Raw genomic sequence first — 56013 nt, 5'->3', positions numbered from 1 at the left:
GTGCTCGAATCGGATCATGGTTCCCCATTGTGGCCGGTGCCGTGTGAAGGCCGTGTTGCCGTGCTGTGGCGGACCCCGGCGATTGTCGGTGGCGGGGGATAGGGTCGTCGGTGACTCGAACGCAGGAGCGGTCGCGGCCGTGGAACGGGGGTGGGGTGCGTGAGCGCGGCGCCGGGTTGTCTGGCGGCCAACGACTGGGTCTGCGCGGAGTACCTCAGCTCCCGGGCCCAGGAGCTGACGGACGCGACGGTCCAGCACGTGTGGATCACGGCCGTGTCCGTGCTCATCGGGCTGGCCGTGGCCTTCCCGCTGGCCCTGCTGGTGCGCGCCCGGCCGCGGTTCGCCGGGCCGGTGCTGGGGCTGACGACCGTGCTCTACACCGTTCCGTCGCTGGCCATGTTCTCGCTGCTGCTGCCCTTCTTCGGGCTCTCGGCGGCCCTGGTGGTGACGGGCCTCGTGCTGTACTCGCTGACGATCCTCGTACGGAACATCCTGGCGGGACTCGCGGCGGTGCCCGAGGAGGCGCGGGAGGCCGCGCAGGGCATGGGGTACGGGCGCGGGCGGCTGCTGTGGGAGGTCGAACTGCCGCTGGCGCTGCCGGCCGTGATGGCGGGCGTGCGGATGGCGACGGTCTCGACGATCGCCCTGACGACGGTCGGCGCGCTCGTCGACCACGGCGGGCTCGGCACGCTCATCACGAGCGGGCTGAAGAGCTTCTTCAAGGCGCAGGTGCTCACGGCGTCGGTCCTGTGCGTGCTGCTGGCGGTGGCGGCGGACCTGCTGCTGCTCGGCGTGCAGCGGCTGCTGACCCCGTGGACGCGCGTACCGGCACGGGCGGGCGGGGCGGGCTGAGCGATGGGTGCGGTGACCGGCGCCTGGACCTGGCTGACGACCGGGGCCAACTGGCAGGGCGAGAGCGGAGTGTGGCACCGGCTCGGCGAGCACGTGTGGTTCAGCGGTGTCTGCCTGCTGATCTCGTGCCTCGTCGCGCTGCCCCTGGCGCTCTGGCTGGGACACATCGGCAAGGGCGGCGCGCTCGCCGTCAACCTCTCCAACGTGGGCCGGGCGGTGCCCACGCTCGCGGTGCTCGTGCTGCTCACCCTCACCCCCCTCGGGCGCCACGGCGACCTGCCGGTGATCGTCGCCCTGGTGCTGTTCGCGGTGCCTCCGCTGCTCACCAACGCGTACCTCGGCATGCGGGAGGTCGACCGGGCGGTGGTCGAGGCGGCACGCGGCATGGGCATGTCCGGCGGACAGCTGTTCCGGAAGGTCGAACTGCCCCTCGCCTACCCGATGGTGCTGACCGGGCTGCGGTCGGCGACCGTCCAGGTGATCGCCACCGCGACGCTCGCCGCGATGGCCGGGCAGGGCGGGCTCGGCCGGATCATCACCGCGGGTTTCAACACGTACAACACCGCGCAGGTGGTCGCGGGGGCGCTGATCGTCGGGGGGCTCGCCCTGGCGGTCGAGGGTCTGCTGGTGCTCGCCGGCCGGGCGTTCGACCCGGCGCGGCGGAAGAACGTATCGACATCCGGACGGAGAACGTGATGAGCAGGACCTCGCGCAGGGCGGGTGTGGCGCTGGCCGTGGTGGCGCTGGGCGGCGGACTCGTCGCATGCGGCGGCGACAGCCTGGAGAAGAAGGGCGGCGCGGACGCCGCGTCCTCCGGCGGCGGCGCCAAGGGCACCCTCGTCGTCGGCTCGGCCGGTTTCACCGAGGCCAACGTGCTGGCGGAGCTGTACGCCCAGGTGCTCGCGGATGCCGGGTACACCACGTCCGTCAAGACCGTGGAGAACCGGGAACTGTACGAACCGTCCCTGGAGAAGGGCGAGATCGACGTCGTTCCGGAATACGCGGCTACGCTTGCGGAATTCCTCAACGCGAAGGTGAACGGACCGAAGGCGCCGGAGGAGAAGCCCGTCGCCTCCAGTGATGTCGGCGCCACCGTCGCGGCTCTGGAGAAGCTCGCGGCACCGCGCGGACTGAAGGTGCTCCCGGCCGGTGAAGCGGTGGATCAGAACGCCTTCGCCGTGACGAAGGAATTCGCCGCGAAGAACAAGCTCACGTCCCTTTCCGACCTCGGCGCCGCCAAGCTGAAGGTGAAGATCGCGGCGGGCGACGAGTGCGAGATCCGGCCGTTCTGCGCGCCGGGGCTGAAGAAGACGTACGGAATCGATGTGACGGGCATCGACCCCAAGGGGGTCGGTACGCCGCAGGCCAAGCAGGCGGTCAAGGACGGCATCGACCAGCTGGTGCTGACCACCACGACCGATGCCACGCTGGACCAGTTCGGGCTGGTGCTGCTGGCGGACGACAAGAAGCTCCAGAATGCAGACAATGTGCTGCCGGTCGTCAATGCGAAGGATGCCGGATCGGCGGAGATAGCCACCGCCCTCGGCAAGATCACCAAAGTCCTCACGACCGGTGATCTGATCGACCTGAACAGGAAGGTGGACGCCGAGCGGGCAAAGCCGGCGGACGTGGCGAAGGCTTACCTGGAGGCCAAGGGCCTGATCGGCGGGTAACGGGGACGGGGAGAAGAGCGGATCGACCCGGCGGGGAACCGGCGGTAGACGGCTGGCAAAACATTGCCGGGCCGATGCCCCAAACAGCGCCTACGCACGGTAAATTTCAGGCCATGCCACGTGGACGCCACCGCCATTCCCCGCCCCTGCACAGGCTTCTGCCGCCGTCGGCGGTCGCCGGAGCGTCGGTTCTCTGTGCCGGAGGCGCCTGGCTCCTCGCGGATCCGCTGGTCCTGCGCCTGCTGGTCGCCGCGGCCGCGGCGGCGGCCGTCACCGGCGCGGTGCTCATGCGCAGTTGGGACCGCGCGGCGGGCCGTCGCGTCGCCGAGCTCACCCGGGCCCGGGCGGGCGACCAGTGGCGCACGGAGGAGCGGATAGCCGAGCTGGAGACCGACCTGGAGGAGTCGCGCGAGCTGCGCGCCAAGCTGGAGGCCAAGCTGCGCGCCAAGCGCGTCGAGCTGGCCGGGCTGCGCAACGAGCACGCCGAACTGCTGCGCCGGTACGCCACCGCCGAGACCGAGCGGGCCAGCGCCCTGGAGGGCCGCCGGCAGCTCGCGCTGGAGGCCGCTGTCCCCGCCGGGCAGCTGCCCGCCGCGGGATCCACGCCCACCGCGGCCGCCTACCTCCGGGCGGCCAAGGCCCTAGACGACCTCACGCGCAACGCCGCCGTGCAGGAGGCCAGGCGCACCGCCGAGGAAGCACGTCGCCGCGACCTGGCCGAGCGGGCCAGGGAAGCGGAGGCCGACGAGCCGCAGGGGAAGCACGCGGCGGCCGCCGGGCAGCCGCAGGGCCACCCGTCGTCCGCCGCCCCCTCCGTCCACGGCGCCTCCGCGATGCGCACGGTTCCGGCGGCGGCCGCGGTGGTGCCGCGCGCCGCGCAGCGCCGCCCGGCCCCCCGCCTGCAGGGCGGCTTCGACTTCTTCGGCACGCAGACGCAGAAGACGCCCGCCGCCATCGAGGCCGTCCAGCACGAGGACCTGGCGGACGTCGTGGGCGAGGAGGCCCTCGCCGTACGGCGCAGGGAGGACCACGCGGTCGGCAAGGTCATCGACCTGACGGCGCACGACGAGACCGAGCAGCTCGACGTGGTGGAGCTGCGGCGCGACGCCGTGTCGTAGTCCGCGTCCCCGCGCGGGGCCCGGCCGGGCGCTCCGGCCGGGCCGGCGTCACTTGTCGATGTCGCCCACGACGAAGAAGAACGACCCCAGGATCGCCACCATGTCGGCCACCAGCGTGCCCGGCAACAGCTCGGTCAGCGCCTGGATGTTGTTGTACGACGCCGAGCGCAGCTTGAGGCGGTACGGCGTCTTGTCCCCCTTGGAGACCAGGTAGTAGCCGTTGATGCCGAGCGGGTTCTCGGTCCAGGCGTACGTGTGGCCCTCGGGCGCCTTCAGCACCTTCGGCAGCCGCTGGTTGATCGGCCCGGGCGGCAGCTCGGCGATCCGGTCCAGGCAGGCGTCGGCGAGATCGATCGAGTTGTGCGTCTGCTCCAGCAGGCACTCGAAGCGGGCCAGGCAGTCGCCCTCCTCGCGGGTGACGACCTTCAGGGTGTCCTGGAGCTCCCCGTACGCCAGGTACGGCTCGTCGCGGCGCAGGTCGAAGTCGACGCCGGACGCGCGGGCGATCGGGCCGCTGACGCCGTACGCGTGGATGATCGCGGGCGGCAGCGCGCCCACGCCCCGCGTCCGGCCGCGGAAGATCTCGTTGCCGAGGACCAGGCGGTCGTAGACGTCCATGCGGGAGCGGATCGCCGCCACCGCCTGCCGGGCGCGGCCGAGCCAGCCGGCCGGCAGGTCCTCCTTCAGGCCGCCGACCCGGTTGAACATGTAGTGGATGCGGCCGCCGGAGACCTCCTCCATGACGTGCTGGAGGTCCTCCCGCTCGCGGAAAGCATGGAAGATCGGGGTGATACCGCCCAGTTCGAGGGGGTACGAGCCCAGGAACATCAGGTGGTTGAGGACCCGGTTCAGCTCCGCCAGCAGCGTGCGCGTCCACACGGCGCGTTCCGGGACCTCCATGCCGAGCATCCGCTCCACGGCCATGACCACACCGAGCTCGTTGGAGAACGCGGACAGCCAGTCGTGCCGGTTGGCCAGCATGATGATCTGGCGGTAGTCGCGCGCCTCGAAGAGCTTCTCCGCGCCGCGGTGCATGTAGCCGATGACCGGCTCGGCGTGCTGGATCAGCTCGCCGTCGAGGACCAGGCGCAGGCGCAGCACGCCGTGGGTGGAAGGGTGCTGCGGGCCGATGTTCAGCACCATGTCGGTGCTCTCCGCCGCACCGCCGATGCCGACCGTGGCCTGCCTGGGCTGCGTCCTGTCCGTCATGGCGGACAGTATCCCTCGCCCGGCACCGGCTGGAGCAGCCAGGTGAAGTCCCCGAGCCCGCCGCGCGCCGTCAGCTCGGCGGCCTCCCCGGCGGCGGCCAGAGCCCGTACGTAGCCGGCGGGATCGGTCCGGGCCATCCCCAGGGGCGGCCGCACCCCCGCGATCCCGAGCCGCCGCAGCGCCTCCCGCTGCGTGACCAGCTCCGGACCGCGCTCCGTGCCCGTGACCGGCTCCGCGGCCCCCGCCGCCGGCGCGCCCGCGGACGCGGAAGCGCTCTCCCTGCCCGTGGCCGGCCCCGCGGCACCCGCCGCCACGTGCGCGCCCGCGGCCGCGCACGCGTCCAGGGCCACGTGGGACGTGATGTCGCACCGGCCGTCCGGCACCGGGGGCACCTCGCGGCCCGCGCGGAAGCCGGTCAGCGTGCCGAACGGCGGCCGCGCCCCGGCCGTATGGGCGTAGTCGACCGCCACCGCCAGGCCGGCGGAGAGCGAGCCCACCGCGCGGGCCCACGCCTCGTCGCGGGGCAGGCCGATCTCGGCGCGCTCGCCCGGCTCCCGCAGCGGCCACCAGCGCGCCAGCCACCGCGCGTCGGCCCCCGCCACCGGCGCGCCCAGCCGCTCGGTCCCGTCGGGCGCCACCTCCACGTACCGGGGCGTGCCCGAGCCGTCCGCCTCGGCCACGTCCACCGGGACGTTGTCCAGCCACTCGTTCGCGAACAGCACCCCGCGCACCCCGGCCGGGAGCCGCTCCGCCCAGGAGATCCGCGGGTCCAGCCCCGCCGGGCGGGCGGCCCGCTCGACGGCGTGCGCCCGTACCCGCAGACCGGCCGGCGCCGCCGCGAGCACGCCGGTGAGCAGCTCGCCCCGCCCCGCGCCCACGTCGACCAGGTCCACCTCGTCCGTCCCCAGCTCCTCCGCGACCCGCGCGAGCAGCCGGGCCACCGCCGCGGCGAACAGCGGCGAGGCGTGCACGGACGTGCGGAAGTGCCCCGCCGGCCCCTCGGGCCGCAGGTAGAAGCCGTCGGACCCGTACAGAGCGGACTCCGTGGCCGCCCGCCAGCCACGCCATTGACACGTCTCATCCGTCACGGGCACCAGTCTCCACCTTGGGGAGTAGGCCCTTTCGTTGCGGATAGGACCTCCGGTTGACCCCTGCACCTATCCGTTTCCCTACGCTGGGTTACGTGCAGCGCCTCTACGACTTCATCCGCAGGCACCCCACGGGCGTCGACAGCTTCTGGGCTGTGATGCTCCTCGGGTTCTCCATGCTGTGGGTGGCCAACGAACCCGTCGGTGCCGACCCCCGCGCCGCGGCGGCCGGCATCGTCCTGCTGCTCTGCCTGGCCGTGGCGCTGCGCCGCCGCGCGCCCGAGAGGATGCTGCTGCTCGTCGCCGGCCTCGGGGCGGCGCAGCTGGTGCTCGACATCCATACGAACCCGGCCGACTTCGCCATGCTGGTCGTCATCTACACGGTGGCCGCACACGGCGACGGCCCCCGCTGGGCGACCCGCCTCGCCCTGGTCGGCGGCGTGGCCGCGGCACCGCTGTCGCAGGTGCGCTGGCCGGCCGAGGAGGTGTCGACGGCCGGGCGGATCTTCTTCACCGTCGTGATGACCGTGCCGTTCGTCCTCGCCTGGGTGCTCGGCGACTCCATGCGCACGCGCCGCGCCTACTTCGCGCAGCTGGAGGAGCGCGCCACGCGCCTGGAGAAGGAGCGCGAGGCGCAGGCCAAGGTGGCCGTCGCCGCCGAGCGCGCCCGGATCGCGCGCGAACTGCACGACGTCGTGGCGCACAACGTCTCCGTGATGGTCGTCCAGGCCGACGGCGCCGCCTACGTCCTCGACAGCTCGCCCGAGCAGGCCAAGCAGGCACTGGAGACCATCTCCACCACCGGCCGCCAGGCCCTCGCCGAGATGCGGCGGCTCCTCGGCATCCTGCGCACCGGCGAGCCGCAGGACTCCGAGGACTACGTACCGCAGCCGGACGTCGAGCAGATCGGCGAGCTCGTCGAACAGGTCCGCACCGCCGGCCTGGCCGTCGACTTCCGGATCGAGGGCACCCCGCGCCCGCTGCCGAGCGGCGTCGAGCTCACCGCCTACCGCATCGTCCAGGAGGCCCTGACCAACACCCGCAAGCACGGCGGCCCGGACGTCGGGGCGAGCGTGCGGCTGGTGTACTTCGACGACGGGCTGGGCCTGCTCGTCGAGGACGACGGCCGGGGCGCGACGCAGGAGCTGTACCAGGACGGCGGCGCCGACGGCCGGGGCCACGGCCTGATCGGCATGCGCGAGCGCGTCGGTATGGTCGGCGGCACCCTGGATGCCGGACCGCGGCCGGGCGGCGGCTTCCGGATCAGCGCCCTGCTCCCCCTCAAGCCCGCCCACTGACCCGCACCCCGAAGGAACCGCATGTCGATCCGTGTGATGCTCGTCGACGACCAGGTACTGCTGCGCACCGGATTCCGCATGGTGCTCGCCGCCCAGCCGGACATGGAGGTCGTCGCGGAAGCGGGCGACGGGGCCGAGGCCATCGAGATCCTGCGCTCCACCGCGGTCGACGTGGTGCTGATGGACGTCCGCATGCCGCGCCTCGACGGCGTGGAGGCGACCCGCCGCATCTGCGGCGCGCCCGGTGCCCCGAAGGTCCTCATCCTCACCACCTTCGACCTGGACGAGTACGCCTTCTCCGGGCTGAAGGCGGGCGCGAGCGGCTTCATGCTCAAGGACGTGCCGCCGGGGGAGCTGCTCACCGCCATCCGTTCCGTCCACAGCGGTGACGCGGTCGTCGCGCCGTCCACGACCCGCCGGCTGCTGGACCGCTTCGCCCCGATGCTGCCGTCCACGAGCGCGGAGCCGCGCAACACCACCCTGGAGAAGCTGACGGAGCGCGAGCGCGAGGTCATGATGCTGGTCGCGCAGGGCCTGTCGAACGGCGAGATCGCGACCCGGCTGGTGCTGTCCGAGGCCACCGTCAAGACCCACGTCGGCCGCATCCTCACCAAGCTGGCGCTGCGGGACCGGGTGCAGGTGGTGGTCCTCGCGTACGAGACGGGGCTGGTGCGCGCCGGGGGCGGCGGCCAGAAGTGACCGGGATGCTGCTCTGGCTCAACGGGCCGTACGGCGGCGGCAAGACCCAGACGGCGTACGAGCTGCGGCGCCGCCTGCCCGGAGCGGTCGTCTGCGACCCCGAGCACGTCGGCTTCGGCCTGCACCGCATGATCCCGGAGCCGCTGCGCGGCGACTTCCAGGACCTGGCCGCCTGGCGGCAGGGCGTGTACGAGGTCCTCGACCTGGTGCTGCGGCGCCACGAGGACGGACCGGTCATCGCCCCGATGACGCTGACGCACCCGGCGTACTTCGCCGAGGTCGTCGGCCGGCTGCGCGGCGCGGGCCACGACGTGCGCCACTTCGCGCTGCTGGCGGAGCGCGCGACCGTGCTGCGACGGCTGAGCGAGCGGGGGCTGGGCCGCGGGCTGAAGCGGGAGAGCTTCGCGGTGCGCAAGCTGGACGAGTGCCTGGAGCGGCTGGCCGCACCGGAGTTCGCGGCGCACCTGCGGACGGACCGGCTGACCGTGCCCGAGGTCGCGGACCGGGTCGCGGCAGCGGCCGGGCTGCGGCCGCTGCCGAACACGGACGGGCCGCTGCGGCACCGGCTGCGGCGGATCGGCGTGGGCCTGGCGCACATCCGCTTCGACTGAGGACGGGCCGCGGGGCCCGGGTCCTTCGTTCGGGCCAGGCCGGCCCGGTCCGATGACAGGGCACCCGCTAGCGCAGCACCGTCTCCAGGAAGTCGCTGCCGATACGGGCCACGGCGGTCACGTCCAGCTGGTGCAGGACGTACCGGCCGCGCCGGCGCGTGGTGACCAGCTGCGCCTTCTTCAGCACCGCGAGGTGGCGGGAGACCTCCGGCGGCGTGATGCCGTACGACTCGGCCAGTTCGCCGGTGGTGTACGCGGCGCGCGCCAGCTGCCGGCACAGGCGCATCCGCATGGGGTGGGCCAGCGCCTCCATGCGCAGGTGGAGCAGTTCGACGGAGGCGGGGCCGGGCAGTTCGGGCGCCCCCACCGGGTAGTGCACGACGGGGCGCCAGCCCGGTGCGTGCAGCACCCATACATGGGGCCAGCCGAAGCTGGACGGCACGAAGGTGACGCCGCTGCCGGCCGCGGTGGTGCGGCCGTCGGAGAGCTTGTCGACCGCGATGCGCCGCCGGCCGTCCTCCTCGTCGAGGCCGACGGCGGGTGAGACCGCGTGCAGCACCTCGGGCAGGCCCTTGCGCCGCAGCAGCTCCGTCTTGTGGCGGGCGTCGGCGGCGAGCGCGGGCTGGACGCGCCGCCAGGTGTCGGCGAAGAACGCCCGGTCGCAGTCCTCGAAGAGCCGGCGCAGCCAGGCCCGTACGCCGACGGGGTCGGAGAGCAGGCGGCGGGTGAACTCCAGCTGCCGGGGGCCGCGGTTGGCCGCGAGTTCCAGCGCGCGCTCGGGGCGCACGGGCCCGCCGGCCGCGTACTGCGCGGAGCAGGTGAACTCCAGGGCGGCCGCCATGAAGCGGTCCTCGTCGAGCCGGTCGAGCAGGTCCAGCTCCTCGGCGAGCGTCGCTCCGGTGCGGCCGTCACCGCCGCGGATGCCGGCGAACGGCGTCAGGATGTCCGAGAACGTCGTCGTCCACAGGAAGTCCGCCTCCAGCAGCCGGTCGGCGAGGTCCGGCTTGAGCGCGGCGGCGGTGGCGGTGGCCCAGCCGTGCAGTCCGGGATGGTGTCCCGGCTCCGACAGGGCGTGCAGCGCCACGCCCAGCTCGGCGAGGGGCGAGATCTCGAAGACGATGCGCTCGGGCGGCAGTCCGGTGATGTCGATGCTTACGCTCACGCCCCCATGGTGAGGGGTGCGGCGCCGGGCCTCCCGTCATTTGACGTCCCCCGTCAATCGGCGCGCCCCGGTGGGCCGCTGCGCCGACCCTGGAGGACATGAACGCCCTCCACCAGCACCTCCTCGACAGCTACCGCTCGGCGCAGCACGGCACCCCGCCGCCACCTCGGCCGGGCCTCCACGACTGGCGCGTGCTGCGGTCGGTCCGGGACCACCGCCGCCTGATGAAGGTGCTGCGGGGCGTCCCGGTCCGCGCCGCGCGCCCCCGGGGCAGGGCCTAGCGGGAGGCGGGCGCCCCGGGGGTGGTGTGGCGTCCTGTCGTGCGGGCTCCCGCCCCGGGGCGGGAGGCGTCCTGGCCGGCCCGGCCTCCGCGTCCGCCGCGTCACCCCTGCTCCCACGCCGCCGCGTCAGCCGGTCACCCGGCCTCCGCGTCCGCCGCGTCAGCCGGTCACCCGGGCCATGAAGTCCCGTACCGCCTCCACCACGTCCTCCCGCGACCATTCCAGCCCCGGGGCGGTGACGGAGACCTCCGTGACCGCGATGCCCGGCGGGCCCGCCGGGCCGGGGGTGAACCAGGTGCGGAAGAGCGTGACGCCCGTGTCCTCCGCCTGGCGCACGGCCGCCTCGGTGAGGACGTCGGCCTCGTACGGCAGCCAGACCTGGAACTCGTGCGTGTGCGGGGGATCGGGGTGCACCCGGAACCAGGGCGCCGTCTCCGCGAGGCCCTCCCGCAGCGCGGCCGCCACCACGCGGGCGTGGGCCGCGTACGACGGCAGCCGCGGCAGCTCCCGCTCCAGGCCCAGCAAGGCGGACAGCGCCGCCGGGAACTGCTGGAAGATCTGGCCCCCGTAGCGGTGCCGCCAGGCCCGTGCTTCCTCGACCAGCTCCTCGGGACCGGCCAGCGCCGCGCCCGAGAAGCCGCCGAGGGACTTGTAGAACGAGACGTACACGCTGTCCGCCAGACCCGCGATCTCGGAGAGCTCGCGGCCGAACCAGGGGGCGCACTCCCACAGCCTCGCGCCGTCGAAGTGCACCACCGCGTCCCGCTCGCGCGCCGCGTCCACCACGTCCACCAGCTCGTCCCAGGACGGCAGGACGAACCCGGCCTCGCGCAGCGGCAGCTCCAGCATGAGCGTGCCGAAGGGCTCGTCCAGGCTCCTGACCTCGTCGGCGGTGGGCAGCCGGGGCGCCTGCGTCGCGTGGACCGTCCGCAACCCGCTCACCGCGGACAGCGCGTCGCGTTCGTGCCGCACCGGGTGGGACTGCGGGTGCAGGGCCACGAGCGGGTTGCCCGTGCGGCCCGCCCAGCACCGCAGGGCGACCTGCTGGGCCATGGTCCCGGTGGGGAAGAACGCCGCGGCCGGGAAGCCCAGCAGCCCGGCCACCCGCCGCTCCAGCGCCTCGACGACGCCGTCGCCGTACATGTCCGCCCGGTCGGCGAGGTCGTGGACCGCGCCGGCGTCCCGCGCGAGCGCGGCCAGCCGTTCGCCCAGCGTCGGCTCCGCGGGCGAGCGCCACAGCGTCTTGCCGGAGGCCCGCCACGCGGCCACCCTGCGTGCCTTCGCGGCCCTCGCGCCGCTCGGATCACCCTCCTGGTCGTTCAGGTCGTTCAGGTCGTTCAGGTCGTCCCGGTCGCGGTCCCGGCCCCCGGCACGGTCGCGGCCCCGCCCCTCGCCCCGGTCGCGGCCCCGCCCCTCGCCCCGGTCCAGGTCCCCGCCCCGGACGCCGTCCCCGCCCTCGGGCCTGCCGTCGGTCTCGCCGTCGCGCGCGTCGCTCATCGTCCGATCATCACACCGCCAGTCACCCCCTGTGGACAGTCGGCCAGCGGAGCGAAACGCTGGCGTAGCATGACGAGAAATCGTCCGGTACCCCCCGCGGACTGGAACGGAAGGCCGTCGCCCGCGTGAACGCATCACCACCCCGCCCCGCCCGGCTCACCGTCGGCGTCGTCGGCGCCGGCCGGGTCGGACCCGCCCTCGCCGCGTCCCTGCAGCTCGCCGGGCACCGCCCGGTCGCCGTCTCCGGCGTGTCCGACGCGTCCCTGCGGCGCGCCGCCGAGCTGCTGCCCGGTGTGCCGCTGGTACCGCCCGCCCAGGTGCTGGAGCGCGCCGAGCTCGTCCTGCTCACCGTCCCCGACGACGTCCTGCCCGGCCTGGTCCAGGGACTGGCGGAGACCGGAGCCGTACGTCCCGGACAGCTCCTGGTGCACACCTCGGGGCGGTACGGCACGGCCGTGCTGGACCCGGCCCGCCGCGCCGGCGCGCTGCCGCTCGCCCTGCACCCCGTCATGACGTTCACCGGCACCCCCGTCGACGTGCAGCGGCTGGCCGGCTGCTCCTTCGGCGTCACCGCACCCGAGGAACTGCGCCTCGCCGCCGAGGCGCTGGTCATCGAGATGGGCGGCGAGCCCGAGTGGATCGCCGAGGAAGCCCGCCCGCTGTACCACGCCGCCCTGGCCCTGGGCGCGAACTACCTGGTCACCCTGGTGGCCCAGTCCATGGAACTGCTCCGCACGGCCGGGGTCGGCGCCCCCGACCGGATGCTCGGCCCGCTGCTGGGCGCCGCCCTCGACAACGCCCTGCGCTCCGGTGACGCCGCCCTGACCGGCCCCGTCGCGCGCGGCGACGCCGGCACGGTCGCCGCGCACGTCGCCGAGCTGCGCAAGCACGCCCCGGCCTCCGTCGCCGGGTACCTCGCCATGGCCCGTACGACCGCGGACCGCGCCCTCGCCCACGGTGTCCTCAAGGCGGAGCTCGCGGAGGACCTGCTCGGCGTCCTCGCGGACGGCTCGGCCGGAGCCGACGGCGGCCCCGGCGCGGAAGGAGACAGCAACCGATGAGCCCCGAGTTCGAGCTGATCGACACGCGTGACGAGCTGGACCACGTGCTGGAGCACTTCGCGCCCCGCGGCCGCACCGCGGTCGTCATGACCATGGGCGCCCTGCACGAGGGCCACGCCGCTCTCGTCCGCGCGGCCCGCGCGCACGTCGGCAGGAAGGGCTACGTCCTGGTCACGGTCTTCGTCAATCCGCTCCAGTTCGGCGCGGGCGAGGACCTCGACCGCTACCCGCGCACCCTGGAGGCCGACCTCAAGACCGCCGAGCGCGCGGGCGCCGACGCCGTCTTCGCGCCCTCCGTGGCGGAGGTCTACCCCGGCGGGGAGCCCCAGGTCCGGATCTCCGCCGGCCCCATGGGCGAGCGCCTCGAAGGCGCCTCCCGCCCGGGCCACTTCGACGGCATGCTCACCGTCGTCGCCAAGCTGCTCCACCTGACCCGCCCCGATGTCGCGTTCTTCGGCCAGAAGGACGCCCAGCAGCTCGCCCTGATCCGCCGCATGGCGCGCGACCTGAACTTCCCGGTCGAGATCGTGGGCGTGCCGACGGTCCGCGAGCCCGACGGCCTCGCGCTCTCCAGCCGCAACCGCTACCTGTCGCCGGGCGAGCGCCGTACCGCCCTCGCCCTGTCCGCCGCGCTGTTCGCCGCTCGCGACCGGCTCGCCGCGCAGGCGGCGCTGCGGGCCCGCGCCGCGACCCTGCCGGCCTCCGAGAGCCGCGCCGAGGCGCTGTCCAAGCTGGGCGAGTCCCGCGCCGCGGCCGACGCCCACGCCGTGGCCGCGGCCGGTCCCGGCGGCGCCGACGCGGTTCGGGCGGCGGCCCGCGCGGTACTCGACGAGGCGGCCAAGCGGAAGCCGCCGCTCGCCCTCGACTACCTGGCCCTGGTGGACCCCGCCGACTTCACCGAAGTGCCCGACGACCACACCGGTGAGGCGATCCTCGCGGTCGCCGCGAAGGTCGGCACCACCCGGCTCATCGACAATCTTCCCCTCACCTTCGGAGCACCCGCATGACCGGCATACGCCTCCAGGCCCCGGCCCCCGGCTGGGCCATCGACGCCGACGTCGTCGTCGTCGGCTCCGGCGTCGCCGGTCTGACCGCCGCCCTGCGCACCGCGGCCGCCGGGCTGCGTACGGTCGTCGTCACCAAGGCCCGCCTGGACGACGGCTCCACGCGCTGGGCCCAGGGCGGCATCGCCGCGGCGCTCGGCGAGGGGGACACGCCCGAACAGCACCTCGACGACACGCTCGTCGCGGGCGCCGGGCTGTGCGACGAGGAGGCCGTCCGCACCCTGGTCACCGAGGGTCCCGACGCGGTCCGCCGCCTGATCGAGACCGGTGCCCGGTTCGACACGGACGAGGCCGGCACCATCGAGCTGACCCGCGAGGGCGGCCACCACCGCCGCCGCATCGCGCACGCGGGCGGCGACGCGACCGGCGCCGAGATCTCCCGTGCCCTGGTCGACGCGGTCCGCGACCGCGGCGTGCGCACCATCGAGAACGCCCTGGTGCTGGACCTCCTCACCGACGCCGAGGGCCGTACGGCGGGCGTGACGCTGCACGTCATGGGCGAGGGGCAGCACGACGGCGTCGGCGCCGTCCACGCGCCCGCGGTCGTCCTCGCCACCGGCGGCATGGGCCAGGTCTTCTCCGCCACCACCAACCCCGCGGTCTCCACCGGCGACGGCGTCGCGCTCGCGCTGCGTGCCGGCGCCGAGGTCAGCGACCTGGAGTTCGTCCAGTTCCACCCGACCGTGCTGTTCCTCGGCCCCGACGCGGAGGGCCAGCAGCCGCTGGTCTCCGAGGCGGTCCGCGGCGAGGGCGCCCACCTGGTCGACGCGGACGGCGTCCGCTTCATGGTGGGGCAGCACGAGCTGGCCGAGCTCGCCCCGCGCGACATCGTGGCCAAGGGCATCATGCGCCGCATGCGTGAGCAGGGCGCCCGGCACATGTACCTCGACGCCCGGCACTTCGGCGCCGGGATGTGGGCGTCGCGCTTCCCGACGATCCTCGCCGCCTGCCGCGCCCACGGCATCGACCCGGTGACCGAGCCGATCCCGGTCGCCCCGGCGGCCCACTACGCCTCCGGCGGCGTCCGCACCGATCTGCACGGCCGTACGACGGTGCCCGGCCTGTACGCCTGCGGCGAGGTGGCCTGCACCGGCGTCCACGGAGCCAACCGCCTCGCGTCGAACTCGCTCCTGGAGGGCCTGGTCTTCGCGGAGCGCATCGCCGACGACATCGCCGCGCACGCCGCCCGCGAGGCCGGCGCCCCCGCGCCGCACCCCGCCCCCCGCGCCCTGCCGCTGCTGGACCCCGCCTCCCGTACGCACATCCAGCATGTGATGACGCACGGCGCCGGCGTGCTGCGCTCCGCGGCCAGCCTCGCCGAGGCCGCGAAGCAGCTCGAAGCCGTGCACGCGACCGCGGTCGCGGGTGAGGACGGCAAGGCCGCCGAGCCCGGTGTCGAGTCCTGGGAGACCACCAACCTGCTGTGCGTCGCCCGTGTCCTCGTCACGGCCGCCCGCCGCCGCGAGGAGACCCGCGGCTGCCACTGGCGCGAGGACCACCCCGGCCGCGAGGACGCGGCCTGGCGCCGCCACCTCGTCGTACGGCTGCGCCCGGACCGGACTCTGGACGTCCGCCCCACCGACAGCCAAGACTTCCCCCCGACCGTCGCCGACGCCCCCCAGGAGCCGTAACCGTGAGCACGCCCGAAGAACGTCCGGAGCCCGTGGACGTCCCCCTGATCAACATCACCGCACCGGCCGACCAGTCCGGCGGTGGATGCGGTGACGGCTGCGGCTGCGGCGGCGACGACGAGGTGTACGAGTGCGGGCTGGACCCCGCGCTCGCCGCGCTGCTGGTGAACGCCGGTCTCGATCCCGTCCTCGTCGAGGACGTGGCGTACCGCGCGATCGAGGAGGACCTGGACGGCGGGGTGGACGTCACGACCGTCGCCACCGTCCCGGCGGACGCCGTGGCCACCGCCGACTTCACCGCCCGGGAGGCGGGCGTCGTCGCGGGCATCCACGTCGCCGAGGCGATCATGTCCGTGGTCTGCACCGAAGAGTTCGCCGTCGAGCGGCACGCCGAGGACGGCGACCGGGTGGAGGCGGGCCAGAAGCTGCTGTCCGTCACCACCCGCACCCGCGACCTGCTCACCGGCGAGCGCAGCGCGCTCAACATCATGTGCCGCCTGTCCGGCATCGCCACCGCCACACGCGCGTGGGCGGACGCCCTGGAGGGGTACAAGGCGCAGGTCCGCGACACCCGCAAGACGACCCCGGGCCTGCGCGCCCTGGAGAAGTACGCCGTGCGCTGCGGCGGCGGGGTCAACCACCGCATGTCGCTGTCCGACGCCGCGCTGGTCAAGGACAACCACGTGGTCGCGGCCGGCGGCGTCGCGGAGGCCTTCAAGGCGGTGCGCGCGCAGTTCCCCGACGTGCCGATCGAGGTCGAGGTGGACACCCTCCACCAGGTCCGGGAGGTCCTGGAGGCGGGCGCCGACCTGATCCTGCTCGACAACTTCACGCCGGCCGAGACGGAGGAGGCCGTCACGATCGTCGCGGGCCGTGCCGCCCTGGAGTCCTCCGGCCGGCTGACCCTGGAGAACGCCGCCGCGTACGCCGCGACCGGGGTCGACTACCTCGCGGTGGGCGCCCTGACGCACTCCGCCCCGATCCTCGACATCGGCCTCGACCTGCGAGAGGCGGAGCAGGGCTGATGCTGCTCACGATCGACGTCGGCAACACCCAGACGGTCCTCGGCCTGTTCGACGGCGAGGAGATCGTCGAGCACTGGCGGATCTCCACGGACCCCCGCCGCACGGCCGACGAGCTGGCCGTGCTCATGCAGGGCCTGATGGGCACGCACCCGCTGCTCGGCGACGAGCTCGGCGACGGCATCGAGGGCATCGCCATCTGCTCGACGGTCCCGTCCGTCCTGCACGAGCTGCGCGAGGTCACCCGCCGCTACTACGGCGACGTCCCGGCCGTCCTGGTCGAGCCCGGTATCAAGACGGGCGTGCCGATCCTCATGGACAACCCCAAGGAGGTCGGCGCGGACCGCATCATCAACGCGGTCGCCGCCGTCGAGCTCTACGGCGGTCCGGCGATCGTGGTCGACTTCGGCACGGCGACGACGTACGACGCGGTCAGCGCCCGCGGCGAGTACGCGGGCGGCGTCATCGCGCCCGGCATCGAGATCTCCGTCGAGGCGCTCGGGGTGCGCGGCGCCCAGCTGCGCAAGATCGAGCTGGCCCGCCCGCGCAGCGTGATCGGCAAGAACACGGTCGAGGCGATGCAGGCCGGCATCGTGTACGGCTTCGCCGGCCAGGTCGACGGCGTCGTGCAGCGCATGAAGCACGAACTGGTCGGCCCGTCCGGCGACCCCGGTGAGGTCACGGTGATCGCCACGGGCGGCCTGGCCCCGATGGTCCTGGGCGAGGCCAAGGCCATCGACGAGCACGAGCCCTGGCTCACCCTCATCGGTCTGCGGCTGGTCTACGAGCGCAACGTCTCGCGCATGTAGCGCAGGGGGCGCGGCTGCCGCCGGGTGCCGGACGCGGCCCGCGCGGCAACGCGCCCACCATTGATCGCTTAAACAAATTTTGTCCGATTAGCACGTATCGTCGGGCCATGCCCACGCCATACGGATCCCGCGGCGGCCTGGCGTTCGGCGCAGACGAGCTGCGTGTGCTCCGACGCGCCCTCGCCCACGCCCTTCACCCGACCCCGCTCGACTACGAGGACGTCCAGGACTGCCATCGCCTCGCCGGCTCCGTGGACGAGGCGGTCCGCGAGGCCGCACGGCTGCGCGCCTTCCTGTTCGCCGACCTCGCCCGGTACCGGGACGCCCTCCCCGGCTCCGCCTCCGGCTACCTGGGCCTGCTCCAGGACGCCCTGGCGACCGGCTACGACCCGCGCCCCGAGGACCTCGCCGCGCTGCGCGGCCTGCGGCACACCGCCCCGGGGGCCGCGCTCCTGGCCCGCTGCCAGGTGCTGGCCGAGCAGTCCGTACGGGCCCGCCTGGCAGGCCAGCGGACCGCCCCGCCCGCGTGGTCCGCGACGGCCCGGCCGCGCACCCGGCTGCTCGCACTGCCGGGCGGCCGCGCCGCCGCGGACCCGCCGAAGCCCAAGCCCGCCCCCTCGTCGCCGGACACACCGCCCGCCGAGCGTCCGGTGCCCAAACCGTCGGAGGTCTTCCCGCCGCGCCGGCGACCCGCGGCGCCCCCGCCCGAGAAGCGGGCGGCGAGCTAGCTACCCTGGACGCCATGGACTACGTATCCGCGCTCCTGCCCCCGGTGGTGATGGCCGCCTTCTTCATCGGCCTCGTCGTGACGATCGTCAAGAGCCAGGGCGGCCCGAACAAGGCCAAGGAGGACGCGGCCGTCGACGCGGCGCTCTCCCGCGCCGAGGCCACCCGCCAGGCGGACGACTCCGCCGCCGCCGGCACGGCCGGCTGAAGCCCGCACGGCCGGCTGCAGCCGGCCGCACCAAGGGCGTACGACCGCTTACGCGGCGTACGCCCTTTTTGTTACCCTTTGATGGGTCAATAGCCAGCTATTCCGACATCCCCCACTATGGTGGCGACGTGCCCCGTCAATTGGGAGAGCTCGAAGACGCCGTCATGACGCGCGTGTGGCAATGGAACCGGCCGGTCACCGTCCGGGAAGTCCTGGAGGATCTCCAGCAGGAACGGTCCATCGCCTACACCACCGTCATGACGGTAATGGACAATCTCCATCAGAAGGGCTGGGTGCGCCGGGAAGTCTCGGGCCGCGCCTATCGATATACCGCGGTCTCCACCCGCGCCGCCTACTCGGCCGCACTGATGAACGAAGCGTGGTCGAAGAGCGACAACCCGGCCGCCGCCCTCGTGGCCTTCTTCGGCATGATGTCGGCCGAGCAGCGCGAGTCGCTGAATGACGCCATCCGCATCGTGCAGCGGGACACCCCGGAAGGCGCCTCCGCACAGAGCGCCGAAGAGATGCGGCAAGGGACGCGGCAAGAGGGCCGCGAAGGAGCGGGCGGAGAACCCCCGCAAGCGGAACAGGAACGGGCCGGAGGAGAAGGTGCCGGCCCCGCGACGGACTCCGAGGGTGCCGACGGCGGGGCCCGGACCGGACGATAGCGTCCAGCCATGCCGTCGACCGAGCTTCCGTCCCCGCAGCCCAATCCCGCCGCAAAAGCCGTGACCGTCCGGCGGGCCCGTACCGGCGATGTGCCGGCCGTCCGCCGCCTGGTCGACCCGTACGTCACGCGGGGCATCCTGCTCGACAAAGCCACGGTCACGCTTTACGAGGACATCCAGGAGTTCTGGGTCGCCGAACGCGACGAGGACGGCACGGTTGTAGGCTGCGGCGCACTCCACGTGATGTGGGAAGACCTCGCCGAAGTGCGCACTCTCGCCGTGGATCCCCACTTCAAGGGCGCCGGCGTCGGTCATCTGGTGCTGGACAAGTTGCTCGACACCGCCCGCTGGCTCGGTGTGCGCCGGGTATTCTGCCTGACCTTCGAAGTGGACTTCTTCTCGAAGCACGGCTTCGTCGAGATCGGTGAGACGCCGGTCGCCGGAGATGTCTACGCCGAGCTCCTGCGTTCCTATGACGAGGGCGTCGCCGAGTTCCTCGGTCTCGAACGAGTGAAGCCCAACACCTTGGGCAACAGCCGGATGCTTCTGCACCTGTGATCGGCCGATCGCCGGAAGGCGATCCCTATGTCCGAATCGCGTATGTTTCCCGCGTTCCCGGGGTTCCGAACCTCTCCCGGGGGTTTGTGTTTTTCAGGGAAAAGCGGTTTCCTTTCCGCGTACTGCATTTTCGATGAAAGGAAATCCGGTGGCACAGAAGGTTCAGGTCCTTCTTGTTGACGACCTCGACGGTGGCGAGGCGGACGAGACGGTGACGTTCGCTCTGGACGGCAAGACGTACGAGATCGACCTCACCACCGCCAATGCCGACAAGCTCCGCAGCCTGCTCGAGCCGTACACCAAGAGCGGCCGCCGCACCGGTGGCCGGGCCGCGGGTGGCCGCGGCAAGGGGCGCGTCGCCACCGGCGGCAGCCCCGACACCGCGAAGATCCGCGCGTGGGCCAAGGAGCAGGGCTACAACGTGAACGACCGCGGCCGCGTCCCCGCCGACATCAAGAAGGCGTACGAGGACGCCAACAACTGAGCGCGGCCGCGTCCCGGGCGCTCAGGAGCCGGACACGGTGGCACGCCGTCGCCGCCGCGTCCACGAGTCGTACGAGACAGGGGGCACCCCCACTGCCCCCGGCAGCCGCACCCGCCGGCCCCGGTGCCGCCGCCAGGGCGGGCAGCGCCGGAAGCGTCGGCTCCACTTCGCGCCCCGGCACGGGGGCGCGCAGCCACACCGCGGCGCCCGGCGAGCCGGATCCGCTCCATCCTGGGGGAAGCGGGGCGGAGATCCGGCCGCCCGCGCCCCGCGCGGACAGGTCGAGGGCGATCCCGCCCCACTCCAGCCAGTCGAGCAGCCCGGGCAGCTCCTCCGCGCCGCCCGCGGCGACCAGCATGCGCATCCGGGCGCCCTCGACAGCGACGGGCCAGTGCCCGCCCAGCCGCCGCAGCACGGCGGTCCCCGCGGCGACCGGCATCTCCAGCACGTCGAAGCGGAGCCCCGTCAGCAGCTCCGCCCCGCCGGTGCCCGCGGCGGCGGCCCAGCCGAGTTCGTTCTCGTACCACCGCGCGGCCTCACCGCCGTCGAGCGGCAGGCGCGGGAGCGGGATGGTGATGGCCATACCCGGGGAACTTCCGAGCCGCCCGCGAAGTTACGCATCGTGCGTCCGCCGTTACGGTTCGTGTCGGACGCGGGGGTGTCCGGAGGTGTGGAGGGGCGCAAGGGTGTTCGCCCTTAGCTGAGGGAACCCGGGTTCACCGCATGGAGTGTCAGTGCTTACGGGTAAGACATTCCTAGTGGGGAGGGGCGACACGCAGGTTCGGGGCGTCTCACGTTCGCCATCGGCGTACTGCCGGTGTGGGTAAGTACCTGGCCTGCGGGAACATCGTCTCGCACCATCGGGTTGGAGCATTTGTCGGCGTTCGGGTCAGGAGGCCAGAGACGGGTGTCGGCAGTTGGAATGAGCGGTCCCCGCTTGCGGGACTAAGCTGCGGAAGGACAGGGAGGGGACCGACCCCTTACTGCCTGACCGCTCTGAGGAGCGATTAACGATGTTCGAGAGGTTCACCGACCGCGCGCGGCGGGTTGTCGTCCTGGCTCAGGAAGAAGCCCGGATGCTCAACCACAACTACATCGGCACCGAGCACATCCTCCTGGGCCTTATCCACGAGGGTGAGGGTGTCGCCGCTAAGGCCCTGGAGAGCCTCGGGATTTCGCTCGAGGCGGTCCGCCAGCAGGTGGAGGAGATCATCGGCCAGGGCCAGCAGGCCCCGTCCGGGCACATCCCCTTCACGCCCCGTGCCAAGAAGGTCCTGGAGCTGTCGCTCCGCGAGGCCCTTCAGCTCGGCCACAACTACATCGGCACCGAGCACATCCTGCTCGGCCTGATCCGCGAGGGCGAGGGCGTCGCCGCCCAGGTCCTCGTGAAGCTGGGCGCCGATCTCAACCGGGTGCGGCAGCAGGTCATCCAGCTGCTCTCCGGCTACCAGGGCAAGGAAGCCGCCACCGCCGGTGGCCCTGCCGAGGGCACCCCCTCGACGTCCCTGGTCCTCGACCAGTTCGGCCGCAACCTCACCCAGGCCGCCCGTGAATCCAAGCTCGACCCGGTCATCGGGCGCGAGAAGGAGATCGAGCGGGTCATGCAGGTGCTGTCCCGCCGGACCAAGAACAACCCGGTCCTCATCGGCGAGCCCGGCGTCGGCAAGACGGCGGTCGTCGAGGGCCTGGCGCAGGCCATCGTCAAGGGCGAGGTGCCCGAGACCCTCAAGGACAAGCACCTCTACACCCTGGACCTCGGCGCGCTCGTCGCCGGCTCCCGGTACCGCGGTGACTTCGAGGAGCGCCTGAAGAAGGTCCTCAAGGAGATCCGCACCCGCGGCGACATCATCCTGTTCATCGACGAGCTCCACACCCTGGTGGGTGCGGGCGCCGCCGAGGGCGCGATCGACGCCGCCAGCATCCTCAAGCCGATGCTGGCCCGCGGCGAGCTGCAGACCATCGGTGCGACGACGCTCGACGAGTACCGCAAGTACCTGGAGAAGGACGCGGCCCTGGAGCGCCGCTTCCAGCCCATCCAGGTCGCGGAGCCGTCGCTGCCGCACACCATCGAGATCCTCAAGGGTCTGCGCGACCGGTACGAGGCCCACCACCGGGTCTCCATCACCGACGAGGCGCTGGTCCAGGCCGCCACCCTGGCCGACCGGTACATCTCGGACCGCTTCCTGCCGGACAAGGCGATCGACCTGATCGACGAGGCCGGTTCCCGGATGCGCATCCGCCGGATGACCGCGCCGCCGGACCTCCGCGAGTTCGACGAGAAGATCGCGGCCGTCCGCCGGGACAAGGAGTCCGCGATCGACTCCCAGGACTTCGAGAAGGCGGCTTCCCTCCGCGACAAGGAGAAGCAGCTGCTGGCGGCGAAGGCCAAGCGGGAGAAGGAGTGGAAGGCCGGCGACATGGACGTCGTCGCCGAGGTCGACGGCGAGCTGATCGCCGAGGTCCTGGCGACCGCCACCGGCATCCCGGTCTTCAAGCTGACCGAGGAGGAGTCCTCGCGTCTGCTCCGCATGGAGGACGAGCTCCACAAGCGCGTCATCGGCCAGAAGGACGCCATCAAGGCGCTCTCCCAGGCGATCCGGCGTACGCGTGCGGGTCTGAAGGACCCGAAGCGCCCCGGCGGCTCGTTCATCTTCGCCGGCCCGTCCGGTGTCGGTAAGACCGAGCTGTCCAAGACGCTCGCCGAATTCCTCTTCGGCGACGAGGACGCGATGATCTCCCTCGACATGTCGGAGTTCAGCGAGAAGCACACGGTTTCCCGTCTCTTCGGTTCCCCGCCCGGATACGTGGGTTACGAAGAGGGCGGCCAGCTCACCGAGAAGGTGCGCCGCAAGCCGTTCTCCGTCGTCCTCTTCGACGAGGTCGAGAAGGCCCACCCCGATATCTTCAATTCCCTTCTCCAGATCCTGGAGGACGGTCGCCTGACCGACTCCCAGGGCCGGGTCGTGGACTTCAAGAACACGGTCATCATCATGACGACCAACCTCGGGACCCGGGACATCTCCAAGGGCTTCAACCTGGGCTTCGCGGCACAGGGCGACGTCAAGACCGGTTACGACCGGATGAAGGCGAAGGTCAACGAAGAGCTGAAGCAGCACTTCCGGCCGGAGTTCCTCAACCGCGTCGACGACACGGTCGTCTTCCACCAGCTCAGCCAGGAAGACATCATCCAGATCGTCGACCTGATGATCGCCAAGGTGGACGAGCGTCTGAAGGACCGCGACATGGGCCTCGAGCTCAGCGGCGACGCCAAGAAGCTCCTGGCGAAGAAGGGCTACGACCCGGTCCTGGGCGCCCGGCCGCTGCGCCGGACGATCCAGCGCGAGATCGAGGACGTGCTGTCGGAGAAGATCCTCTTCGGCGAGCTGCGCCCCGGTCACATCGTGGTCGTGGACACCGAGGGCGAGGGTGAGGAGAAGAAGTTCACCTTCCGCGGCGAGGAGAAGTCGGCGCTGCCCGACGTCCCCCCGATCGAGCAGGCGGCCGGCGGCCCCGGCCCGAACCTCTCGAAGGACGCGTAAGCGACCCGCGTGCTGAAGGGGCTGTCCCGTCTGGGGCAGCCCCTTTGCCGTGTCCTCAGCGAAGTGGCCGGCCGGCTCAGCAGGTGGCCGGCTTCCGCCAGGAGCATTCGAGATTGGCGGGCACCTCGGGTGTCCGCAGGCGCTCCGGGGCCACCGCGGTGAACGTTCCCGCGGCCGTGTCGGAGCGGGCCAGCGTCACCACGATCGCGTCCTCGATGCCCTTCACGGAGGACGCCAGGTAGTTGTTGAGGACGACCGCGTAGACGAGCCGCCGGCCGCCCGCGTCGGTGACGTACCCGGAGAGCGCCGAGGCGCCGGTGAGCGAGCCGGTCTTGGCGCGGGCGTTCAGTGCGGCGGGGGTGCCGCACATCCGGGTGCGCAGGGTGCCGCCCGTGGCGCGGTCGGGGCCGCAGGCGACCGGGAGGGACGCGTACCAGTCGTCGTACCAGGGTGCGTCCTGGACGGCGAGGAGCAGGCGGGCGAGCTGGGCCGCGGGGATGAGGTTCATCCGGGACAGCCCGGAGCCGTCGACCTGCCGGATCCGGTCCGGCTCCACGCCCCGCGCCTTCAGGTACGCGCCGATGGCGGAGAGCCCCGCGCTCCACGTCCCCCGGCCGGAGGTCTCGTACCCGATGGTCTTGGTCAGTGCTTCGGCATGCATGTTGTTCGACAGCTTCATGAACGGGTGCATGAGGTCCCGCAGCGGCATGGAGCTGTGCGCGGCCAGGACGCGCGCGGCGGCGGGGGTGCGCTCGCCCGTGCGGGGCGGGGCGCCGACGCGTACGCCGCGGGCGGCCAGGGCGTCGGCGAAGACCGCGGCGGCGTACCCGGTGGGCTCCTGGACGGTGATCCACTCCTTGGTGACGGGGGCGGTGAGGGGCAGCTCACCGCTGATCACGATGGTGTTCGTGCCGTGCTCGCGCTCGACGGCGAGGGTGGCGGGCCGGCCCGCTGGGACGGTGGTGGCGCGGTTGTCGACGCGGACGTAGCGGGTCGCCGGGGTGAGGGTCACGCGCGGTGCGGCGCCCGCCCCGGCCGCCGGGGCGGCCTCCACGACGACGGTGCCGGAGTCGTAGTCGGTGTCCGGGGCGAGGGTGAGCGGCGAGATGGGAGCCGAGTAGTACGACGACTCGTCGTCGGCGGCCCAGGAGCGGCCCAGCCGGCGGGTGTCGAAGCGGGTGTCGTCCGCGACGACCCGTCCGGTCACCTTGCGGATCCCCGCGGCGGCGACCCCGGCGGCCAGCGCGTCGTAGTCCTTGGCGAGGGTGGTGGGGTCGCCCGTGCCGCGCAGGTACAGGTCCCCGTGCAGGACGCCTCCCCTCGGGCGGGCGGTGGCGAGCACCTCGGTGCGGAAGCGGTAGCCGGGCCCGAGCAGCTCCATGGCGGCCGCCGAGGTCGCGAGCTTGGTGTTGGAGGCGGGCATCAGCCGGTCGTCGCCGTCGCGCCGGTAGAGCGTCTCCCCGGTCGCGGCATCGGCGACGACGACGCCCGCGGCCCCGCCGTGGAGCCGGGGGTCGGCGAGGATCGTGTCGATGGCGCCTTTGAGGCCGGTGTCGGAGGGCCCCGCCCCGGCGGGCAGGCTGCTCGCCCCGAGGAGTCCGGCGAGGCCGAGGGCGAGGGCGGTCACGCGCATCACGTGTCTGCTCATGGTGGGGAGCATGGCGGAGGGCCGTGGGGCTGGGAAGGAGGCATGAGGGAGGAAAGGGGGGCGCGTGCCGTCGCCCCGGGACACCGGCGGCCGAAGTGCCCGGTTCCGTTCTTCCCGGCCTCCCGGCCTCCCGGCCTCCCGGCCTCCCGGCCTCCCGCGCTTCCCGTCCCGTCTTTCCGGCCGCTCCGCGTCCGCGCTTCCCGTCCGTCCTTCCGGGCGCTCCGCGCCGTCGCGGAGCGCCCGGAGGGGCCCCGGCCCGTGACAAGCCGCACAGGCGATTTGCGCGGTACTAGCCGGAATAGTGCAGTGTGCGGGGTGATGGCGCCCGTCGGGGCCGGGACCGGACGGGGGAGCGGGGGAGGGGCGCCGGGGAAGGCCCGGAAATCGGCCGGAGAAACCCCAGGCCAGAGGTACCCCCGCTGCGACAAACCTTACTTTCTAAGGACATTTCGGGCGCGCACCCTTGGATGGTGAGCGGCGTCAAGAGTTCAGGTCACACCTCGCACGCTACGACGACATGTCGTAGATGGGTGGTTTGAGGCGGGATGGGTGGGCGGGTTACCAAGGATGAGCACTCGCCCGGCGCACCACTCGCGTCGGGTCCGTTCTTGCCCGGAGGTCTTCCCCGTATGTCGAAGCGCATCAACCCCGCCCGTAACGCCGCCGTCGCCTTCGCTGCCGCCGGCATGGGAGCGACGCTGGTGTTCGGAGCCGGTGCTGCGTTCGCGGCCCCGGGGCAGGCGGCGCCCGCCATGGACGCCGCGGCCGCCGTCGCCGCGCAGGCCCAGTCCCAGGCCGAGGCCGCCCAGCAGGCGGCGAAGGCCGCCCAGGCCGCCGAGGTCGCCGCCGCGGCGAAGAAGGCCGCTGCCGCCGAGAAGGCCGCGGCGAAGAAGGCTGCCGCCAAGAAGTCCGTGGCCTCCTGGGTCAAGCCGGTCGGCGGCTACACGCTGACCGCGTCCTTCAACCAGGGCGGCGCCATGTGGTCCCACAAGCACTCCGGCCAGGACTTCGCCGTGCCGGTCGGCACCCCGGTGAAGGCCGCGCACTCCGGTGTCGTCGTGAAGGCCGGCCCGAACGGCGGCGGCGACGGTCCCGCGTACGGCAACGCCATCGTCATCAAGCACGCCAACGGCACCTACTCGCAGTACGCCCACCTGTCCAAGATCAACGTGGGCATCGGCAAGACGGTGAAGACCGGCCAGGTCATCGCCAAGTCCGGCAACACCGGCAACTCGTCCGGCCCCCACCTGCACTTCGAGATCCGTACGACCCCGAACTACGGCTCGGCGGTCAACCCGGCGGCGTTCCTGCGCTCCGAGGGCGTCACCATCTGACGCTCCCCGAGGGGTTACGAGCGGGCCTGATGGGCCTGCGTCACCAGATCGACGGCGACTTCGAGGACGGCTGCGCGCTTCTCCTCGGGGTCGCCTTCGACGTTGTGGATGAAGAACATGCCCGCGTGCATGGTGAAGAGCGCGCTGGTGCACCGCATCCGGTCCGTCATGCTGAACCCGGGCTCCTGGACGAGCTTGAGCAGCGTGAGCATGCGCCGCTTGAACGTCTCGCCGATGCTCAGGTCCCGTACGGTCGCCTGGTTCTCCTGCATGAAGCGGAAGAGCGGGGCCGCGCCCAGCAGTGCCGCGTGGTAGCGGCGCAGGATCTCCTTCTTGGTCTCCAGGGTGCGCGGCTGGGCGGCGGCCCAGTCGATCAGCTCGTCGATCGGCCGCGTCAGGTCCTCGAAGAGGCTGATGACGATGTCTTCCTTGGTCTTGAAGTGGTAGTAGAGCGCCGCCTTCGTGACGTCCAGCCGCTCCGCGATCTCGCGGAGCGAGGTCTTCTCGTAGCCCTGCTCGGCGAAGAGTTCGATGGCCACGTCCTGGATGCGCTGACGCGTGTTGCCTCTGGCCATGATCTTCGGTCCTCTCGCAAAACTTACTTGACGCCCGGCTAGTAGTCCCTCTACCTTCTCCAGTGTAGTGAATTAGCCGGGCGGCAAGTAAGTGGAGTTTGGTATGACGGTGTCCGACATAGGGCCGCGGGAGGCGTCGCGCGAGCCGCGCGTCCGCAGCGTCCGGGTGGTGCTGCTCGCTCTGATGATCGCGATGCTGCTGGCCATGCTGGACAACATGATCATCGGTACGGCGATGCCGACGATCGTCGGCGAGCTCGGCGGCCTGGAGCACCTGTCGTGGGTGGTCACCTCGTACACCCTGGCCACCGCGGCGTCCACCCCCATCTGGGGCAAGCTCGGCGACCTCTACGGCCGCAAGGGCATCTTCCTCACCTCGATCGTGATCTTCCTGATCGGCTCCGCGCTCAGCGGCATGGCCCAGGACATGGGCCAGCTCATCGGCTTCCGGGCCGTGCAGGGCCTCGGCGCCGGCGGTCTGATGGTCGGTGTGATGGCGATCATCGGCGACCTGATCCCGCCGCGGGAGCGCGGCAAGTACCAGGGCATGATGGCCGGCGTCATGGCCCTCGCCATGATCGGCGGACCGCTGGTCGGCGGCACCATCACCGACCACTGGGGCTGGCGCTGGTCCTTCTACATCAACCTGCCGCTGGGCGCCGTCGCGCTCGCGATGGTCACCGCCGTCCTGCACCTGCCGAAGCAGAAGCGCGACCGCGGGACGCGCATCGACTACCTCGGCGCCGCGCTGCTGACGGTCGGCATCACCGCCGTCGTACTGGTCACCACCTGGGGCGGTACGGAGTACGACTGGGACTCCGCCGTGATCATGGAGCTGATCGCGATCGGTGTCGCCGCCCTCGCCGGGTTCCTGTTCGTCGAGCGGCGCGCGGCCGAGCCGATCGTGCCGCTGCACATCTTCCGCAGCCGCAACTTCTCGGTGATGTCGGTGCTCGGCTTCCTGATCGGCTTCGTGATGTTCGGCGCCACCCTCTTCCTGCCGCTGTACCAGCAGGCCGTGCAGGGCGCCTCCGCCACCAACTCCGGTCTGCTGCTCACGCCCCTGATGCTCGGCATGATGCTGGTGTCGCTGATCGCCGGCCGCATCACCACCAGCACCGGCAAGTACCGGCTGTTCCCCATCCTGGGCGGCGCGCTCATGTCCGTCGGGCTCTTCCTGCTCTCGCAGATGGACATCGACACCACGCGGGTCACCTCCGCCGTCTACATGGCGATCCTCGGCGCCGGCCTGGGCTGCCTGCTGCAGACGACCATGCTGGTCTCGCAGAGCAGCGTCGAGATGAAGGACATGGGCGTCGCCTCGTCCTCCGCGACCCTGTTCCGGACGCTCGGCATGTCCTTCGGCGTGGCCATCATGGGCGCGCTGTTCACCGACCGGGTGCAGGAGGAGATGCTGGCGCGGGGCGGCGGCGCCGCCACGGCGCAGTCCGCCCAGCTGGACGCGGCGAGCCTGGCCAAGCTGCCCGAGGCCGCACGCGAGGCGTATCAGTACGCGGTGGTCTCCGGGACGCACGCGGCCTTCCTGCTCGGTACCGCGGTCGCGGTCCTCAGCTTCCTGGTCGCCTTCTTCGTCAAGGAGATCCCCCTGAAGGGCGCGGCGCCCGACGACTCCGGCGCCGGCCCGGACGCCGGTCCGGACACCCCGCCGCCGGCCCGGCAGGACGGCGACGGTCCCGCCCGGACCGGCGCCGACCCCGAACCCGCTCCCACCCGGGCCTGACGGCACGGGCCCGATGGCAGGGGCCCGTGGGTGAGAGGACCGGGCCGTGACGGTGCGCCGGGCAGTACGGCTCTGACGCCGGGCGCACCACGGTACGGCTCCGACGGTACGGGCCCGTTGCTGCGGCCCGACCGTACGGAACCGACGCCACGGCCCCGCCCGGCCGCTCGACCGGTTTGCCCTACATCCCCCGGGGGCGAACAGGTCGGCGGCCGGGCCTTTTCGTATGCGGGCGGGGGAGGGTGGGGTGGGCCCGAGCGGCCCGGCGTCGCCGGGGCCCGGGCCAGGCGCCAGGCTCAGGCCCCGGGGCTCGGGCTCAGGCATCCGGGCCGAGGCGTCGGCTCGGAGGCCGGGGCTCGGACGTCCGCGCTCAGGCGTCCAGGCCCGGGCGTCGCCGGGCCCCGGGCTCAGGGGTCGAGGCTCAGGTGTCGGCTCGGGCGCCGGGGCTCAGGCATCCGGCTCAAGCGGCCGGCTTGATCGCCGGGGGCTCAGGCGTCCGGGAACTGGATCATCGGGAAGCTGCCCGTGGCCGTCGGCGCGTGCTCCGGGAGCCAGAGCACCGCGATCGCGCCGCCCGCACCCGGTGCCGTGCCCTCCGGGGCGGCGTTGCGGAAGGTGAGCCGGGCGCCCAGCACGCGCGCCTGGCCCGCCGCGATCGTCAGCCCCAGCCCGTGGCCGTGGCCCGCACGGTCGCTCGCGCCCGTGCGGAACCGGCTCGGGCCCTCGCGCAGCAACTCCTCGGGGAAGCCCGGCCCGTGGTCGCGCACCCGCAGCACGCGGCCCTCGACCGTGACCTCGACCGGCGGCTTGCCGTGCTTGGCGGCGTTGGCCAGAAGGTTGCCCAGGATCCGCTCCAGCCGGCGCGGGTCGGTGTTCACCCACGACTCGTGGACCACCCGTACCTCCGCCGCCGGGTCCAGCACCCGTACCCGCCGGGCGACGAACTCGCCGAGCGCGATCTCCTGCAGCTCGGCCCGCTCCGACGCGCTGTCGAGCCGCGCCACCTCCAGCACGTCCTCGACCAGCGTGCGCATCGCCTGCGCCCGGTCGCGCACCAGCTCGCTCGGCCGCCCCGGCGGCAGCAGCTCCGCCGCGGTGAGCAGCCCGGTGACCGGCGTGCGCAGCTCGTGCGCGATGTCGGCGGTGACCCGGCGCTCGGCCTCGATCCGCTCGCCCAGCGCGTCGGTCAGCGCGTCCACCGCCCGCGCCAGCTCGTCCGTCTCGTCCCGTACGACACCGCCGATGGCGTCCCGTACCCGGACCTCCGTATTGCCCTGGGCGACCTTGCCGGCAGCGGTGGCGGCCTTGCGCAGCCGGCGGGAGAGCTGCCCGCCGATCAGCACGCCGAGCGCGCACCCGCCGAAGACCACCGACACCGAGCCGACGACGAGGGCCTGGTCCAGGTCCTTCATGATCGTGGTGGAGCGGTCGGCGAACCGGGTGTGCAGCGACAGGACGTCACCGTTGGCCAGCGGCACCGCGGCCCACACGTCGGGGGCCCCGGACTCCCGCTCCTTCACGTACGTCCCGCGCCGCCGCTCCCGCATCAGCGCGTCCAGCTCCGACGGCAGCGCCGGGTCGTTGAGCTTCGTGCCGAACCGCGGCTCGCCCTTCGGCTTGCCGCCCTCGTACAGCCGCTGTGCGAACAGCAGCCGCTCCATCTGCACCTCACGCGCGTTCTCCAGCATCGAGACGCGGGCCGCGTTGTGGACGACGAGGCTGAGCGCGGCGGCGATCAGGGCGCCGACGGCCGCGATGGCGATGGAGATCTTCCAGCGGACGCCGGTGCGCAGGGCCGGCCGGCCGCGTCGCTCCCGCGGTGCGGACCGCTTCATGCCTTGAGCTTGTAGCCGAAGCCCCGGACCGTCTCGATCCGGTCCTGGCCGATCTTCGTCCGCAGCCGCTGCACGTGCACGTCCACGACCCGCGTGTCCCCGCCCCACCCGTAGTCCCACACGCGCTCCAGCAGCTTGTCGCGGGAGAGGACGGTCCCCGGCGCCGACGAGAACTCCAGCAGCAGCCGCATCTCCGTCGGCGTCAGCGCCACCGGCGCCCCGCCCCGGCGCACCTCCATGCCCTCGGTGTCGATCTCCAGATCGCCGAAGGACAGCGCGCCGCCGTCCGGACCGCCCTGCTGGGCGCCGTCGCCCGTGCCGCCCGCACCGCTGGCGTGCCCGAAGCGGCGCAGCACCGCCCGGATCCGCGCCATCAGCACCGCGCCGTCGAACGGCTTGGTCACGTAGTCGTCGGCCCCCGCCTCCAGGCCGAGCACCACGTCGATCGAGTCGGCCCGCGCCGACAGCATGATCACCGGGACCGTCGACTCGTCGCGGATCCGCCGGCACAGGCTCACACCGTCCATGCCGGGCAGCATGACGTCGAGCAGCGCGATGTCCGGCCGCCGCGCACGGAACGACTCCAGGCCGGACAGGCCGTCCGGCATGGCGGTCACCGTGAAGCCGTCCCGCTCCAGGGCGAGCTGCGTGGCCTCACGGATGACGTCGTCGTCCTCGACGAACAGGACATGGGTCTCGGCCATCCCGCGCTCTCTCAGTCCTCGGTCGTGGTGTCCGGTCGTGCTTCAGTTCTCGGGGGGCGCGGCCGGCGCGGAGCCGTCGACGCCGCCGTCGCCGATCGCCTTGCTGTAGTCGTTGTGCACCCGGTCGTGCTCACTGAACCTGTTCCCCACCCAGCGGTACGTGATGACGTCCTCGCCGGACGGGTAGGCCACCGGGTCGCCCTCGTCGTACACCTGCTTCGTCAGGACGAGGTCGCCGCGGTCGATCGTGGAGTACACGGCGGGCTCCTCCAGCGCGAACACATTCTCGTACTTGGTGTCCGTCACGCGGTACACGTACGTCCCCACGCCCACGGCGTCCTCGCACGTCATCACGTTGACCACGACGTCGGGCCGGTCGCCGCCGGTGAGGTTCCCGTACGACGTGTCGACCGGGTACGCGTCCGCCACGCACGGCTTGAGCTCGTCCTTGACGCGGTCGCTGACCTCGGGGTCGCTCTTGATCAGCTGGACCGGGTCGATCTTCTTGAGCGCCGACGAGCCGGCGGGCGGCGTCGGAGCGGTCGTCGACGTCGCCTGGTCGGTGCGGGCGGCACCCTCGTCACGCATGCCCGTGCCGCCGGTGGAGCACGCGGCCGTGAGCAGGCCGAAGGCGGCGAGCACACCCATCGCCGCGGTGCTCGCCGCCCCGAACCTGCCGGTGGTGCCGTCGTTGTCCCTGGCGCTCAGGCCGCGCACCGCTCCCGCCCCCGCTCGTCACTGCGTTCCGTACGCTCCAGGGCGCGGGCGTCGATGTCCCGGCTCTCCAGCTCCTGACGGAGCCGGGCGAGTGCCCGGTGGAGCGTGCTCTTCACGGTACCGGTCGACATGCCGAGCGCGGCGGCGGTCTCCTCGGTGCTCATCTGCTCCCAGTGGCGCAGCACGACCACGCTGCGCTGCTTGGGCGCCAGCACCTTGAGCACGTCCATGAGCAGGGCCCGGTCGGCGTGCTGCTCGGTGGCGTCGTCGACGGACGCGTCCGGCAGCTGCTCGGTGGGCACCTCCTCCAGCTTGCGGGCGCGCCACCACTCGGTCCGCGTGTTGATCATGACGCGGCGCAGGTAGGCGTCGGCGAGGGTCTTGTCGGCTATGCCGTCCCAGCGGCCGTAGGTCCGCGCCAGCGCCGTCTGGAGCAGGTCCTGGGCGTCGACCGGATCGGGGACGAGACGCCGGGCGCTGCGCAGCAGGGCGTCCTGCCGAGTGCGTACGTATTCCTCGAATTCGAGCACCTCGCCGTGCGACATCCCGAACCGCCTCCATCCCCGTGACAAGCCCCGCTGTGGTCTACGCCAGGAGACGCTACGGAGCGGTTGTCACGGGGTTGTCCGAGGGAGCCGTCGGCGGACGCACGGCTGTCCATCGGTTGTGTAACAGCAGAGGTGTAACAGACGCCGTTTCGGGGAAGGGGCGCCGCGCGAACGGACGCCGGACCGCTCCTCCGACCGCTCTTCCGGCGCTTCCTCCCACCGCTCTTCCGGCTGCGCCGTCCGCTCTTCCGTCCGTTCCCGCGGCCGGGCACCCGGTCAGACCGCCGGGGAGGCCGGGCCCGCCGGCAACCGGTAGCGGCCGTCCTCCAGCGGCTCCACGAGGCCGTCCGCGACCAGGCCGTCCAGCGCCCGGGCCCGCTGCACCGGTTCGTCCCAGACGGCGTCCAGTGCCGCCTGCCCCACCGGCGCCACGGCCTCCCGCAGGACGGCGAGGAGCTTGCCGCGCACCTGGCGGTCGGTCCCCGCGTACGTCTGGCCGCGCCGCGCCGGACCGTCGTGCGCGGGCTTGCCGGCCAACCGCCAGGCGCAGGTGCCCGCGATCGGACAGCGCGCGCAGGCCTCGTTCTTCGCGGTGCACACCAGCGCGCCGAGCTCCATGGAGGCCGCCGCCCAGCGGGCCGCCGTCGTCTCGTCCTCGGGCAGCAGCGCGCGGGCGAGCTTGCGCTCGGCGGCGGTCGTGGCGTTCGGCGGGTACTGCACGCCCGTGACGGACCGGGCGAGGACCCGCCGCACATTGGTGTCCAGCACCGCGTGGCGCTGCCCGTACGCGAACGACGCCACCGCCGCGGCCGTGTACTCGCCGATCCCCGGCAGGGCGAGCAGCTGCGCGTGTTCGGCCGGTACGTCACCGCCGTGCCGCTCCGTTATCGCCACGGCGGCGCCGTGCAGCCGCAGGGCGCGGCGCGGGTAGCCGAGGCGGCCCCAGGCGCGGACCGCCTCGCCGGGCGCCTCGACGGCCAGGTCGGCGGGGCGGGGCCAGCGGGCGAGCCACTGCTCGTACACCGGCAGCACCCGGCTGACCGGCGTCTGCTGGAGCATGAACTCGCTGACCATCACTCCCCAGGCGCCCGCTTCGGGGCGGCGCCAGGGCAGGTCGCGGGCGTGCTGGTCGAACCAGGCGATGACGGGCGCGTGCAGACGGACGGCGGAGTCGGCGGCCGGGCCGGCGGTCTCGCCGGCGGCCGCGGTGGCGGTGGACGCGGTGGACGTGGACGCGGTGCGTGAGGGGGTCGCAGTCATGGCACCCCCGATCCTGGCACGTTCCTCAGCCGCGACGGTGCATCGGCTCCCGGCGCCGGTGCGCCTGCCGGGGGACGCGGTGGCCGGTTCCGGGCTCCACGACCGCCGGCCCGCGCCCGGCGAGCCAGGTCGCGGCACCGGACCGGCTCGCGCGCATCGTGCCGACCAGCGCCGCGGTCGGACGGGTCAGCAGCCGTACGAAGAGGACCGCCGCCAGCGCGCCGAGCACCAGGCCGGCCGCCACGTCGTGCGGGTAGTGCACGCCGACGAAGACGCGCGAGAACGCCATGAGCACTGCCATCGGCACGGTGAGCCAGGCGATCCGGCGCCAGGCGAGGGCGAGCGCCACGGCGGCCGCGCCCGCGATGGCGGAGTGGTTGCTCGGGAAGGACCAGTCTCCGTACGGCGGGCACTCCACCAGCGACGCGGCGGCACCGGCGACCGCGCGGCACGGCCGCTCCTCGTCGATCACCGACTTCAGCAGCTCGCTGACGACGTAGCCGAAGGCCGTGCCGAGCGGGGCGAGGACGGCGAGCGCCATGGCGCGGCCGGTGTCCGGGCGCGCCCGCCACCAGCCGACGAGGAACAGCACGCCGAAGAGCAGCAGTCCGGCCTCCGTCCACAGTTCGGCGAGGAGCTGCACCCAGCCGGGTGTGCCGTGGGCGAAGTCGGTGATGTCGAGGTAGAGGTCCTGGCTCATGGTTACGGACGGTACCTGGCGCCGGGACCGGCCCGTGCGCCGCCATCGGCCGCCGGGAATGTGATCATCGGCAAAACTTGGTGCACGGGCGGCGGGTGGGGCGGGAGTTGGCGCCGATCTCTCGTACAGTTTGGGCCGTGGGATCTCTGCGCAATCCGGTCGGGCCGCTTCCCTCCTCCATCTACTGGCGACGGAGGGCAGTAGCGGCGAGCCTGGTCGCGCTGCTCGTCCTGCTGGTCGTATGGGTCGTCAGTTCGGGCGACGGCGGCGGGAACAAGGGCGGCGGAGGCGACGGCGCCAACGGTGCCTCACCCGTGCCGTCCATCACCCCGGGGCCTTCCCAGCCGGGACCGGCGATCAGCAACCAGCCCGGCGGACGCGACGAGTCGGACGGCCCGGGTGCCACCGGCGGCGCCGACGGCGGCGGCACGGGCACCGGTGCGGACGACGGCAAGAACGGTGACACCTCGTCAGACGGCGGTGCCGGTACGGGCACGGGCGCGGCCGCGGGGACCGGCGACGGCTCCGCTTCCGGTTCCGGCAGCTCCGCCGCGTACCGGGTTCCGGCGGACTCGCCGCTGCCCGACTGCGCCCCCGGCGCCCTGCGGCTGACCCTGCGCAGCACGAAGGTGGCGTACGAGCCCGGCGAGAAGCCGCGGTTCGAGCTGGTCGCCCGCAACACCTCGGGCACGACCTGCAAGACGGACCTCGGGCCCCGCACGGCGGTCCTGACCATCAAGAACAGCGACGCCGACCAGGTGTGGTCCTCGAAGGACTGCCCGCGCGCCGCCGGCCCGCTGATGCTGCGCATCCCGGCGGGCGGCACCGTCACCCACACCGTGGAGTGGGACCGCCGCCGCAGCGCGCCGCAGTGCGCGACCCCGTCCGCGGCGGCCGCCGCCCCCGGCACCTACCTGCTGGAGGCCGCCGTCCCGGGTGTGAAGGTCCTGCCCGCCTCGTTCACGCTCGCCAAGGACTGAGCCCGCCGCCGGGCCCGGTCCGGCGGCGTGAGGTGCTCCCGGGGTGCGGCGACACCCGCGCGCGGGCGTGCGGCGTGCCGTCGGGCGCCGCCGGTGTCAGACGTAGCGTTCGAGGATCGAGGACTCGGCGAGGCGCGAGAGGCCCTCGCGCACACTGCGGGCGCGGGCCTCGCCGACGCCGTCCACGGTCTGGAGGTCGTCCACGCTCGCCGCGAGCAGCTTCTGCAGTCCGCCGAAGTGCTCCACGAGCCGCTCGATGATCGCCCCGGGCAGCCTCGGCACCTTCGCCAGCAGCCGGTAGCCGCGCGGCGAGACCGCCGAGTCGAGCGCTTCCGGCGACCCGGTGTAGCCCAGCGCGCGGGCCACGATCGGCAGCTCCAGCAGTTCCGCGTGGCTGAGCGCGTCGAGCTCGGTCAGCGCCTCGGCGACCGTACGGGACCGCTTGGCCGTCGGCTCCGGCACGTAGTCGCGGACCACCAGCTCCCGCTCCGGTTCGACGCCCGCGATCAGCTCGTCGAGCTGGAGCGTGAGCAGCCGGCCGTCGGTGCCCAGCTCCACGACGTACTCGGCGATCTCGGTGGCGATCCGGCGCACCATCTCCAGGCGCTGCGCGACGGCGGTGACGTCCCGGACGGTCACCAGGTCCTCGATCTCCAGCGCGGAGAGCGTGCCGGCCACCTCGTCGAGGCGGAGCTTGTACCGCTCCAGGGTCGCGAGGGCCTGGTTGGCGCGCGACAGGATCGCGGCCGACTCCTCCAGGACGCGGCGTTCGCCGTCGACGTACAGTGCGATCAGCCGCATCGACTGCGACACGGAGACCACCGGGAAGCCGCACTGCTTGGACACCCGGTCCGCGGTGCGGTGGCGGGTGCCGGTCTCCTCGGTGGGGATGGACGCGTCCGGGACGAGCTGGACGCCGGCCCGCAGGATCTTGGTGATGTCCTTGTCGAGGATCAGCGCCCCGTCGAGCTTGCACAGCTCGCGCAGCCGGGTCGCGGTGAACTCCACGTCCAGCACGAAGCCGCCGGTGCACATCGATTCGACCGTTTTGTCCATGCCGAGGACGATCAGGCCACCGGTGTTGCCGCGGAGGATGCGCTCCAGGCCGTCCCGCAGCGAGGTGCCGGGGGCGACGGCGCTGAGCGAGGCGCGCATGAGCGCCTCGTTGCCGGAGCCCGCGCCGGACTTTCCGGGAGCTGCTGCCCCGTCCTTGGCTGCCACTGCACTCCTCCGGCTCGTACGGATGGGCGAGACCAGGGCAAAGTCTAGCGACCCCGCCCACCGGCGGTCCCCGCAGCGGCCCGACCGCCCCCGGGCCCCCCGCCCCGCGGGGCCGGCGGGCCGCGGTGCGCGCCGCCGCCGAGGGCCCGGCCCGGCGCATCGCCGAGCGGGGCGTCACCCCAGCGGCACGCCCTCCGCTGCGGGCTCCGCCGCCCGGCCCGCCGCCCGCCCCCGGCCCGGCTCGGAGGCTCCGTCGGCCGCGGGCGCGCGGCGCCGCGTGCGCGGCAGGACCCGCAGGGCGTCGCCCATGTCGGCGACCTCCGTGACCTTCATGCCCGCGGGCACCTTGCCCGGATCGCCCGGGACCAGCGCGTGGGTGAAGCCCAGTCGGTGCGCCTCGGCCAGGCGCCGCTGGACGCCGGTCACACGGCGGACCTCTCCCGCGAGGCCCACCTCGCCGATCGCGACGAGATTCTTCGGCAGCGGGGTGTCGCTCGCGGCGGACGCGAGGGCGAGGGCGATCGCCAGGTCGGCGGCCGGCTCGGAGAGCTTCACGCCGCCGACCGTCGCCGAGTAGATGTCGCGCTTGCCCAGGGCGCTGATGCGGCCGCGCTGCTCCAGGACCGCGAGCATCATCGACACCCGCGAGGTCTCCAGCCCCGAGGTGGTGCGCCGGGGCGAAGGGATCTGGGAGTCGACCGTGAGCGCCTGCACCTCCGCGACCAGCGGGCGGCGGCCCTCCAGCGTGACCGTCAGGCACGTACCCGGAACCGGCGCGTCGCGGCGGGTGAGGAACAGCCCGGAGGGGTCGGCGAGGCCGATGATGCCCTCGTCGTGCAGTTCGAAGCAGCCGACCTCGTCGGTCGCGCCGTACCGGTTCTTGACGCCCCGCACCAGGCGCAGGCGCGCGTGCCGGTCGCCCTCGAAGTGCAGCACCACGTCCACCAGGTGCTCCAGCAGCCGGGGACCGGCGATGGCGCCGTCCTTGGTGACGTGACCGACGAGCAGCGTGGACATGCCGCGCTCCTTGGACGCCCGGATCAGTGCGCCCGCCACCTCGCGCACCTGCGCCATGCCGCCCGGCGCCCCGTCGATCTCCGGGGAGGCCACCGTCTGGACGGAGTCCAGCACCAGCAGCGACGGCTTGACCGCGTCCAGGTGCCCGAGGACCGCGGACAGGTCCGTCTCGGCCGCCAGGTACAGGTGGTCGCTGAGCGCGTGGATCCGGTCCGCCCGCAGCCGGACCTGGCTCGCCGACTCCTCGCCCGTCACGTACAGCGTGCGGTGCTCGTCGCTCGCCGCCTTCGCCGCGACGTCGAGCAGCAGCGTCGACTTGCCCACGCCCGGCTCGCCGGCCAGCAGCACCACCGCGCCCGGCACCAGCCCGCCGCCCAGCACCCGGTCCAGCTCGTCGACGCCCGTCGACCGGGCCGTCGCCTGCCGCCCGTCGACCTGGCCGATCGGCAGGGCGGCCGTGGAGACGCGCCCCGCGGCGGTCGTCCGGACCGCGGGCGCGCCGTACTCCTCGACCGTCCCCCAGGCCTGGCACTCGGGGCAGCGGCCGAGCCATTTGGCGGTCGTCCACCCGCACTCCGTGCAGCGGTAGGAGGGCCGGTCCTTGGCGGATTTCGTACGGGCAGCCATGCGCAAACCGTAGCGGCAGCCACTGACAACGCCGTGCTCCTATAGCGGGCGGCGCCGAACGGAAGCAAAACCTCCTGTCCTCTTTCGAGGGATACGTTCACCCGTAAGGGTTAAAAGAGCGGAAGCGGTACGAAGAGTGTGCCTTCGCCCGCCTACGGTCGCCGGGTGACGAGCAGCAGGCTGGAGCCCCCCACGTACACCACCGGCGCACACCGGGCGCAACGCGGTGCGCCCCGCAGCGGCTCCCGGGCCGCGGGCAGGACCACGGCCGGCACTCTCGCCCAGTGCCCGCCCCCGCGGTACGAGCCGTATCTGGACGGGCTGTTCACGTACTGCCTGTCCGTGCTGTGCGACCACGACGCGGCGATCGCCGTACTCGGTGACGTCCTCGCCGTCGCCGAGCGGCAGTCCGGGCGATGTCCCACCGGTGAGCCGGAGCGCAGGGCGTGGCTGTACGCCCTCGCCCGGTGGGGCTGCCTGCGCGAGCTCGGCGAGCAGCGGGAGCGGCGCCGCCGGCAGGGCGCGCACACGGGCCGCCCGGCCGCCCGCCCGCCCGCCGCCCGGCAGGCATCGCGGCCCGCCCGGGAGGAGGCCCCGCCCGCCGGCGAGGAGGCGGCCGAGCTCCGGCGCCGCGAACTGGCCCGGCTCGCCTGGCCCGAGGCCGCCGGCACCACCCCCCAGCAGCGCGAGGCCCTGGAGCTGGCCGTACGGCACGAGCTCGGCCACCGCGAGGTGGCCGCGGTGCTCGGCCTGGAGCCGCTCGCCGCGCGGGAGCTGCTGTCCGCGGCGGCGTGCGAGGTGGAACGCACCCGCGCGGCCCTCGCCGTCGTCGAGACCGGCGGCTGCCCGGCCGTCGCCCGGCTCACCGGCGACCACCAGGTGATGCTGTCCGCGGCGCTGCGCCGCGAGCTCGTCCGGCACGTCGACGACTGCCCGCGCTGCCGCCGCGCCGCCGAGCGCGCCGGGGCGGGCGGCCCCTGGCCCGGCTCGTCGGTCACCCCGGCCCGGCTCCCCCTGGCCGAGGCGCCGCGCGCCGCGGTGTACGCGGCGATGGCGCACGTGCCGCGCACGCGGGCGGCCGGGCCGCGGTTCGGCCGGGACGGCTTCCCGCTGGACCCCAAGGACCACGCGGCGCGGCGCGACCGCCTGCGGGCGCGGGCCGTGACGACCACCGTCGTCGCCACCGTGGTCGCCGCGCCGGTGCTGGCGCTGTGGGCGGCGTACCGCGGCGCGCCCCTGACCGGCGAGACGCGGGACACCTCGACCATCAGCGCGAGCGAGATGGACGAGCCGCGCGGTGACAGTGCGCTCGCGGGCGGCCCGCACGACCGGTTCGCCAACGCGGGCAGCGCGCGCAGCGAGCCCGGCGGCCGCGGCGCCGTGTCCGTCGAGGTGATCAGCACGGGCGCGCCCGTGCCTCCGTCGCGCCCCGGCCTGCCGGGCCCCGGCCGCATCACCGTCACGGCGCAGCCCGCGGGCGACGGATCGACGATGATCACGCTCACCGCGTCCGGCGGCACCCCGGTGGCGTGGTCCCTGTGGACCGACGCGCCCTGGCTCCACCCGAGCCGCTCCTCCGGCACGCTCGCCCCCGGCGGGTCGGTCACGGTGTACGTCACCGTCGACCGCGCCCGCGAGCCGTCCGGGCCGTGGAGCGCCCGCGTCGGGGTGGACCCGGCGGGCGCGGTCATCGAGCTCGACGGCGCGGGCGCGCCGCGGCCCCCGGCGGACCACCCGACACCGCCGCCGTCCACGCCGCCCGCCTCGACGCCCCCGCCGTCCCCGGACCCCACGCCGTCGGCACCCTCGACCCCGCCGCCGCGCCCCTCCACGGACCCCGCCCCGACGGACCCCCCGCCGTCGACGACGTCGCCGTCGGAACCGGCCGGCAGCTGACGGGGGCGGCGGGCAGGCGGACGCGCCGCTCCACGGGGCGGGGCGCGGAAGCGGCCGAGTGCGGAGTGCGGACGAAAGACCCCGAGCCCGATGGGCCCGGGGTCTTTCGTCCGGCCAGGCCGGACCAGGGAGTGGCGCCCTCCGCCGTGCACCGCCCGGCGGAGGGCGCCGCGCCACGAGCCCAGCAGGATCCGAGCTCTAGCGGGGCGCCGGGTCCGGCGGGCCGACCGGGTCCGCCGGGTGAGGAGCCACCAGCGGGAGCTGCGCCGACAGGCGCGCCTCGCAGAGCTCCACCAACACGTCGTACGCCGCCTTGCCCATCAGCTCCGTCAGCTCCGGCCGGTACGACACGTACACCGGCTCCCCGGCACCGTGCGCCGACGTCGCCGACGTGCACCACCAGTGCAGGTCATGGCCTCCCGGGCCCCACCCGCGGCGGTCGTACTCGCCGATCGAGATCTGCAGCACGCGCGTGTCGTCGGGGCGGTCGATCCAGTCGTACGTACGGCGGACCGGCAGCTGCCAGCAGACGTCCGGCTTGGTCTCCAGCGGCTCGCGGCCCTCCCGCAGCGCCAGGATGTGCAGCGCGCAGCCCGCGCCGCCCGCGAAGCCCGGACGGTTCTGGAAGATGCAGGAGCCCTCCCAGCGCCGCGTCTGGCGCTCGCCGTCCTCGTCGAGCTGCGTCCAGCCCGACTCCGTACCGACGCCGTGGAACTGCCACAGCTCCGGTGTGAGACGAGCCACGTGCCCGGCGACGCGCCGCTCGTCGTCGTCGTCCGAGAAGTGCGCCCCCAGCGTGCAGCAGCCGTCGTCCGCGCGCCCCGCCTGGATGCCCTGGCAGCCGCTGCCGAAGACGCAGGTCCAGCGAGACGTCAGCCAGGTCAGGTCGCAGCGGAAGACCTGCTCGTCGTCGGCGGGGTCCGGGAACTCCACCCAGGCACGCGGGAAGTCCAGTCCCTTTTCATCCGGTACGACCGTTACGGCCGGTCCGGCGGACGTGGGCTTCGCCTTCTTCGCCTTCTTCGTCTTTGGCACACACCAAGCGTATGCGCCGCGCGCAGTAGCGTTCAGGCATGAGACTCGGAGTCCTCGACGTCGGTTCGAACACGGTGCACCTGCTGGTCATGGACGCGCACCCCGGCGCCCGCCCCCGCCCCGCCCACTCCCACAAGGCGGAGCTGCGCCTGGCGGAACTGCTCGACGCCGACGGCGCCATCGGCGCCCGGGGCATCCGGCGACTGGTCACCATCACGGCCGACGCCGTGCGCACCGCCGAGGACAAGGGCTGCGAGGAGGTCCTCCCCTTCGCGACCTCCGCCATCCGCGACGCGGCCAACGCCGACCAGGTACTGGGCCGCGTCAAGGACGAGACGGGCGTCGACCTGCAGGTCCTCAGCGGCGAGGAGGAGGCGCGCCTGACCTTCCTCGCCGCCCGCCGCTGGTACGGCTGGTCCGCGGGGAAACTGCTCGTCCTCGACATCGGCGGCGGCTCGCTGGAGATCGCCTACGGCATGGACGAGGAACCCGACGCGGCCGTCTCCCTCCCGCTGGGCGCCGGGCGGCTGACCGCCGGCTGGCTGCCCGGCGACCCGCCGGACCCGGACGACGTGAAGGCGCTGCGCCGCCACGTGCGCGCCGAGATAGCCCGTACCGTCGGTGAGATCGCCCGCTTCGGGCCGCCGGACCACGTCGTGGCGACGTCCAAGACGTTCAAGCAGCTCGCCCGGATAGCCGGCGCGCCCGGCTCCGGCGAGGGCTCCTACGTGCAGCGTCGGCTGAGTCGTACGTCACTGGAGGAGTGGGTCCCCAAGCTCGCCGGCATGACCGCCGAGCAGCGCTGCTCCCTTCCCGGGGTGTCCGAGGGGCGCGCGCCGCAACTGCTGGCGGGAGCGCTGGTCGCGGAGGGGGCGATGGACCTGTTCGGGGTCGCGGAACTGGAGATCTGCCCGTGGGCGCTGCGCGAAGGGGTCATCCTGCGTCGCCTGGACCATCTCCCGGCTTCATAGCCGCGGCCCGTACTCTGTCCTTCGTGGCGAAACCAGTGGTGCGCATCCCGGATGCGAAGGTCGCGCTGTCCACCGCATCGGTCTATCCGGAGTCGACGGCGACGGCCTTCGAGATCGCTGCACGCCTGGGCTACGACGGCGTCGAGGTCATGGTGTGGACCGATCCCGTCAGCCAGGACATCGAGGCGCTGCGGCGGCTCTCCGACTACCACCAGGTACCGATCCTGGCGGTCCACGCGCCGTGCCTGCTGATCACCCAGCGGGTCTGGTCGACGGACCCGTGGGTGAAGCTCCAGCGCGCGCAGGCGGCGGCGGAGAAGCTCGGCGCGTCGACGGTCGTCGTCCACCCGCCCTTCCGCTGGCAGCGCCAGTACGCCCGCGACTTCGTCACCGGCATCTGGCGGATGGCGAACGAGACGGACGTCCGCTTCGCCGTCGAGAACATGTACCCCTGGCGCTACCGGGACCGCGAGATGCTCGCGTACGCCCCCGAGTGGGACGTCACCAAGGACGACTACCGCCACTACACCGTGGACCTGTCGCACACCGCCACCGCGCGCGTGGAGGCGATGGACATGGTCGGGCGCATGGGGGACCGGCTGGGCCACGTGCACCTGGCCGACGGCCGGGGCTCCGCGAAGGACGAGCACCTGGTGCCGGGGCGCGGCACCCAGCCCTGCGCGGAGCTGCTGGAGTACCTCGCCCGGTCCGGCTTCGACGGGCACGTCGTCATCGAGGTCAATACGCGGCGCGCGATGTCCGCCGCCGAGCGGGAGGCCGACCTGGCGGAGGCGCTCGCCTTCACCCGGCTGCACCTGGCCTCGTCCGCCCGTACCTCATGAGGACCCGGTGACGCAGCCCCGCCGGGGGCGCGGGCGGCCGCCGCGGGACGCCGCCGCGGAGGGGCCCGGCGCCCGTGAACGGATCCTCGAAGCCGCGCGCGCCGAGTTCGCCGAGCGCGGGTACGACAAGACCTCGGTGCGCGGCATCGCCAAGGCGGCGGGCGTGGACGCCGCGCTGGTCCACCACTACTACGGGACGAAGGACGAGGTCTTCGCCGCCGCCATCGAGGTGTCCTTCGAACCCGCCCTGGTCATCCCGGCCGTCCTGGGGGCGGGTACGGAGGGGATCGGGGAGCGGCTGGCCCGCTACTTCATCGGGGTCTGGGAGAACCCGGCGACCCGCGCCCCCCTGCTGGCGATCATCCGCTCGGCGCTGACGCACGAGGCGGCTGCCGCGGTCCTGCGCGGCTTCGTGCTGCGACGGCTCCTGGAGCGGGTCGCCGACGAGCTGCGCGTACCGGATCCGACCTTCCGGGCGGAGCTGGCGGCGTCGCACATGATCGGCATCGCGATCCTGCGGTACGTCGTCCGGGTGGAGCCGCTGGCGTCGGCCGATCCGGAGGACATCATCAGGATGGTCGCGCCGACGCTGCAGCGGTACCTGACGGAGGCGTGACGGACGGGCACGAGGAACGGGGCACGAAGGAAGCGGCCTGAGGGAGGGGCCTTCCGGACGCCCCGGCCGTCAGCCGGTTCCCTCCTCACGCCGTGCGCGGCGACCGAGGTGTGAGCCGTCCGTCCCGGTATCCGGACGCCTTGTCCAGATCTTGGAGCCGCGGCGTACGCTCGAAGAAGACATTTCCCTGTCCTCCCCAAGGAGCTGAGCGACGATGCCCGAGCTGAGGTCCCGCACCGTCACCCACGGCCGCAACATGGCGGGCGCCCGCGCCCTTATGCGCGCCTCCGGTGTACCGGGCGCGGACATCGGCCGCAAGCCGATCATCGCGGTCGCCAACTCCTTCACCGAGTTCGTGCCCGGCCACACCCACCTCCAGCCGGTCGGCCGGATCGTCAGCGAGGCGATCAAGGAAGCGGGCGCCATCCCGCGCGAGTTCAACACGATCGCCGTCGACGACGGCATCGCCATGGGCCACGGCGGCATGCTGTACTCGCTGCCCTCCCGCGACCTCATCGCCGACAGCGTGGAGTACATGGTCGAGGCGCACTGCGCCGACGCCCTGATCTGCATCTCCAACTGCGACAAGATCACCCCGGGCATGCTGATGGCCGCCCTGCGCCTCAACATCCCCACGGTCTTCGTCTCCGGCGGCCCGATGGAGGCCGGCAAGGCCACCCTGGTCGACGGCACGGTCCGTACGCTCGACCTGGTCGACGCCATCTCGGACGCCGTCAACGACAAGATCTCGGACGCCGACATCCTCCGCATCGAGGAGAACGCCTGTCCGACCTGTGGTTCGTGTTCCGGCATGTTCACCGCCAACTCGATGAACTGCCTGACCGAGGCCATCGGCCTGTCCCTGCCGGGCAACGGCTCCACCCTGGCCACCCACACGGCCCGCCGCGCCCTGTACGAGAACGCCGCGCGCTGCGTCGTCGAGCTGACCGACCGCTACTACGCCCAGGGCGACGAGTCGGTCCTGCCGCGCAACATCGCCACCTTCGCGGCCTTCGAGAACGCCATGGCCCTCGACATCGCCATGGGCGGCTCGACCAACACGATCCTGCACCTGCTGGCCGCCGCCCAGGAGGCGGGCGTCCCCTTCGGGCTGGAGGAGATCGACGCGGTCTCGCGCCGCGTCCCCTGCCTGGCCAAGGTCGCGCCGAACGTCGCCAAGAACCGCACGTACTACATGGAGGACGTGCACCGCGCCGGCGGCATCCCCGCCCTGCTCGGCGAGCTGCACCGCGCCGGCCTGCTGAACGAGGACGTGCACAGCGTCCACAGCCCGTCCCTGGCCGACTGGCTCAAGACGTGGGACGTCCGCGGCGGGTCGCCGTCCGCCGAGGCCGTCGAGCTCTGGCACGCCGCCCCCGGCTGCCGTCGCTCCGCCGAGGCGTTCTCGCAGTCCGAGCGCTGGGACTCGCTGGACACGGACGCCGCCGAGGGCTGCATCCGCTCCGCCGAGCACGCCTACTCCAAGGACGGCGGCCTCGCCGTCCTCCGCGGCAACCTGGCCGTCGACGGCTGTGTCGTGAAGACCGCCGGTGTCGACGAGTCGATCTGGACCTTCGAGGGCCCGGCCGTCGTCTGCGAGTCGCAGGAGGAGGCCGTCGAGAAGATCCTGAACAAGCAGGTCAAGGACGGCGACGTGGTCGTCATCCGTTACGAGGGCCCCAAGGGCGGCCCCGGCATGCAGGAGATGCTCTACCCGACGTCCTTCCTCAAGGGCCGCGGCCTGGGCAAGACCTGCGCGCTGATCACGGACGGCCGCTTCTCGGGCGGCACCTCGGGCCTGTCGATCGGCCACGCGTCGCCGGAGGCGGCGAGCGGCGGCACCATCGCCCTGGTCGAGGACGGCGACCGGATCCGTATCGCCATCCCGGACCGCTCCATCGAGCTGCTGGTTTCCGAGGAGGAACTGGCCGCCCGGCGCGAGGCCCTCGGCGGCGTGTACGCGCCGAAGCAGCGGGAGCGGAAGGTCTCCGCGGCGCTGCGGGCGTACGCGGCGATGGCGACCAGCGCCGACAAGGGCGCCGTGCGCGACGTCACGAAGCTCGGCTGAGGCTGCGGGGCCGGCGGGATCGGCGGCCTGCTGAGGGCGCCCGGCCGGCGGGGTCGCGGAAGCGCTGGTTCAGCGGGTGCCCGGCCGAGCGGTGGCGAAGACCGGCTGAGCGTGCCCGGTCGGCGGGACCGGCGGCCGGCGATGCCGGTTCAGCGGGTGACCGGCCGGCGATGCGGTCTGGCAGATGGCTCGGCTGCCGGGGCCACAACCGGTCACCGGTCACCCGTCACGGGCCGACGGCGGCACCAGTCGGCCAGGTCGGCCAGGCCAGGCCAGGCCAGGCCAAGTCAGGTCAGCGGCGGACGGGACGACCGGCCCGGCGACCGGCCGGCCGGCTCACCAGGCGGCCGGGTCCTTCGCCGGAACGGCGAAGACCGACCCGTCGGGCGCGGCCGCGACGACCGTGCCCTCTCCGGTGACGAGCGGCGCGGGCAGCGCGGCGGCATAGCCGAGCTTCCCGCCGCGCAGCCGCGGCGGTGTCTGCCCCAGCAGCGCCCCGCGCGCGGTGTCGACGGCGAGCAGCCGCCCGTCGGCGGCCGAGAAGTACAGCCGGTCGCCGCCTCCGGTCACGGGCCGGGACACCCGCCCGGCGGCCGTCTCCAGCCGCCACAGCTCCCGCGCGCCGCGCGTGTCGACGGCGACGAGCGTGCCGTTGCGCGCCAGCAGGTACGCCACGTCACCGCGCAGCGCGACCTGCGGTTCCGCCATCGGGAAGGGCAGCGGCACCCGGCGCGCCTCGCGCGCGCCCGGCTCGTAGCGCACCAGCGCGTCCGTCTGCGAATCGCGGTCCCGTGATGTCAGCAGGAGCGCGTCGCCGGAGGTTCCCACGGGCGTCAGGTCCCCCGTCAGCGGCCGCTGCCAGACCACGGCCCCGTCCGTCGGCCGTACGCCGCTGACCAGCGTGGTCGCACCCGACCCCGCGACCTCGAAGACGTAGACGAGACCCGTGCCCGGGCTGTACGGGCCGAAGCGCGGGTGGCTGTGACCGCGCAACGCGTGCTGCCAGCGCGTGCGGCCGGTCGCGCCGTCGACCCCCTTCACCCTGCCGGACGGCGCGGCGAGCAGCACCGTCGCCCCGGCGTGGTGCACCTCGCCCCGGTACGCGGAGACGTCGGCGCTCCACGCGGGTGCGCCGTCGGCCGCCTCGTACGCGCCGAGAGTGGTACGGGCCGGGGCGCCCTGCCCGGTGGTGTTCCGCGCGGCCGTGTCCTGGGCGACGGTGTGCACGAGCCCGCCGGAGACGACCGGCGCGGACGGCTCGCCGGGCCCACCGGCCGCCCGCGACCACAGGACCCGGCCGTCGCGCGGATCGAGCCGGGCCAGTCCGGCGCCGGGCGCCGAGCAGTACAGCTCGCCCCGCGCGTACGCGCAGTGGGGCGCCGCGTCCCGGGCGGCCGAACCGAGCTCCGCCCGCCAGGGCGTGGCGGCCACCGCCGCGGCGGCCTCGGGCGCGGGGTCCTGCTCCGGTCCGCCCAGGCTCCACGTCGTCACCCCGCCGCTCACGACGAGCGCGACGGCGGCCGCGGCCACCAGCGGCCACCGGGCGCGGCGCCGGCGGCCGGCACCGGCTTCCGCTTCCGGCCCTGCGGGCCGGGACGCGGACGGAGACGAAGACGGGGACGCGGGCGCGGGCGCGGCAGTGGCGGCTGTGGCAGCGGCGGCGGGAGCGGGGAGTGACCGGGGGGAGGGCCCACGCCCGGTCCTGTCCCTGGGCGTGAAGGCGGGGGTCGGCTCCTGTGCGGGCGCGTGCGCCGGCAGGCCGGTCGCGCGGCGCCGCTGGGCGGGTATGAAGGCGGTCGCCTCGTACGACGGCGGACCCAGCTCCGCCATGATCTCGTCCGGCGTCGGGCGCTCGGCCGGATCCTTCGCCAGGCAGCGGCTGACCAGCGGTACGAGCGCGGCGGGCACGCCGCTCAGGTCCGGCTCGTCGTGCACCACCTGGTACGCCACGATGTACGGGCTTCCGTCGTCGAAGGGGCCCTGCCCGGTCGACGCGTGCACCAGCACCGAGCCGAGCGCGAAGACGTCCGCCGCCGGACCGACCTGCCGGGGCCGCTGGAACTGCTCGGGCGCCATGTACGGCGGCGAGCCGATGAGCTTGCCCGTCTCCGTGCGCAGGTCGCTGTCGACGGGGCGGGAGATGCCGAAGTCGATGACGCGCGGTCCGGTGTCGGTGAGGAGGACGTTGCCGGGTTTGAGGTCCCGGTGGACGACCCCGGCGCGGTGGATGTCGCGCAGCGCCTCGGCGAGCCCCGCCGTGAGCCGGCGCAGCTCGGCGGGGGCCATCGGGCCGTTCCGCTTCACCTGGTCGGCCAGCGTGGGGCCCGGCACGTACAGGGTGGCCATCCACGGGCGCTCGGCATCCGGGTCGGCGTCCACGACGGGTGCGGTGAACGCGCCGCTCACCCGGCGGGCGGCGGCCACCTCCTGGCGGAAGCGGGCCCGGAACTCCGGGTCGGCCGCGTACTGTTCGTGCACCACCTTCACGGCGAGGCGCAGTCCCGAGGCGGAGGTGGCGAGGTGCACGACACCCATCCCGCCCGAACCGAGGCGCGCCTCGAGGCGGTAGTGGCCGGCGTATCCCGGCAACGGCGGCATCGCCCCACCCCCGTGGTCCGCGTCGATTTCCGGCCGCGCACATGCGACGCACGGAGCCTAGTCGATGGTGCGGCCGATGTCGGCGGGGCTTGCTAGCCTGCGCGTCGCGCCCGGCGGACGACGCCCGGCGCACCGCGCACCGCGCCCCGCGGACGGCGCACCGCACCTCGCGACGAGATCGTCGCCACCACACCGCAACGCAACGGGGGAGACCGCTCCATGGAAGCCACCACGGGCACCGCACCAGCCACAGGAATGACCTCAGGCACCGAGAGCACGGCGCAGCCGGCCGCGACGGCGTTCGCCGCCGACGTCGTGCGCTACCCCATCGCCCCGGGCTACCGGGTCAACGTCCGCTCCGGCCCGGGCACCCAGTACCGCATCGTCCGGACCCTCGCCTACGACGTGAGGGTCCCCGTCTACTGCCAGAAGCCCGGCGAGCGCATCACCGGTCCGTACGGCACGACGGCCCTGTGGGACAACATCGCGGACGGGGAGTTCGTCTCCGACGCGTACGTGAACACGGGCAGCGACGGGTACGTCGCACCGCGCTGCTCCTGACCGCCGCCGCGCCGCTCCGGCGATAATCGAGCCCGTGAGCGACGAGCAGACGGACAAGACCACCCCCGGGCCGCAGCCCGAGCCCCTTCGTTTCTTCGGCACGACCTGGGTCGGCCACGACGGCGGGTACGGGCTGCGGCGTGCCGGCGTGGCCGTCGGCTCGCTCGGGGCCGCCGTCGCCGGCGCCTTCGTGCTGCGCTTCGCGCACCAGGGCCTGGCCGTCGCCGACGTCGGCGGCTTCGTCAACGCCCTGGTCGTCGTCATGTTCGCCGTCTGCACGGCCATCGCCTTCCGCAAGACCTGGGAGGGCTTCACGCGCCGCCCGGCCGACCCCTCCCGCGAGGACGCCCTGCGCGGCCTGAAGGCCATCGGCTTCCTCGGCTCCCTCCTGGCCTACTTCGTGCGCTCCCTCATCGAGGCGCCCGGCGAGAAGCTGGTGCGCGCCGAGTACGAGGCCGCCCGCGTCCAGTACGAGAAGCGCCGCGCCGGCCGCACCGGCAACCCCATGGCCCGCCGCCAGAAGCGCAAGCGCCCCTGACGGCGCCGGCCGCGGCGCTCAGGTCCGCGGCCGGGCCGCCATCACGTGTCCCGATGGTTGACCCGGGGACCCGTCCGCGCAATTATTCATCACATGGTGAATAAAATTGGTGCCGCCGTCGAAGCCCGGAACCTCACCGTCGTACGCGGCACCCGCACCGTCCTGCGCGGCCTGGACTTCGCCGTCGCACCCGGGGAGATCACCGGGTTGCTCGGCCCCTCCGGCTGCGGCAAGACCACCCTCATGCGAGCCGTCGTCGGCACCCAGGCCAAGGCCACCGGCACCCTGACCGTCCTCGGCCGCCCCGCGGGCGACCCCTCCCTGCGCGCCCGCATCGGCTACGTCACCCAGGCCCCGTCCGTCTACGACGACCTCACCGTCCGCCAGAACCTCGACTACTTCGCCGCCGTGCTCCGGCCCGGCCGCGCCCACCACGACACCCGCGCCGCGTCCGTGGCCCGCGCCCTCGCCGACGTGGACCTCACCAGCCACGCCGGCGCCCTCGCCGGCAACCTCTCCGGCGGCCAGCGCAGCCGTGTCTCACTCGCCGTCGCCCTGCTCGGCACGCCCGAACTCCTGGTCCTCGACGAGCCGACCGTGGGACTCGACCCCGTCCTGCGCCGCGACCTGTGGGAGCTGTTCCACCGCCTCGCCGCCGACCGGGGCGTCACGCTCCTGGTCTCCTCCCACGTCATGGACGAGGCGGAACGCTGCCACCGCCTCCTGCTGATGCGCGACGGCGAGATCCTCGGCGGAGCCGCCTCCCCCGACGGCTACGGCGGCGACACCCCCGAAGCCCTCCGCCGCCGCCATGACACCGCCACCGTCGAAGAGGCCTTCCTGCGCCTCGTCGACGCGGCCGCCGCCCGCCAGGAGACACGTCGATGAACGCCACCCGTCAGGAGACCCGCCGATGAACGCCGCCCGCACCCTCGCCACCGCCGCGCGCGTCCTGCGCCAGCTCCGCCACGACCCCCGCTCGATCGCCCTCATGCTGCTCGTACCGTGCGTGATGCTCTTCCTGCTCCGGTACGTCTTCGACGGCAGCCCCCGCACCTTCGACTCCATCGGCGCCTCGCTGCTGGGCGTCTTCCCCCTGATCACGATGTTCCTGGTGACCTCGATCGCCACCCTGCGCGAACGCACCTCCGGAACCCTGGAACGCCTCCTCGCCATGCCGCTCGGCAAGGCCGACCTCATCGCCGGCTACGCGCTCGCCTTCGGACTCCTCGCGGTCGTGCAGTCGGCCCTCGCGACCGGCCTCGCCCTGTGGTTCCTCGACCTCGACGTCACCGGCTCTCCCTGGCTCCTGCTCCTGGTCGCGCTCCTCGACGCGCTCCTCGGCACCGCGCTGGGCCTGTTCGTGTCGGCCTTCGCGGCGTCCGAGTTCCAGGCCGTCCAGTTCATGCCGGCCGTGATCTTCCCTCAGCTCCTGCTGTGCGGGCTCTTCACCCCGCGCGACCGGATGCAGCCGGTCCTCGAAGGCATCTCGAACGTGCTGCCCATGTCGTACGCCGTCGACGGCATGACCCAGGTGCTCCACCACACCGACATGACCGCCGACTTCGTCCGCGACGTCCTGATCGTCGCCGCCTTCGCCCTCCTCGTCCTCGGCCTCGGCACCACCACCCTCCGCCGCCGCACCCCCTGACCCCCCGCGCCCGCACGGCTGTCCGCCGCGCCCCCTGACCCTGCCCCCGCACGGCTACCCGCCGCCCGCCGGCCCACCGCGTACCTCCACCACGTCACCCACCTCCACCGCGCGGTACAGCCACCGCGCATCCCCCTCGCCCAGCTCGACCGCTCCCTCGGCAGCCCCCGCGCCGACGCACCGGGCCGAGCCGTCCGGGCCCGCGAGGTGCACCACCCACCTCGCTCCGCCCCGCCGGGCGTTCTTCGCCGTCACCTTCATCCGCCCGGCGGGCAGCACCCGCTCCGCGCTGCCCGCCGACAGCACGGTCAGTACGCGGCCCCGCCCACCACCGCGCTCCACCGTCAGCCGCCCCGCCCCGACGTCCACCGTCACGGCCGTCCCGATCCCGCTCCCGCTCCCGGTCCCAGCCCCTGCCCCAGGCCCCGCCGCCGTCGCCCGTGCCCCGGCCGCCGGCGGCTCCGACCCGCCGGGCTGCGCCCCCACCGCCACCGCACCGAGGACGGCCACCGTGACCAGACCGGCCCCCAGCGCCCGTCTGTGCCGCGCGCGCACCTCGTCCGGGCGCCGTACCTCACCCCCCGTACGGCCCAGATCCCGCAGGACGAAGCCGAGTTCCCCCAGCTCCTCCTCATCGGACACGCCGCCTGACAGGTCACCGGACATCGCTGCCCTCCTTCCCGCCCCTCCAGCCGCCCGGTAGGACCACCGCCGCGGGAATTCGGTTCCGGCCCCCAGCCCTCCCGGCAGCCGGTCCCGCCGTACCGCTCCGCGGACACCTCACCCGCCACAGCGCCGCCAGTGCGAGGATGGCGGCACGTACTTCCTCCGGCGAGGTGAACAGAGCCATGACCCAGACAGTCGCAGTCCTCGGCACCGGCAAGATCGGCGAAGCCCTGCTCAGCGGCATGATCCGCGCCGGCTGGCCGACCGGCCACCTCCTCGTCACCGCCCGCCGCACCGAGCGTGCCGAGGAACTGCGCACCCGCTACGGCGTCGAGCCCGTCAGCAACGCCGACGCCGCCAAGCGCGCCGACACCCTCATCCTGGCCGTCAAGCCGCAGGACATGGGCACGCTGCTCGACGAACTCGCGTCCCACATCACCCCGGACCGCCTCGTCGTCAGCGCCGCCGCCGGCATCACCACCGCGTTCATCGAGGAACGCCTCGCCGCCGGCACGCCGGTCGTCCGCGTCATGCCCAACACGCCCGTCCTCGTCGACGAGGGCATGTCGGTCATCTCGGCGGGCAGCCACGCCACCCACGAGCACCTGGCCCACACCGAGGAGATCTTCGGCGGCGTCGGCAAGACCCTGCGCGTCCCCGAGACCCAGCAGGACGCCGCCACCGCGCTCTCCGGCTCCGGCCCGGCGTACTTCTACTTCCTCGTCGAAGCCATGACCGACGCCGGGATCCTCCTGGGCCTGCCCCGCGCCCAGGCCCACGACCTGATCGTCCAGGCCGCCATCGGCGCCGCGGTGATGCTGCGCGACAGCGGTGAGCACCCGGTGAAGCTCCGCGAAGCGGTCACGTCCCCCGCCGGCACCACGATCAGCGCCATCCGCGAGCTGGAGAACCACGGTGTGCGCGCCGCCCTGATCGCCGCCCTGGAAGCCGCCCGCGACCGCAGCCGCGAACTCGCCTCCGGCAACGGCTGACCCCGGGCCCCTCCCGGCCCCGCGACCGGAGGCGGCGCAAGCGTCACCGCCCCGCTGCCTCCAGCACCTCCTGCGCCGTCACGACCCGGGCGAACCCGCCGCCCTCCAGCGACACCGCCGTCGCCCGCGACAACTCGTCGGCCGTCGCCGTCCAGCCGAAAGGCCCCGCCAGATCGAACGTGTGCATCGCGTCGAGCACGAACAGCACCCGGTACCCCAGGTTCCCGCCCATCCGCGCGGTCGTCTCGTTGCACATGTTCGTCTGGATGCCCACGAGGACGATCTGCTCGATCCCCGCGCCCTTCAGCCAGGCGTCCAGATCGGGCTCCCCGTAGAACGCCGAGTTCACCGACTTCGTCACCAGCAGCTCCCGGCCGCGGCCCCGCCCCCGCCTCTCCTCCACGAAGTCCTTGAAGTCATGACCCGTGTGCCCCCGCCGCAGCGGTGACCGCGACCCGGCCGCCGACTCGTGCCGTACGAACACGACCGGCCGCCCGGACTCCTGCCAGGCGTCGATCAGCGCGGCCATGTTCCGCTCCGCCCCCGGATTGTTCCGCCGCCCCCAGAACTCCTCCTCCTCGAACCCCTTCTGTACGTCGATGACGACCAGTGCCGCGTTCGCCGCGATCTCGATGTCCCTGTCCATGCCGACGATGCTCGCGGCCGAGCCATCACCGCCACCAGTGGCGGCAACGCCACGCATCGATGGCTTCCCGCCGCCACCCGTGTCGGCCAGGATGCCCCCATGACGTCGAGCCCCTCAGCCACCGCCCCCTACCGCGTCGCCCTCGTCGCCTTTCCCGGCATCCGCGCCTTCGACGTCTCCGTCGTCACCGAGGTCTGGGGCAACGGCCGCAGCATGCCCCGCGTCCCGCCGTTCGAACTGCGCCGTGTCGCCGTCGACCCCGCCACCGCCGTCGCCCTGCCCGGCGGGCTCACGCTCACTCCCGACCGCCCCCTCGCCTGGCTCACCGGAGCCGACCTCGTCCTGGTCCCCGGTATGGCGGACCCGGCCACCGACGTGCCCCCTGCCGTACTCGACGCCCTCCGCGGCGCCCACGCCGCCGGCACCCCCGTCGCCGCGCTCTGCGCCGGAGCGTTCGTCCTGGCCCGCGCCGGCCTCCTCGACGGCCGCCGCGCCGTCACCCACTGGTTCCTGGCCGACGAGCTCCGCGCCCGACACCCCGCCGTCACCGTCGAACCCGACGCCCTCTTCGTCGAGGACTCCGGCATCTGGACCTCGGCCGGCACCGCCGCCGGCATCGACCTCTGCCTCCACCTCGTCCGCACCACCCACGGCGCGGAGGCCGCCGCCACCATCGCCCGCTCCATGGTCACCGCCCCCTTCCGCACCGGCACGCAGGCACAGTTCATCGAGCACCCGACCCCCCGGGCCGACCGCGACGCCGACGCCCTCGCCTCCGTACGGCACCACGCCCTCGCCCACCTCGACGCACCGCACACCGTGGCCACCCTCGCGGCCCGAGCAGGCATGTCCCCGCGTTCCTTCGCCCGCCACTTCCGGGCCACCACCGGCACCACCCCGCTCCGCTGGCTCATCACCCAGCGCCTCGCCGCCGCCCGGAAGCTCCTCGAACTGACCGATCTCCCCCTCCCCGAGGTGGCCCGCCGCGCGGGCTTCGGCAGCGAGGTGACCATGCGGCAGCACTTCGCCCGTCACCTCGCCACCAGCCCACGCGACTACCGCACGGCGTTCCGTCACCGCGCGGGCAGCAGCCCGATCGCCCGATAGGCCCGGTCCACCACCGGCCGGGCGATCTCCCGGGCCCGCTCAGCCCCCTCCCTCAGCACCTTGTCCACCGCTCCCGGATCGGCCGCCAGATCCGCATGCCGCTCCCGCAGCGGCCTCAGCAGCTCCACCACCGCATCCGCCGTGTCCTTTTTGAGCGCGCCGTACGACTCGTACGCACCGGCCAGCGCCGCCGGGTCCCCACCCGTGCAGGCAGCCAGCACGTCCAGCAGATTCGCCACGCCGGGCCGGGCCTCCCGGTCGTACGCGACCTCCCGGCCGCTGTCGGTCACCGCCCGCATGATCTTGCGGCGCACCACGTCGGGCTCATCGAGCAGATAGACGATCCCCGCCCCGTTCGCGTGCGACTTCCCCATCTTCGCCGTCGGGTCCTGCAGGTCCATGACGCGCGCCGCCACCGGCGGGTGCGTCGCCCTCGGCACCGTGAAGGTGTGCCCGTACCGCTGGTTGAACCGCACCGCCAGATCCCGGGTGAGCTCCACGTGCTGCGTCTGGTCGTCCCCCACCGGCACCTCGTCGGTCCCGTACGCCAGGATGTCCGCCGCCATCAGCACCGGGTACGTCAGCAACGACACCCGCACGCTCTCCCCGGCCGCCCGCGCGGCCGCACCCTTCTCCTTGTACTGGATCATGCGCCGCAGCTCCCCGTCCGCAGCCGTGCACTCCAGCAGGTACGACAGCCGCGCGTGCTCGTCCACATGGCTCTGTACGAAGAGGGTGCACAGCCGCGGGTCCAGTCCCGCCGCCAGGAGGAGGGTCGCCGCCTGCCGGCTCAGCCGCCGCACCCGCGCCGGATCGTGCTCCACGGTCAGCGCGTGCAGATCCACCACGCTGAACAACGCGTCCGCCCGGTGCTGGTCCACCTCCACCCACCGCCGGACGGCCCCGAGGTAGTTGCCCAGCGTCAGGTGCCCCGTCGGCTTGATCCCACTGAAGATCCGCGTCATCGCGCTCTCGTCTCCCGCTCCACTGATCGAGGCCACCGCCACCCGCGGCCGGGCCTCCCGGAGGGAGAAACACGAACGGCCGCCGAAGCGGCGGCCGTTGGGTGCACGCGTGTCTGCCGGCCGCCGTCAGGCGGCCCACCACTGAAGGGTGCACACATGCGCTGTCATGCCCCCAGGCTACGGGACCGGCACCGAGTTGACACGGGATTGCCCGCTCCGTAGTGTTCTCCGGGTTGTCCGACGTGAGCACCGACTCCGGTCGGCCCCGGACAGCCATTCCGCAAGAACCACTCCAGGCGAACGACGCCGTACCCATGTCGTCGTTTCGCTTTCCGTGTGCTTTTGCGAAATGAGGAATCCGCGTTCGAACGAGCGCAGACCGGATTAGCGTCCGGGCAAGGGATTCGCTAAAGTCTCACTCGTCGGAACGGCCCAACGGGTCGGGAAGACAAACCCGCTGACTGGGAATCAGGCCCGAAAGGATCTGATAGAGTCGGACCCGCCGGAAAGGGAAACGCGAAAGCGAAGAACGGCCCGGCAGCCCGCTCCAGCGGGTGGCGGAAACGGAAAACGGATCTGCTAAGCTGGAAACACGAAAGACCGAAGGGAAGCGCCCGGAGGAAAGCCCGAGAGGGTGAGTACAAAGGAAGCGTCCGTTCCTTGAGAACTCAACAGCGTGCCAAAAATCAACGCCAG

The 56013-nt window shown here is 73.4% G+C and carries 55 protein-coding genes (1 of these 55 only partly in view); 33 read left to right on the top strand and 22 right to left on the bottom strand.

Annotated elements, in window-relative coordinates; translation table 11 throughout:
• A protein-coding gene (locus ACIA79_RS16430; protein ID WP_399428951.1) for an ABC transporter ATP-binding protein crosses the window boundary here: on the bottom strand, nt 1-18 show its 5' end (the start). The gene continues 1131 nt to the left of window position 1, outside the view; only the first 18 of its 1149 coding nucleotides appear in the window; it begins with the start codon at nt 16-18; its stop codon lies beyond the left edge, outside the window.
• 141 nt (nt 19-159) lie between these two features.
• Between ACIA79_RS16430 and ACIA79_RS16425 the strand changes: the two genes are divergently transcribed.
• From ACIA79_RS16425 to ACIA79_RS16410, 4 genes are all read left to right on the top strand, one after another.
• The gene (locus ACIA79_RS16425; RefSeq protein WP_399428950.1) at nt 160-852 is read left to right on the top strand and encodes an ABC transporter permease; all 693 of its coding nucleotides are present in this window, start codon (nt 160-162) and stop codon (nt 850-852) included.
• Between the two features lie 3 nt (nt 853-855).
• A complete protein-coding gene (locus ACIA79_RS16420) occupies nt 856-1548 on the top strand; it encodes an ABC transporter permease (RefSeq protein WP_399428949.1) in 693 nt (230 codons plus the stop codon).
• Nucleotides 1548-2525 (top strand): ABC transporter substrate-binding protein, encoded by a 978-nt coding sequence (locus ACIA79_RS16415; protein ID WP_399428948.1) that lies wholly within the window; start codon nt 1548-1550, stop codon nt 2523-2525. Before ACIA79_RS16420 ends, ACIA79_RS16415 begins: the two co-directional genes overlap by 1 nt.
• Before the next feature lie 113 nt (nt 2526-2638).
• Complete coding sequence (locus ACIA79_RS16410) at nt 2639-3643, top strand: hypothetical protein (RefSeq protein ID WP_399428947.1); 1005 nt, start codon at nt 2639-2641, stop codon at nt 3641-3643.
• Nucleotides 3644-3691: 48 nt separating this feature from the next.
• Here the strand turns inward: ACIA79_RS16410 and ACIA79_RS16405 are convergent, their stop codons facing one another.
• Together ACIA79_RS16405 and ACIA79_RS16400 are read right to left on the bottom strand one after the other, a co-directional pair.
• Nucleotides 3692-4852, bottom strand: coding sequence for an NADH-quinone oxidoreductase subunit D (locus ACIA79_RS16405; protein ID WP_399428946.1), 1161 nt, complete (start codon nt 4850-4852; stop codon nt 3692-3694).
• Entirely contained in the window at nt 4849-5940 is a 1092-nt protein-coding gene (locus ACIA79_RS16400) for an SAM-dependent methyltransferase (RefSeq protein ID WP_399428945.1), read from the bottom strand. Before ACIA79_RS16400 ends, ACIA79_RS16405 begins: the two co-directional genes overlap by 4 nt.
• A 95-nt stretch (nt 5941-6035) precedes the next feature.
• On the opposite strand from ACIA79_RS16400, the gene ACIA79_RS16395 reads away from it, so the two are divergent.
• Genes ACIA79_RS16395 through ACIA79_RS16385 form a run of 3 tightly spaced genes read left to right on the top strand, consistent with a single transcriptional unit; the run spans nt 6036 to nt 8548 of the window.
• Entirely contained in the window at nt 6036-7238 is a 1203-nt protein-coding gene (locus ACIA79_RS16395) for a sensor histidine kinase (protein ID WP_399428944.1), read from the top strand.
• 21 nt (nt 7239-7259) lie between these two features.
• On the top strand, nt 7260-7937 hold the full coding sequence (locus ACIA79_RS16390) for a response regulator (RefSeq protein ID WP_399428943.1): 678 nt from the start codon (nt 7260-7262) through the stop codon (nt 7935-7937).
• Between the two features lie 5 nt (nt 7938-7942).
• The gene (locus ACIA79_RS16385) at nt 7943-8548 is read left to right on the top strand and encodes an AAA family ATPase (protein WP_399428942.1); all 606 of its coding nucleotides are present in this window, start codon (nt 7943-7945) and stop codon (nt 8546-8548) included.
• A 67-nt stretch (nt 8549-8615) separates the two neighbouring features.
• Here the strand turns inward: ACIA79_RS16385 and ACIA79_RS16380 are convergent, their stop codons facing one another.
• Nucleotides 8616-9710 (bottom strand): DUF5937 family protein, encoded by a 1095-nt coding sequence (locus ACIA79_RS16380; protein WP_399428941.1) that lies wholly within the window; start codon nt 9708-9710, stop codon nt 8616-8618.
• Between the two features lie 98 nt (nt 9711-9808).
• On the opposite strand from ACIA79_RS16380, the gene ACIA79_RS16375 reads away from it, so the two are divergent.
• Nucleotides 9809-9991, top strand: coding sequence for a hypothetical protein (locus tag ACIA79_RS16375; protein WP_399428940.1), 183 nt, complete (start codon nt 9809-9811; stop codon nt 9989-9991).
• Between the two features lie 159 nt (nt 9992-10150).
• Here the strand turns inward: ACIA79_RS16375 and ACIA79_RS16370 are convergent, their stop codons facing one another.
• On the bottom strand, nt 10151-11488 hold the full coding sequence (locus tag ACIA79_RS16370; RefSeq protein WP_399428939.1) for a threonine aldolase family protein: 1338 nt from the start codon (nt 11486-11488) through the stop codon (nt 10151-10153).
• Nucleotides 11489-11613: 125 nt separating this feature from the next.
• Between ACIA79_RS16370 and ACIA79_RS16365 the strand changes: the two genes are divergently transcribed.
• From ACIA79_RS16365 to ACIA79_RS16320, 10 genes are all read left to right on the top strand, one after another.
• Entirely contained in the window at nt 11614-12549 is a 936-nt protein-coding gene (locus ACIA79_RS16365) for a Rossmann-like and DUF2520 domain-containing protein (protein ID WP_399428938.1), read from the top strand.
• A complete protein-coding gene (gene panC, locus ACIA79_RS16360; protein ID WP_399428936.1) occupies nt 12546-13556 on the top strand; it encodes a pantoate--beta-alanine ligase in 1011 nt (336 codons plus the stop codon). The genes ACIA79_RS16365 and panC overlap by 4 nt, the downstream gene beginning before the upstream one ends.
• Complete coding sequence (locus ACIA79_RS16355) at nt 13553-15244, top strand: L-aspartate oxidase (RefSeq protein ID WP_399428935.1); 1692 nt, start codon at nt 13553-13555, stop codon at nt 15242-15244. The genes panC and ACIA79_RS16355 overlap by 4 nt, the downstream gene beginning before the upstream one ends.
• Before the next feature lie 2 nt (nt 15245-15246).
• Entirely contained in the window at nt 15247-16269 is a 1023-nt protein-coding gene (gene nadC, locus ACIA79_RS16350; protein ID WP_399428934.1) for a carboxylating nicotinate-nucleotide diphosphorylase, read from the top strand.
• Complete coding sequence (locus ACIA79_RS16345; RefSeq protein ID WP_399428933.1) at nt 16269-17075, top strand: type III pantothenate kinase; 807 nt, start codon at nt 16269-16271, stop codon at nt 17073-17075. The genes nadC and ACIA79_RS16345 overlap by 1 nt, the downstream gene beginning before the upstream one ends.
• 137 nt (nt 17076-17212) lie before the next feature.
• The gene (locus ACIA79_RS16340; RefSeq protein WP_399429173.1) at nt 17213-17803 is read left to right on the top strand and encodes a hypothetical protein; all 591 of its coding nucleotides are present in this window, start codon (nt 17213-17215) and stop codon (nt 17801-17803) included.
• Nucleotides 17804-17817: 14 nt separating this feature from the next.
• Nucleotides 17818-18009, top strand: a complete 192-nt coding sequence (locus ACIA79_RS16335) for a hypothetical protein (RefSeq protein ID WP_399428932.1) — start codon at nt 17818-17820, stop codon at nt 18007-18009.
• Between the two features lie 128 nt (nt 18010-18137).
• Nucleotides 18138-18677, top strand: coding sequence for a BlaI/MecI/CopY family transcriptional regulator (locus ACIA79_RS16330; protein WP_399428931.1), 540 nt, complete (start codon nt 18138-18140; stop codon nt 18675-18677).
• A gap of 9 nt (nt 18678-18686) precedes the next feature.
• Nucleotides 18687-19235, top strand: coding sequence for an amino-acid N-acetyltransferase (locus ACIA79_RS16325; protein WP_399428930.1), 549 nt, complete (start codon nt 18687-18689; stop codon nt 19233-19235).
• Nucleotides 19236-19383: 148 nt separating this feature from the next.
• Complete coding sequence (locus tag ACIA79_RS16320; protein ID WP_399428929.1) at nt 19384-19719, top strand: Lsr2 family protein; 336 nt, start codon at nt 19384-19386, stop codon at nt 19717-19719.
• On the opposite strand, the gene ACIA79_RS16315 is transcribed toward ACIA79_RS16320, so the two are convergent.
• Nucleotides 19688-20302 (bottom strand): SCO3374 family protein, encoded by a 615-nt coding sequence (locus ACIA79_RS16315; RefSeq protein WP_399428928.1) that lies wholly within the window; start codon nt 20300-20302, stop codon nt 19688-19690. The genes ACIA79_RS16320 and ACIA79_RS16315 overlap by 32 nt on opposite strands.
• Before the next feature lie 430 nt (nt 20303-20732).
• Between ACIA79_RS16315 and ACIA79_RS16310 the strand changes: the two genes are divergently transcribed.
• Entirely contained in the window at nt 20733-23258 is a 2526-nt protein-coding gene (locus ACIA79_RS16310; RefSeq protein WP_399428927.1) for an ATP-dependent Clp protease ATP-binding subunit, read from the top strand.
• Between the two features lie 76 nt (nt 23259-23334).
• On the opposite strand, the gene dacB is transcribed toward ACIA79_RS16310, so the two are convergent.
• Nucleotides 23335-24906: a D-alanyl-D-alanine carboxypeptidase/D-alanyl-D-alanine-endopeptidase gene (gene dacB / locus ACIA79_RS16305; RefSeq protein ID WP_399428926.1), complete on the bottom strand. Its 1572-nt coding sequence runs from the start codon at nt 24904-24906 to the stop codon at nt 23335-23337.
• Between the two features lie 629 nt (nt 24907-25535).
• Between dacB and ACIA79_RS16300 the strand changes: the two genes are divergently transcribed.
• Nucleotides 25536-26240 carry a M23 family metallopeptidase gene (locus ACIA79_RS16300; RefSeq protein WP_399428925.1) on the top strand — a complete coding sequence of 235 codons (705 nt, stop codon included), beginning with the start codon at nt 25536-25538 and terminating at the stop codon, nt 26238-26240.
• Between the two features lie 14 nt (nt 26241-26254).
• Here the strand turns inward: ACIA79_RS16300 and ACIA79_RS16295 are convergent, their stop codons facing one another.
• Nucleotides 26255-26815: a TetR/AcrR family transcriptional regulator gene (locus ACIA79_RS16295; protein ID WP_399428924.1), complete on the bottom strand. Its 561-nt coding sequence runs from the start codon at nt 26813-26815 to the stop codon at nt 26255-26257.
• Nucleotides 26816-26918: 103 nt separating this feature from the next.
• Here ACIA79_RS16295 and ACIA79_RS16290 point away from each other — a divergent pair, with 103 nt between their 5' ends.
• Nucleotides 26919-28556 (top strand): MDR family MFS transporter, encoded by a 1638-nt coding sequence (locus ACIA79_RS16290; RefSeq protein ID WP_399428923.1) that lies wholly within the window; start codon nt 26919-26921, stop codon nt 28554-28556.
• Nucleotides 28557-29044: 488 nt separating this feature from the next.
• Here ACIA79_RS16290 and cseC read toward each other — a convergent pair whose 3' ends face one another.
• From cseC to ACIA79_RS16260, 6 genes are all read right to left on the bottom strand, one after another.
• Nucleotides 29045-30391 carry a two-component system sensor histidine kinase CseC gene (cseC, locus tag ACIA79_RS16285; protein WP_399428922.1) on the bottom strand — a complete coding sequence of 449 codons (1347 nt, stop codon included), beginning with the start codon at nt 30389-30391 and terminating at the stop codon, nt 29045-29047.
• Entirely contained in the window at nt 30388-31095 is a 708-nt protein-coding gene (gene cseB, locus ACIA79_RS16280; protein WP_399428921.1) for a two-component system response regulator CseB, read from the bottom strand. The genes cseC and cseB overlap by 4 nt, the downstream gene beginning before the upstream one ends.
• 42 nt (nt 31096-31137) lie before the next feature.
• Complete coding sequence (locus tag ACIA79_RS16275; protein ID WP_399428920.1) at nt 31138-31812, bottom strand: hypothetical protein; 675 nt, start codon at nt 31810-31812, stop codon at nt 31138-31140.
• Nucleotides 31800-32357, bottom strand: coding sequence for a SigE family RNA polymerase sigma factor (locus ACIA79_RS16270; protein ID WP_399428919.1), 558 nt, complete (start codon nt 32355-32357; stop codon nt 31800-31802). Before ACIA79_RS16270 ends, ACIA79_RS16275 begins: the two co-directional genes overlap by 13 nt.
• Before the next feature lie 279 nt (nt 32358-32636).
• On the bottom strand, nt 32637-33620 hold the full coding sequence (locus ACIA79_RS16265; protein ID WP_399428918.1) for an A/G-specific adenine glycosylase: 984 nt from the start codon (nt 33618-33620) through the stop codon (nt 32637-32639).
• A gap of 25 nt (nt 33621-33645) precedes the next feature.
• A complete protein-coding gene (locus ACIA79_RS16260) occupies nt 33646-34320 on the bottom strand; it encodes a phosphatase PAP2 family protein (RefSeq protein ID WP_399428917.1) in 675 nt (224 codons plus the stop codon).
• Between the two features lie 137 nt (nt 34321-34457).
• On the opposite strand from ACIA79_RS16260, the gene ACIA79_RS16255 reads away from it, so the two are divergent.
• On the top strand, nt 34458-35300 hold the full coding sequence (locus tag ACIA79_RS16255) for a hypothetical protein (protein WP_399428916.1): 843 nt from the start codon (nt 34458-34460) through the stop codon (nt 35298-35300).
• A gap of 96 nt (nt 35301-35396) precedes the next feature.
• Here ACIA79_RS16255 and disA read toward each other — a convergent pair whose 3' ends face one another.
• A complete protein-coding gene (disA, locus tag ACIA79_RS16250; protein ID WP_356744307.1) occupies nt 35397-36521 on the bottom strand; it encodes a DNA integrity scanning diadenylate cyclase DisA in 1125 nt (374 codons plus the stop codon).
• A 174-nt stretch (nt 36522-36695) separates the two neighbouring features.
• Nucleotides 36696-38165, bottom strand: coding sequence for a DNA repair protein RadA (gene radA / locus ACIA79_RS16245; protein WP_399428915.1), 1470 nt, complete (start codon nt 38163-38165; stop codon nt 36696-36698).
• Nucleotides 38166-38330: 165 nt separating this feature from the next.
• Here radA and ACIA79_RS16240 point away from each other — a divergent pair, with 165 nt between their 5' ends.
• Nucleotides 38331-40061: a hypothetical protein gene (locus ACIA79_RS16240; protein ID WP_399428914.1), complete on the top strand. Its 1731-nt coding sequence runs from the start codon at nt 38331-38333 to the stop codon at nt 40059-40061.
• Between the two features lie 198 nt (nt 40062-40259).
• Here ACIA79_RS16240 and ACIA79_RS16235 read toward each other — a convergent pair whose 3' ends face one another.
• The gene (locus ACIA79_RS16235) at nt 40260-41096 is read right to left on the bottom strand and encodes a hypothetical protein (RefSeq protein WP_399428913.1); all 837 of its coding nucleotides are present in this window, start codon (nt 41094-41096) and stop codon (nt 40260-40262) included.
• 38 nt (nt 41097-41134) lie between these two features.
• Here ACIA79_RS16235 and ACIA79_RS16230 point away from each other — a divergent pair, with 38 nt between their 5' ends.
• From ACIA79_RS16230 to ilvD, 4 genes are all read left to right on the top strand, one after another.
• Nucleotides 41135-42067 carry a Ppx/GppA family phosphatase gene (locus tag ACIA79_RS16230; protein WP_399428912.1) on the top strand — a complete coding sequence of 311 codons (933 nt, stop codon included), beginning with the start codon at nt 41135-41137 and terminating at the stop codon, nt 42065-42067.
• 23 nt (nt 42068-42090) lie between these two features.
• Nucleotides 42091-42909: a sugar phosphate isomerase/epimerase family protein gene (locus ACIA79_RS16225; protein ID WP_399428911.1), complete on the top strand. Its 819-nt coding sequence runs from the start codon at nt 42091-42093 to the stop codon at nt 42907-42909.
• Nucleotides 42910-42916: 7 nt separating this feature from the next.
• Entirely contained in the window at nt 42917-43525 is a 609-nt protein-coding gene (locus ACIA79_RS16220) for a TetR family transcriptional regulator (protein ID WP_399428910.1), read from the top strand.
• 214 nt (nt 43526-43739) lie between these two features.
• Nucleotides 43740-45593, top strand: a complete 1854-nt coding sequence (gene ilvD / locus ACIA79_RS16215; protein ID WP_399428909.1) for a dihydroxy-acid dehydratase — start codon at nt 43740-43742, stop codon at nt 45591-45593.
• Nucleotides 45594-45929: 336 nt separating this feature from the next.
• Here ilvD and ACIA79_RS16210 read toward each other — a convergent pair whose 3' ends face one another.
• Nucleotides 45930-48191 carry a PQQ-binding-like beta-propeller repeat protein gene (locus ACIA79_RS16210; RefSeq protein WP_399428908.1) on the bottom strand — a complete coding sequence of 754 codons (2262 nt, stop codon included), beginning with the start codon at nt 48189-48191 and terminating at the stop codon, nt 45930-45932.
• A 255-nt stretch (nt 48192-48446) separates the two neighbouring features.
• Here ACIA79_RS16210 and ACIA79_RS16205 point away from each other — a divergent pair, with 255 nt between their 5' ends.
• The 4 genes from ACIA79_RS16205 to ACIA79_RS16190 all read left to right on the top strand — a co-directional run bounded on the left by ACIA79_RS16205 (nt 48447) and on the right by ACIA79_RS16190 (nt 50941).
• Nucleotides 48447-48752, top strand: coding sequence for a hypothetical protein (locus ACIA79_RS16205; protein WP_399429172.1), 306 nt, complete (start codon nt 48447-48449; stop codon nt 48750-48752).
• 34 nt (nt 48753-48786) lie between these two features.
• Nucleotides 48787-49290: a hypothetical protein gene (locus ACIA79_RS16200; protein ID WP_399428907.1), complete on the top strand. Its 504-nt coding sequence runs from the start codon at nt 48787-48789 to the stop codon at nt 49288-49290.
• Between the two features lie 93 nt (nt 49291-49383).
• Nucleotides 49384-50178 (top strand): ABC transporter ATP-binding protein, encoded by a 795-nt coding sequence (locus tag ACIA79_RS16195; protein WP_399428906.1) that lies wholly within the window; start codon nt 49384-49386, stop codon nt 50176-50178.
• Nucleotides 50179-50203: 25 nt separating this feature from the next.
• Nucleotides 50204-50941 carry an ABC transporter permease gene (locus ACIA79_RS16190; RefSeq protein WP_399428905.1) on the top strand — a complete coding sequence of 246 codons (738 nt, stop codon included), beginning with the start codon at nt 50204-50206 and terminating at the stop codon, nt 50939-50941.
• Between the two features lie 54 nt (nt 50942-50995).
• Here ACIA79_RS16190 and ACIA79_RS16185 read toward each other — a convergent pair whose 3' ends face one another.
• Complete coding sequence (locus tag ACIA79_RS16185) at nt 50996-51607, bottom strand: hypothetical protein (protein WP_399428904.1); 612 nt, start codon at nt 51605-51607, stop codon at nt 50996-50998.
• A gap of 182 nt (nt 51608-51789) precedes the next feature.
• Between ACIA79_RS16185 and proC the strand changes: the two genes are divergently transcribed.
• Nucleotides 51790-52599 carry a pyrroline-5-carboxylate reductase gene (gene proC / locus ACIA79_RS16180; RefSeq protein ID WP_399428903.1) on the top strand — a complete coding sequence of 270 codons (810 nt, stop codon included), beginning with the start codon at nt 51790-51792 and terminating at the stop codon, nt 52597-52599.
• A 43-nt stretch (nt 52600-52642) separates the two neighbouring features.
• Here the strand turns inward: proC and ACIA79_RS16175 are convergent, their stop codons facing one another.
• The gene (locus tag ACIA79_RS16175; protein WP_399429171.1) at nt 52643-53233 is read right to left on the bottom strand and encodes a cysteine hydrolase family protein; all 591 of its coding nucleotides are present in this window, start codon (nt 53231-53233) and stop codon (nt 52643-52645) included.
• Nucleotides 53234-53344: 111 nt separating this feature from the next.
• Here ACIA79_RS16175 and ACIA79_RS16170 point away from each other — a divergent pair, with 111 nt between their 5' ends.
• A complete protein-coding gene (locus tag ACIA79_RS16170) occupies nt 53345-54352 on the top strand; it encodes a GlxA family transcriptional regulator (RefSeq protein ID WP_399428902.1) in 1008 nt (335 codons plus the stop codon).
• Here the strand turns inward: ACIA79_RS16170 and trpS are convergent.
• Both trpS and ACIA79_RS16160 read right to left on the bottom strand, forming a co-directional pair.
• Complete coding sequence (gene trpS / locus ACIA79_RS16165) at nt 54319-55317, bottom strand: tryptophan--tRNA ligase (protein WP_399428901.1); 999 nt, start codon at nt 55315-55317, stop codon at nt 54319-54321. The genes ACIA79_RS16170 and trpS overlap by 34 nt on opposite strands.
• Nucleotides 55318-55732: 415 nt before the next feature.
• The coding region (locus ACIA79_RS16160; RefSeq protein WP_399428900.1) for a hypothetical protein at nt 55733-56013 on the bottom strand (281 nt) is incomplete at its 5' end.

The sequence above is a fragment of the Streptomyces sp. NPDC051310 genome (assembly GCF_044455245.1).
In the GTDB taxonomy this organism is placed as follows: Bacteria; Actinomycetota; Actinomycetes; order Streptomycetales; family Streptomycetaceae; genus Streptomyces.
This window is presented reverse-complemented; position numbering and strand designations above follow the sequence as displayed.

Bases quoted from the DNA above. Each gene is read 5' to 3' on its own strand.
- ACIA79_RS16420 (WP_399428949.1), top strand. From the start codon at position 856: ATGGGTGCGGTGACCGGCGCCTGGACCTGGCTGACGACCGGGGCCAAC.
- ACIA79_RS16415 (WP_399428948.1), top strand. From the start codon at position 1,548: ATGAGCAGGACCTCGCGCAGGGCGGGTGTGGCGCTGGCCGTGGTGGCG.
- ACIA79_RS16410 (WP_399428947.1), top strand. From the start codon at position 2,639: ATGCCACGTGGACGCCACCGCCATTCCCCGCCCCTGCACAGGCTTCTG.
- ACIA79_RS16405 (WP_399428946.1), bottom strand. From the start codon at position 4,852: ATGACGGACAGGACGCAGCCCAGGCAGGCCACGGTCGGCATCGGCGGT.
- ACIA79_RS16390 (WP_399428943.1), top strand. From the start codon at position 7,260: ATGTCGATCCGTGTGATGCTCGTCGACGACCAGGTACTGCTGCGCACC.
- ACIA79_RS16385 (WP_399428942.1), top strand. From the start codon at position 7,943: ATGCTGCTCTGGCTCAACGGGCCGTACGGCGGCGGCAAGACCCAGACG.
- ACIA79_RS16375 (WP_399428940.1), top strand. From the start codon at position 9,809: ATGAACGCCCTCCACCAGCACCTCCTCGACAGCTACCGCTCGGCGCAG.
- ACIA79_RS16370 (WP_399428939.1), bottom strand. From the start codon at position 11,488: ATGAGCGACGCGCGCGACGGCGAGACCGACGGCAGGCCCGAGGGCGGG.
- panC (WP_399428936.1), top strand. From the start codon at position 12,546: ATGAGCCCCGAGTTCGAGCTGATCGACACGCGTGACGAGCTGGACCAC.
- ACIA79_RS16355 (WP_399428935.1), top strand. From the start codon at position 13,553: ATGACCGGCATACGCCTCCAGGCCCCGGCCCCCGGCTGGGCCATCGAC.
- ACIA79_RS16345 (WP_399428933.1), top strand. From the start codon at position 16,269: ATGCTGCTCACGATCGACGTCGGCAACACCCAGACGGTCCTCGGCCTG.
- ACIA79_RS16335 (WP_399428932.1), top strand. From the start codon at position 17,818: ATGGACTACGTATCCGCGCTCCTGCCCCCGGTGGTGATGGCCGCCTTC.
- ACIA79_RS16325 (WP_399428930.1), top strand. From the start codon at position 18,687: ATGCCGTCGACCGAGCTTCCGTCCCCGCAGCCCAATCCCGCCGCAAAA.
- ACIA79_RS16315 (WP_399428928.1), bottom strand. From the start codon at position 20,302: ATGGCCATCACCATCCCGCTCCCGCGCCTGCCGCTCGACGGCGGTGAG.
- ACIA79_RS16310 (WP_399428927.1), top strand. From the start codon at position 20,733: ATGTTCGAGAGGTTCACCGACCGCGCGCGGCGGGTTGTCGTCCTGGCT.
- dacB (WP_399428926.1), bottom strand. From the start codon at position 24,906: ATGAGCAGACACGTGATGCGCGTGACCGCCCTCGCCCTCGGCCTCGCC.
- ACIA79_RS16300 (WP_399428925.1), top strand. From the start codon at position 25,536: ATGTCGAAGCGCATCAACCCCGCCCGTAACGCCGCCGTCGCCTTCGCT.
- ACIA79_RS16295 (WP_399428924.1), bottom strand. From the start codon at position 26,815: ATGGCCAGAGGCAACACGCGTCAGCGCATCCAGGACGTGGCCATCGAA.
- ACIA79_RS16290 (WP_399428923.1), top strand. From the start codon at position 26,919: ATGACGGTGTCCGACATAGGGCCGCGGGAGGCGTCGCGCGAGCCGCGC.
- cseC (WP_399428922.1), bottom strand. From the start codon at position 30,391: ATGAAGCGGTCCGCACCGCGGGAGCGACGCGGCCGGCCGGCCCTGCGC.
- cseB (WP_399428921.1), bottom strand. From the start codon at position 31,095: ATGGCCGAGACCCATGTCCTGTTCGTCGAGGACGACGACGTCATCCGT.
- ACIA79_RS16270 (WP_399428919.1), bottom strand. From the start codon at position 32,357: ATGTCGCACGGCGAGGTGCTCGAATTCGAGGAATACGTACGCACTCGG.
- ACIA79_RS16265 (WP_399428918.1), bottom strand. From the start codon at position 33,620: ATGACTGCGACCCCCTCACGCACCGCGTCCACGTCCACCGCGTCCACC.
- ACIA79_RS16260 (WP_399428917.1), bottom strand. From the start codon at position 34,320: ATGAGCCAGGACCTCTACCTCGACATCACCGACTTCGCCCACGGCACA.
- radA (WP_399428915.1), bottom strand. From the start codon at position 38,165: ATGGCTGCCCGTACGAAATCCGCCAAGGACCGGCCCTCCTACCGCTGC.
- ACIA79_RS16230 (WP_399428912.1), top strand. From the start codon at position 41,135: ATGAGACTCGGAGTCCTCGACGTCGGTTCGAACACGGTGCACCTGCTG.
- ilvD (WP_399428909.1), top strand. From the start codon at position 43,740: ATGCCCGAGCTGAGGTCCCGCACCGTCACCCACGGCCGCAACATGGCG.
- ACIA79_RS16210 (WP_399428908.1), bottom strand. From the start codon at position 48,191: ATGCCGCCGTTGCCGGGATACGCCGGCCACTACCGCCTCGAGGCGCGC.
- ACIA79_RS16205 (WP_399429172.1), top strand. From the start codon at position 48,447: ATGACCTCAGGCACCGAGAGCACGGCGCAGCCGGCCGCGACGGCGTTC.
- ACIA79_RS16195 (WP_399428906.1), top strand. From the start codon at position 49,384: ATGGTGAATAAAATTGGTGCCGCCGTCGAAGCCCGGAACCTCACCGTC.
- ACIA79_RS16190 (WP_399428905.1), top strand. From the start codon at position 50,204: ATGAACGCCGCCCGCACCCTCGCCACCGCCGCGCGCGTCCTGCGCCAG.
- ACIA79_RS16185 (WP_399428904.1), bottom strand. From the start codon at position 51,607: ATGTCCGGTGACCTGTCAGGCGGCGTGTCCGATGAGGAGGAGCTGGGG.
- proC (WP_399428903.1), top strand. From the start codon at position 51,790: ATGACCCAGACAGTCGCAGTCCTCGGCACCGGCAAGATCGGCGAAGCC.
- ACIA79_RS16170 (WP_399428902.1), top strand. From the start codon at position 53,345: ATGACGTCGAGCCCCTCAGCCACCGCCCCCTACCGCGTCGCCCTCGTC.
- trpS (WP_399428901.1), bottom strand. From the start codon at position 55,317: ATGACGCGGATCTTCAGTGGGATCAAGCCGACGGGGCACCTGACGCTG.